Origin of the sequence: Flavobacterium sp. SOK18b, assembly GCF_014156605.1 — a bacterium.
GTDB lineage: Bacteria > Bacteroidota > Bacteroidia > Flavobacteriales > Flavobacteriaceae > Flavobacterium > Flavobacterium tiangeerense.
This window is the reverse complement of the sequence record NZ_QKNZ01000004.1, coordinates 1-43,330: the sequence shown is the minus strand read 5'-3', so window position 1 is coordinate 43,330 and position 43,330 is coordinate 1. Positions and strand designations below refer to the sequence as shown.

The 43,330-nt window shown below is 33.2% G+C and carries 45 protein-coding genes; 28 read left to right on the top strand and 17 right to left on the bottom strand.

What is annotated here, in order from left to right; all coding sequences use genetic code 11:
• Nucleotides 1-237: 237 nt before the first annotated feature.
• The 10 genes from DNC80_RS00925 to DNC80_RS00880 all read left to right on the top strand — a co-directional run bounded on the left by DNC80_RS00925 (nucleotide 238) and on the right by DNC80_RS00880 (nucleotide 8,451).
• Complete coding sequence (locus DNC80_RS00925) at nucleotides 238-1,122, top strand: hypothetical protein (RefSeq protein ID WP_182648433.1); 885 nt, start codon at nucleotides 238-240, stop codon at nucleotides 1,120-1,122.
• 68 nt (nucleotides 1,123-1,190) lie between these two features.
• The gene (locus DNC80_RS00920) at nucleotides 1,191-1,721 is read left to right on the top strand and encodes a hypothetical protein (protein WP_182648431.1); all 531 of its coding nucleotides are present in this window, start codon (nucleotides 1,191-1,193) and stop codon (nucleotides 1,719-1,721) included.
• The gene (locus tag DNC80_RS00915) at nucleotides 1,718-2,125 is read left to right on the top strand and encodes a hypothetical protein (RefSeq protein ID WP_182648429.1); all 408 of its coding nucleotides are present in this window, start codon (nucleotides 1,718-1,720) and stop codon (nucleotides 2,123-2,125) included. Before DNC80_RS00920 ends, DNC80_RS00915 begins: the two co-directional genes overlap by 4 nt.
• Nucleotides 2,126-2,130: 5 nt before the next feature.
• Entirely contained in the window at nucleotides 2,131-2,451 is a 321-nt protein-coding gene (locus DNC80_RS00910; protein WP_314839997.1) for a CsgE family curli-type amyloid fiber assembly protein, read from the top strand.
• Between the two features lie 16 nt (nucleotides 2,452-2,467).
• Complete coding sequence (locus DNC80_RS00905) at nucleotides 2,468-2,872, top strand: curli assembly protein CsgF (RefSeq protein ID WP_144892858.1); 405 nt, start codon at nucleotides 2,468-2,470, stop codon at nucleotides 2,870-2,872.
• A 1-nt stretch (nucleotide 2,873) separates the two neighbouring features.
• On the top strand, nucleotides 2,874-4,262 hold the full coding sequence (locus DNC80_RS00900) for a CsgG/HfaB family protein (RefSeq protein WP_182648428.1): 1,389 nt from the start codon (nucleotides 2,874-2,876) through the stop codon (nucleotides 4,260-4,262).
• A gap of 43 nt (nucleotides 4,263-4,305) precedes the next feature.
• Nucleotides 4,306-5,799 carry a carboxypeptidase-like regulatory domain-containing protein gene (locus DNC80_RS00895; protein ID WP_182648426.1) on the top strand — a complete coding sequence of 498 codons (1,494 nt, stop codon included), beginning with the start codon at nucleotides 4,306-4,308 and terminating at the stop codon, nucleotides 5,797-5,799.
• 208 nt (nucleotides 5,800-6,007) lie between these two features.
• Nucleotides 6,008-6,808, top strand: a complete 801-nt coding sequence (locus tag DNC80_RS00890; protein WP_182648425.1) for an OmpA family protein — start codon at nucleotides 6,008-6,010, stop codon at nucleotides 6,806-6,808.
• Nucleotides 6,809-6,906: 98 nt separating this feature from the next.
• Complete coding sequence (locus tag DNC80_RS00885) at nucleotides 6,907-8,085, top strand: AIR synthase related protein (RefSeq protein WP_182648423.1); 1,179 nt, start codon at nucleotides 6,907-6,909, stop codon at nucleotides 8,083-8,085.
• Nucleotides 8,086-8,094: 9 nt separating this feature from the next.
• On the top strand, nucleotides 8,095-8,451 hold the full coding sequence (locus DNC80_RS00880) for a hypothetical protein (RefSeq protein ID WP_086453239.1): 357 nt from the start codon (nucleotides 8,095-8,097) through the stop codon (nucleotides 8,449-8,451).
• A 115-nt stretch (nucleotides 8,452-8,566) separates the two neighbouring features.
• Here the strand turns inward: DNC80_RS00880 and DNC80_RS16105 are convergent, their stop codons facing one another.
• Together DNC80_RS16105 and DNC80_RS00875 are read right to left on the bottom strand one after the other, a co-directional pair.
• Entirely contained in the window at nucleotides 8,567-9,370 is an 804-nt protein-coding gene (locus DNC80_RS16105) for a M16 family metallopeptidase (RefSeq protein WP_370628660.1), read from the bottom strand.
• An 84-nt stretch (nucleotides 9,371-9,454) separates the two neighbouring features.
• The gene (locus DNC80_RS00875; RefSeq protein ID WP_370628659.1) at nucleotides 9,455-11,392 is read right to left on the bottom strand and encodes a M16 family metallopeptidase; all 1,938 of its coding nucleotides are present in this window, start codon (nucleotides 11,390-11,392) and stop codon (nucleotides 9,455-9,457) included.
• Nucleotides 11,393-11,665: 273 nt separating this feature from the next.
• On the opposite strand from DNC80_RS00875, the gene DNC80_RS00870 reads away from it, so the two are divergent.
• Entirely contained in the window at nucleotides 11,666-12,106 is a 441-nt protein-coding gene (locus DNC80_RS00870; protein WP_086453237.1) for a hypothetical protein, read from the top strand.
• 59 nt (nucleotides 12,107-12,165) lie between these two features.
• Here DNC80_RS00870 and DNC80_RS00865 read toward each other — a convergent pair whose 3' ends face one another.
• The 5 genes from DNC80_RS00865 to DNC80_RS00845 are packed head-to-tail and all read right to left on the bottom strand — an operon-like array spanning nucleotide 12,166 to nucleotide 17,437.
• Nucleotides 12,166-13,299, bottom strand: coding sequence for a peptidylprolyl isomerase (locus tag DNC80_RS00865; RefSeq protein WP_182648421.1), 1,134 nt, complete (start codon nucleotides 13,297-13,299; stop codon nucleotides 12,166-12,168).
• A 20-nt stretch (nucleotides 13,300-13,319) separates the two neighbouring features.
• On the bottom strand, nucleotides 13,320-14,438 hold the full coding sequence (locus tag DNC80_RS00860) for a peptidylprolyl isomerase (RefSeq protein WP_182648419.1): 1,119 nt from the start codon (nucleotides 14,436-14,438) through the stop codon (nucleotides 13,320-13,322).
• Between the two features lie 14 nt (nucleotides 14,439-14,452).
• Nucleotides 14,453-15,106 (bottom strand): gliding motility-associated peptidyl-prolyl isomerase GldI, encoded by a 654-nt coding sequence (gldI, locus tag DNC80_RS00855; RefSeq protein ID WP_182648417.1) that lies wholly within the window; start codon nucleotides 15,104-15,106, stop codon nucleotides 14,453-14,455.
• Between the two features lie 4 nt (nucleotides 15,107-15,110).
• The gene (locus tag DNC80_RS00850; RefSeq protein WP_144892835.1) at nucleotides 15,111-16,115 is read right to left on the bottom strand and encodes a bifunctional oligoribonuclease/PAP phosphatase NrnA; all 1,005 of its coding nucleotides are present in this window, start codon (nucleotides 16,113-16,115) and stop codon (nucleotides 15,111-15,113) included.
• Between the two features lie 59 nt (nucleotides 16,116-16,174).
• Nucleotides 16,175-17,437 carry a chloride channel protein gene (locus tag DNC80_RS00845; protein WP_182648415.1) on the bottom strand — a complete coding sequence of 421 codons (1,263 nt, stop codon included), beginning with the start codon at nucleotides 17,435-17,437 and terminating at the stop codon, nucleotides 16,175-16,177.
• A 356-nt stretch (nucleotides 17,438-17,793) separates the two neighbouring features.
• On the opposite strand from DNC80_RS00845, the gene DNC80_RS00840 reads away from it, so the two are divergent.
• Complete coding sequence (locus tag DNC80_RS00840; protein ID WP_144892831.1) at nucleotides 17,794-18,462, top strand: hypothetical protein; 669 nt, start codon at nucleotides 17,794-17,796, stop codon at nucleotides 18,460-18,462.
• Nucleotides 18,463-18,548: 86 nt separating this feature from the next.
• On the opposite strand, the gene rplT is transcribed toward DNC80_RS00840, so the two are convergent.
• The 6 genes from rplT to DNC80_RS00810 all read right to left on the bottom strand — a co-directional run bounded on the left by rplT (nucleotide 18,549) and on the right by DNC80_RS00810 (nucleotide 23,182).
• A complete protein-coding gene (gene rplT / locus DNC80_RS00835) occupies nucleotides 18,549-18,893 on the bottom strand; it encodes a 50S ribosomal protein L20 (RefSeq protein ID WP_086453231.1) in 345 nt (114 codons plus the stop codon).
• A gap of 175 nt (nucleotides 18,894-19,068) precedes the next feature.
• Nucleotides 19,069-19,266: a 50S ribosomal protein L35 gene (gene rpmI, locus DNC80_RS00830; RefSeq protein ID WP_022827375.1), complete on the bottom strand. Its 198-nt coding sequence runs from the start codon at nucleotides 19,264-19,266 to the stop codon at nucleotides 19,069-19,071.
• Between the two features lie 116 nt (nucleotides 19,267-19,382).
• Nucleotides 19,383-19,940: a translation initiation factor IF-3 gene (gene infC, locus DNC80_RS00825; RefSeq protein ID WP_370514380.1), complete on the bottom strand. Its 558-nt coding sequence runs from the start codon at nucleotides 19,938-19,940 to the stop codon at nucleotides 19,383-19,385.
• Nucleotides 19,941-19,956: 16 nt separating this feature from the next.
• Nucleotides 19,957-21,903, bottom strand: a complete 1,947-nt coding sequence (thrS, locus tag DNC80_RS00820) for a threonine--tRNA ligase (protein WP_144892829.1) — start codon at nucleotides 21,901-21,903, stop codon at nucleotides 19,957-19,959.
• Nucleotides 21,904-22,073: 170 nt separating this feature from the next.
• Nucleotides 22,074-22,682, bottom strand: coding sequence for a hypothetical protein (locus tag DNC80_RS00815; protein ID WP_182648413.1), 609 nt, complete (start codon nucleotides 22,680-22,682; stop codon nucleotides 22,074-22,076).
• Entirely contained in the window at nucleotides 22,679-23,182 is a 504-nt protein-coding gene (locus DNC80_RS00810; RefSeq protein ID WP_144892825.1) for an RNA polymerase sigma factor, read from the bottom strand. The genes DNC80_RS00815 and DNC80_RS00810 overlap by 4 nt, the downstream gene beginning before the upstream one ends.
• A 130-nt stretch (nucleotides 23,183-23,312) precedes the next feature.
• On the opposite strand from DNC80_RS00810, the gene DNC80_RS00805 reads away from it, so the two are divergent.
• The 12 genes from DNC80_RS00805 (at nucleotide 23,313) to DNC80_RS00750 (ending at nucleotide 32,276) form a co-directional block, all read left to right on the top strand.
• Entirely contained in the window at nucleotides 23,313-24,524 is a 1,212-nt protein-coding gene (locus DNC80_RS00805) for a glycosyltransferase family 2 protein (protein ID WP_182648411.1), read from the top strand.
• Between the two features lie 84 nt (nucleotides 24,525-24,608).
• Complete coding sequence (locus DNC80_RS00800) at nucleotides 24,609-25,916, top strand: dihydrolipoamide acetyltransferase family protein (protein WP_182648410.1); 1,308 nt, start codon at nucleotides 24,609-24,611, stop codon at nucleotides 25,914-25,916.
• Nucleotides 25,917-26,056: 140 nt separating this feature from the next.
• A complete protein-coding gene (locus DNC80_RS00795) occupies nucleotides 26,057-26,833 on the top strand; it encodes a 3'-5' exonuclease (protein WP_182648408.1) in 777 nt (258 codons plus the stop codon).
• A 39-nt stretch (nucleotides 26,834-26,872) separates the two neighbouring features.
• A complete protein-coding gene (locus tag DNC80_RS00790; RefSeq protein ID WP_144892819.1) occupies nucleotides 26,873-27,484 on the top strand; it encodes a fumarylacetoacetate hydrolase family protein in 612 nt (203 codons plus the stop codon).
• A complete protein-coding gene (locus tag DNC80_RS00785) occupies nucleotides 27,484-27,828 on the top strand; it encodes an Hpt domain-containing protein (RefSeq protein ID WP_144892818.1) in 345 nt (114 codons plus the stop codon). The genes DNC80_RS00790 and DNC80_RS00785 overlap by 1 nt, the downstream gene beginning before the upstream one ends.
• A gap of 149 nt (nucleotides 27,829-27,977) precedes the next feature.
• Nucleotides 27,978-29,228 (top strand): CinA family nicotinamide mononucleotide deamidase-related protein, encoded by a 1,251-nt coding sequence (locus tag DNC80_RS00780; RefSeq protein WP_182648406.1) that lies wholly within the window; start codon nucleotides 27,978-27,980, stop codon nucleotides 29,226-29,228.
• Nucleotides 29,229-29,303: 75 nt separating this feature from the next.
• Nucleotides 29,304-29,540, top strand: a complete 237-nt coding sequence (rpmB, locus tag DNC80_RS00775; protein ID WP_024980263.1) for a 50S ribosomal protein L28 — start codon at nucleotides 29,304-29,306, stop codon at nucleotides 29,538-29,540.
• 27 nt (nucleotides 29,541-29,567) lie between these two features.
• On the top strand, nucleotides 29,568-29,750 hold the full coding sequence (gene rpmG / locus DNC80_RS00770) for a 50S ribosomal protein L33 (protein WP_007805817.1): 183 nt from the start codon (nucleotides 29,568-29,570) through the stop codon (nucleotides 29,748-29,750).
• A 71-nt stretch (nucleotides 29,751-29,821) separates the two neighbouring features.
• Nucleotides 29,822-29,974 carry a DUF4295 domain-containing protein gene (locus tag DNC80_RS00765; protein WP_082014152.1) on the top strand — a complete coding sequence of 51 codons (153 nt, stop codon included), beginning with the start codon at nucleotides 29,822-29,824 and terminating at the stop codon, nucleotides 29,972-29,974.
• Nucleotides 29,975-30,099: 125 nt separating this feature from the next.
• A complete protein-coding gene (gene ftsY, locus DNC80_RS00760) occupies nucleotides 30,100-31,053 on the top strand; it encodes a signal recognition particle-docking protein FtsY (RefSeq protein WP_182648404.1) in 954 nt (317 codons plus the stop codon).
• 505 nt (nucleotides 31,054-31,558) lie between these two features.
• Nucleotides 31,559-31,999, top strand: coding sequence for a hypothetical protein (locus DNC80_RS00755; RefSeq protein ID WP_182648402.1), 441 nt, complete (start codon nucleotides 31,559-31,561; stop codon nucleotides 31,997-31,999).
• Nucleotides 31,980-32,276 carry a DUF721 domain-containing protein gene (locus tag DNC80_RS00750; protein ID WP_144892810.1) on the top strand — a complete coding sequence of 99 codons (297 nt, stop codon included), beginning with the start codon at nucleotides 31,980-31,982 and terminating at the stop codon, nucleotides 32,274-32,276. Before DNC80_RS00755 ends, DNC80_RS00750 begins: the two co-directional genes overlap by 20 nt.
• 117 nt (nucleotides 32,277-32,393) lie before the next feature.
• Here DNC80_RS00750 and DNC80_RS00745 read toward each other — a convergent pair whose 3' ends face one another.
• The 3 genes from DNC80_RS00745 to bshC all read right to left on the bottom strand — a co-directional run bounded on the left by DNC80_RS00745 (nucleotide 32,394) and on the right by bshC (nucleotide 35,813).
• Entirely contained in the window at nucleotides 32,394-32,813 is a 420-nt protein-coding gene (locus DNC80_RS00745) for a nucleoside-diphosphate kinase (protein WP_072941331.1), read from the bottom strand.
• A gap of 119 nt (nucleotides 32,814-32,932) precedes the next feature.
• Nucleotides 32,933-34,204, bottom strand: coding sequence for an acyltransferase family protein (locus tag DNC80_RS00740; RefSeq protein ID WP_182648400.1), 1,272 nt, complete (start codon nucleotides 34,202-34,204; stop codon nucleotides 32,933-32,935).
• A gap of 16 nt (nucleotides 34,205-34,220) precedes the next feature.
• Nucleotides 34,221-35,813: a bacillithiol biosynthesis cysteine-adding enzyme BshC gene (bshC, locus tag DNC80_RS00735; protein WP_182648398.1), complete on the bottom strand. Its 1,593-nt coding sequence runs from the start codon at nucleotides 35,811-35,813 to the stop codon at nucleotides 34,221-34,223.
• 140 nt (nucleotides 35,814-35,953) lie between these two features.
• Between bshC and DNC80_RS00730 the strand changes: the two genes are divergently transcribed.
• The 4 genes from DNC80_RS00730 to DNC80_RS00715 all read left to right on the top strand — a co-directional run bounded on the left by DNC80_RS00730 (nucleotide 35,954) and on the right by DNC80_RS00715 (nucleotide 41,931).
• Entirely contained in the window at nucleotides 35,954-38,152 is a 2,199-nt protein-coding gene (locus tag DNC80_RS00730) for a radical SAM protein (protein ID WP_182648397.1), read from the top strand.
• Nucleotides 38,153-38,254: 102 nt separating this feature from the next.
• The gene (locus DNC80_RS00725; protein ID WP_182648395.1) at nucleotides 38,255-38,740 is read left to right on the top strand and encodes an acetyl-CoA carboxylase biotin carboxyl carrier protein subunit; all 486 of its coding nucleotides are present in this window, start codon (nucleotides 38,255-38,257) and stop codon (nucleotides 38,738-38,740) included.
• A 104-nt stretch (nucleotides 38,741-38,844) separates the two neighbouring features.
• Nucleotides 38,845-40,284, top strand: a complete 1,440-nt coding sequence (accC, locus tag DNC80_RS00720; protein ID WP_182648393.1) for an acetyl-CoA carboxylase biotin carboxylase subunit — start codon at nucleotides 38,845-38,847, stop codon at nucleotides 40,282-40,284.
• A gap of 105 nt (nucleotides 40,285-40,389) precedes the next feature.
• On the top strand, nucleotides 40,390-41,931 hold the full coding sequence (locus DNC80_RS00715) for an acyl-CoA carboxylase subunit beta (protein WP_158728879.1): 1,542 nt from the start codon (nucleotides 40,390-40,392) through the stop codon (nucleotides 41,929-41,931).
• Nucleotides 41,932-42,468: 537 nt separating this feature from the next.
• Here DNC80_RS00715 and DNC80_RS00710 read toward each other — a convergent pair.
• Nucleotides 42,469-42,948: a hypothetical protein gene (locus DNC80_RS00710; protein ID WP_182648391.1), complete on the bottom strand. Its 480-nt coding sequence runs from the start codon at nucleotides 42,946-42,948 to the stop codon at nucleotides 42,469-42,471.
• Nucleotides 42,949-43,330: the final 382 nt, after the last annotated feature.

The following is a 43,330-nucleotide window of genomic DNA, read 5'->3' as shown; positions in this document are numbered from 1 at the left end:
TATGTGTATTTCATCGATTTATATGAACTCTTCATCGGATATGTATGTAACCATCTGTAAAACACGTATTTATACGTGTTTCGTTTTTAAAATCCTTCTCTATCTTTGAAATGTGGAAATCAAAAAGTAAAAAAAAAGTTTTGAAATTACATTTGATTTCTAAAAAAAGAAGATCCCAAATCACTTTTTTGAACCTACATAATAATTTGTATTAACAACCAATTAAATATATTTATTATGAAAAAAGTAGTTTTAAGCATCTCCGCGATGCTATTAGTAGGAGCAGCATCTTATGCGCAACCAGGTCCAGTAGCTGGAGCTAATTCAAGTTTGGTAGGTCAAACTGGAACTTCTCAAAGTGCGGTAGTACATCAAATTGGAACATCACAAAGTTCTAAAATTAAGCAAGCGACAAACAACAATGATGCTTTTGTTTATCAAGGAGTACTTCCAGGGCAAATGTTTGTGTCTTCTGCTAACGCTTCAGCAAAGAACATCGCTGATGTTGATCAAAAAGGGGACGACAACCGTGCTTACATCTCTCAAAACAATTGGGATAACAGAGCTACCCAAAAACAAGTTGGAGATAAAAATGATGCAACGATTTGGCAAGATGAAGTACAAGTAGCAACAGGCTCATTATTTGGGGATGATGATGCTACCCAAACACAAACAGGTAATAATAACAAAGCCACTATTGATCAAGGGACTTCAGGAAATAATCCTATTCCTGCAGTTGGGACTTTTTCACTTATGGTGCCACTTACGTCAGCTATACCAATGACTCCACATGGAGACAACGAAGCTACTCAAACTCAAAACGGCAACTTCAATCTAGCCTATACGAGTCAAGGTGGTGACAAAAACAAATCAACTATTACCCAAAACAGTGTTGGTAAAGCTACGTCTTTAACCGAAAGAAATGTGGCTAATCATTATCAATATGGTAAAGAAAACATTGCGTTAACTACACAAAATGGATTCAAAAATCTAGATAATATTTTGCAAGAGGGAAAATCAAATACCTCTACAACAATGCAAACAGGATTTAGTTCAGGAAACATCAATACCGTTTCTCAGCAAGGGAATTACAATGTATCTAGTGTAACTCAAAGTAACTAATAGAGCAATCATGAAGATTGGAGCAGCTTTGTAGCTGCTCCATCTTTTTTTAATTTAAAAGCAATAGTATGAAAATTCGAGTACTGTGTTTTGTCATTGCTGTGTTATTTTCGTTGCAGCTCATTTCTGCTCAAGGAATAGAAACTTCACAAGGTAAAACCATAGATATAGCTATAGTGGGGGATAAAGAAGGTTCTTTATATCTATCTACAACTAACTTATCAGGAAATACAACTGCTAAGCAACAAGCTTTTGATAATACTGTGCAAATGCAACAGATTGGGGAGTATAATACTTTTAATGCGGTATTAAGATCAAATACTACTGCTGTATCAGTGTTTCAAAAAGGAAATAATAATACGGTCTTGTTGAATAGTCAAGCGCTCTCAATTGAAAAAAAAGTACTACAGCAAGGTGATAATAATACCATTTACGATTTTGCTTCTTACAGTAGATATGATGTCAAAAATGAATTTGTGCAAAAAGGGAATAATCTAACTATCAATAGTTTTGGTTCCAATTCAATCTCACGAGATTTAAAAATTATTCAGTCAGGAAATGGTGCTACTGTACTATTGATAAATAATTCAAAATTATGAAAATAGTACTCTCTAATTTCTCATTATATATTTTTTTGTTTTTGGGTTGTACATCTTATTCCCAAACAACAAACACAGTTGTAAAAGCAATAATAGTGATTGATAAAACGGAAACCAATATAAAAATAACAGGCACTGCCGAAAATTTATCGGATGGTGTGCAGAGCTTATCCTATAAATTATCAGTAATTAAAAAAAATACTGTAAATGATAATCAAGCAAATAATGTTCAAGAAGGATTTTTTTCTTTAAATCCAAGTGAAAATAAAAATCTGTCAACAACAGAAGTTAATTTGGGCAATACAGATGAGGTTATTGTTTTGTTACTTTTTTATAATGAAAATAAGCAGTTAATAGGAAAGGATCGAGTAGTTCTAAATGCTCAAAAAAAAAAGACAACGTAGTTAATATTCCTGCAGACGGTTTTGAAATAATAGGAATTATTTCAAATGAAACGAAGACTAAAGTAGGTAAAGATTTTTACGATTTATATTTTTATCTCTATAATGAGTATAAAATTAATGCCAAGAAAATTGTCGTTTTAACAGAGGAATTTAGTTTTGGTAGAAATACCAAGATAGTAATCACGATAGAGAATGATATTATATATGAATTTTTAGCACGTCCAGATGAAGAATATTTAAATGAAATGGGTGAACAAGCTATTTATGCCACGTATTTACACCTTAAGAATTTAGAAAAACAAAACAAATATTTTACTCAGTATTAATTTTATCTACAAACTTATGAGATTATTATATGTCTTAACAATCGTTTTTTTTGGTTTTCAATCCGTAATAGCACAGGATTTAGTATACAAACCTAAAAATCCTGCTTTTGGGGGTGATACATTTAATTATCAATGGCTGGCAAGTTCGGCGGAGTCCCAAAATAAGTTTACAGACAAATCAATTTCGCAACCTGCTCAAACTGAACTCGAGCGGTTTACATCAAGCTTAAACTCGCTACTTTTAAGTCAAGTTTCGAGCTCCTTGTTCAAGCAACAATTTGGTAATGATGGTATTAAAATAGGTTCCTACACTTTTGGTAGTCTTTCTGTAGAGGTGTATCCTTCATCAGGAGGATTAACGGTAGATATCTTAGATACTAAAACAGGTGAACAAACACAAGTAATCATCCCAAATCGATAATATGAATACATTAAAATGTGTACCCTTACTTATTTTTTTTTTAATTTCCAGTTGTGGAGCATATTACAATCAACCTACTGGTGTAGAAAAGGCAGTAATTGGAGAAAATACTCCAGCAACAACACTCTTGAAAGAGTTGCCCAAGCCTAAAGAGCCCATAGTAGTTGGGCTTTATAAATTTCGAGACCAAACTGGACAGTACAAAGCTACTGAAAATGGTAGCAATTTTAGTACAGCCGTAACCCAAGGGGCTACATCAATTTTAATTAAAGCGCTTGAAGATTCAAAATGGTTTATTCCTATCGAAAGAGAAAATATTGGTAATTTATTGCAAGAACGTAATCTTATTCGATCTACACGGCAAGAATATTCCAAAGATGTTGATCCTAATGTACCGCAAATTACACCTTTATTATACGCGGGTGTTCTACTGGAAGGTGGAATTATTTCCTATGACTCTAATATAATTACTGGCGGGTTTGGAGCGCGTTATTTCGGTACTGGTGGATCTATTAAATACAGACAAGATCGTGTAACTGTTTATTTAAGAATGGTATCTACGGCAAATGGTAAGATTTTAAAATCAGTTTATATTTCAAAAACAATTTTATCGCAAGCAATCGATCAAAGTCTTTTTAAGTATGTCAATTTCAAAAGATTATTAGAAGTAGAAACGGGATATACAACCAACGAGCCTGTGCAAATGGCCGTTACAGAGGCTATTGAAAAAGCAGTTGCAACTTTAGTCTTAGAAGGAATTAAAGAAAAAATATGGGATGCTGATGTGCCAAAACCAGAGATTGATGCAATCCTAACTAAGTATGAAAAAGAAAATTCAGATGCTGCTACTACGGCAATTTATGGCAGGAAATTACAAGAAAGAAGATCTCGTTTCGCAATGGAATTAACAGGTGGTGTTGCACTAATGGATGGTGATTATCCTAACGCCATGTTTCGCCCAATGGGTCGTGGTGCCTTAAAATATTATTTTACTCCCGCGTTCAATGTCAGTGCTTCTACTAATGTGATGAAATTAGCTAATAAAGATCTTTTAGATGTAGGTTACGCAACATTTGATCTTAATCTTGAATTTATGGTTTTGCCAAAGGATAAGTTGTCACCATATCTATTTGTAGGTGGTGGCTATGGTACAAACAAAAATTTCGAAAACAACCATACTAAAGCTCAATATGGACTAGGATTAGAATATATGGTTTCAAATGCCATAGGAATCAAACTTTATGGCGAACATAATATAAACTTTAGTGACAATATTGACTATCAAATAAGAGGAGTGCGTGATGATTTTTATTATCGCTTTGGTTTTGGACTCACGTATTATTTTTTTAATAGCAAAAAAAATACTGTTTCAAAAAACATATCGAAATAAGACCATTACCATGAGCTATTCATTCAACTATAATACCTTAACAATGAAAATTAACCATCTTATACAAGCTCTTTTTTTTGCATTTCTTTTGAGTTCATGCAGTGAAGAAAAATTAGCTGGAGACGAATTCGGGACTATCGAAGGGAAAATTGTCAGTGCCATTGATTTTAAACCTTTAGCTAATGTCAAAGTGTTTTCTAGTCCCAGTACAAGTATCGTTTTTACAGATGAAGCAGGGAAATTTGTTCTTACAAATGTAAAGGTGGGAGATTATTCTCTAGAAGCGCAAAAGGAAGGTTATTTGGCAAAATTTGAACCCGCAAAGGTTAACAGAGATCAGATAACAAATATTGTATTTGAGCTAAAGCTATCAACATCCAACAATAGGCCTCCTGCTGCTACGGTATTAACTTCGCCCTTGGACAATGCTGTAGATCAGCCTATAGAATTAAATTTAAATTTCTCAGCTACAGATCCGGATAAAGACGTCCTGAAGTATGAAATTATATTAAGGAAGAACACGAGCAATGAGGTTACGGTATACAAAGACATTGCAGCCAGTACATACTTGTTGAAAGATTTAGCATATAACACGAAGTATTTTTGGCAAGTTGCAGTATCCGATGGAATCAATCCTCCAGTACTATGTACAGTACAAACTTTTACAACGATTGGCTTTCCAAACGCAAGGTTTTTATTTGTTAGAAAAATAAATGACAATAATGTGATTTTTTCTGGCGATGAGACCGGGAAAAGCGTCCAAATTACAACATCGAATACTAATAGTTGGAGACCAAGAAAAAACATTCCATCAAATAAAATTGCTTTTATACGATCAAGTGGTGCACAAAATCACTTGTATACTATGAATCCAGATGGATCTGGAATACTTAAAGTCACTAACTCTATTCCCATTGCTGGATTTAACTCGGACTTTATCAATTTCTCGTGGAACGCCTCAGGCAGTCAATTAATCTATCCTTATTTTGACAAATTGTATAAAATTAATGCTGATGGCAGTGGCTTGACCAAAATTTATCAAACAACAAATGGAAAATTCATTTCTGAATGTGATTGGAGCAACGACGGAACAAAAATTGCCTTGAAAGTAAATGACGCAAGCGGTTACAATACTGAAATCTTTGTTATCAATGCCATAGGTACAGTTATTAATCAAGTGCTATCTGGTACACAAGGTGCCACTGGAGGGTTGAATTTCTCTGTAAATGGGCAGCGATTACTCTTTACCAGAGATGTTTCAGGCTTTGAAGATGCGAATTACAGACAGCTGGATACAAAAGTTTTTCAGTGTACATTAAGTTCAAATCAAATAACAGACATTGGTCTAGAAAAACCATTGGGAACCTTAGATTTAGATGTGAGATACGCCCCCAATGAAGCAGAGTTAATTTTGATGAATACCTCAAACGATGGTTTATCGATTAAAAATATTATAAAATATACACCTGCAACAAATAATGTTGGAGGATCTCGAATGCTGTTATTTTCTAATGCAAGTATGCCTGATTGGGAATAAATAAAATTAATGATTTAAAAAAAGCATCTAATTAGTACGAATTAGATGCTTTTTTGCGTTTAATTATAAGTTTTTTAAGTTACGTATTTGATAGCAAAAAAAATGTTCTTATTAAAGCTAGAGTCAAAAATGGTTACATAAATAGTTATCAAATAATTAACAATAAACAATGAGGAGTATTGTACTTTTTTTACTACTGTGTTTCAAAATGAATTCTCAGGAGAAAATTATGCTGTATTTTGATTTAGATCGAGATCAACCTAATCTTCATTCGCAAAGAGTTTTTCAAAAATGGTTGGATGAAAATAAAGAAGTTAATGTGATTAAAATTGAAGGATATTGTGACAGTACGGCATCAAATCATTACAATAAGCAATTAGCACTTAGGCGCTCTGTAAACGTGCAAAAGCACTTAATACGTAACAATTTTTTATTAGATAGTACTCTAGTTATTGATAATATTGGAGAAGATTTTATAGGAGCAACACAAGAATTTATCAATAGGAAAGTAATTGTATATTATCAAAAAAAATCTAATTCTAAAATTCAAGAAGTATTCGTAAGCAAATTAAATCAAAGTGAGGTTACAGATCTGCCTAAATCCCCAAAAAGCAATAATGATAATAACACCTTAATTTCACAAATTCAACAAGCTAAAGTAGGTGATTTTGTTACTTTACGAAATATAAATTTTAAATTTAACTCAGAGGTTATGGTCAATTCCTCTATGGCGAATTTGGATGAGCTTTTACAAATTATGAGGAGTCAACTCAGTTTAAATATTGAAATTCACGGTCATATTTGCTGTAATCCAGATCCAAATGACGTGAAGTTATCCAATCGTCGCGCTAAATCGGTTCATGATTATTTAATTAAAAACGGAATTCAGCAAAGGAGATTGGCATACAAAGGTTATGGTAGTAATAAACCCATTTTTACATTACCAGAAAAAAACGAAATACAACGTGCAGCTAATAGAAGAGTAGAGATTTTAATCCTTCAAAAATAGTGCAATAAATCCTAAAATCAAGTTCCTTATTCCTAAATCAAATTAGTATCTTTGCGCCACAACTAACTGCCTAAAAGCAGGCTTCACAACTAAATTAAATGAGTTCAGATACTTCAAAAAGGTATGCACTTCGCGGTGTTTCGGCATCCAAAGAAGATGTGCACAACGCCATTAAAAACATTGATAAAGGCTTATTTCCACAAGCTTTCTGCAAAATTGTACCCGATTATTTAACACAAGACAAGGACTATTGCCTGATTATGCATGCTGATGGAGCAGGTACTAAATCTTCATTGGCCTACATGTATTGGAAAGAAACCAGTGATCTTTCTGTATGGAAAGGAATTGCTCAAGATGCATTAATAATGAATATTGATGACTTATTGTGTGTAGGAGCAACTGATAATATTTTACTTTCATCAACCATTGGAAGAAATAAAAATCTAATTCCAGCCGAAGTAATTTCAGCAATTATTAATGGTACCGAGGAGTTAATAAAAGAGCTTGATTCTTATGGTGTAACTATTCATTCTACAGGTGGTGAAACGGCTGATGTGGGTGATATTGTGCGCACTATAATTGTAGATTCAACGGTCACAGCGCGCATGAAGCGTTCAAAAGTAATTGATAATGCGAATATTAAAGCAGGCGATGTTATTGTAGGTTTAGCTTCTTTTGGTCAAGCAACTTATGAAAAAAGTTACAATGGCGGAATGGGAAGTAACGGACTTACATCAGCTCGTCATGATGTTTTCGAAAAATACTTAGCGACAAAATATCCTGAAAGTTTTGATGCTGCAGTTCCAGAAGAGCTGATTTATTCGGGCCAAGTAAAATTAACAGATGCAGTTCCAAATTCGCCTATAGATGCAGGACAATTAGTCCTTTCGCCTACGCGAACGTATGCACCTATCATCAAGAAAATTTTAGATACATATTCGTCAAATGAAATACATGGTATGGTACACTGTAGCGGTGGTGCCCAAACCAAGATTTTACATTTTGTAGAAAATCTACACATTATAAAGGATAATTTATTTCCTGTACCACCATTGTTTCAGTTAATTCAAGAACAATCAAAAACAGATTGGAAAGAGATGTATCAGGTATTCAACTGCGGCCATCGAATGGAGCTTTATGTTCCTGAGGCAGTTGCACAAGATATCATTGCGATTTCAAAATCGTTCCATGTTGATGCACAAATTGTAGGTAGAGTAGAAGATTCTGAAACAAAAAAGCTTACCATAAAGAGTGAATATGGAACTTTTGAATATTAAAAATAATTTATGTACGAATTAATCTTTTGGAAATATCAAGAAGGAATTTATTTAAACCACCATTTAGTTTATGAGGCATTGCTTGAGGAGCAATTTGTTGAAGGACTAGAGGAATTGCCTGTGCCTGTAATTTGGAATAGATTGTCATCCGTTTTTTCAGGTTGGGAAAAAGTAGACGAAAACAGCTGGAAGAATCCAAATGGAACAGGTGCGTTTCAAGTAAAATCAACTTCTCAAAGTATTTTAATTGATTGCTATGGTACCGATGGAAAAACTATGAACTTACTCTCAGACACATTGGAGGAATTTAAATGTTCTTTGTATGACCCACAAGTTCCTGTACGTTATGATGAAATGAATGAGTAGAGAAACCTTTTAGTCTCACCTAATATAAAAATAATTTTTCTGATTCGAAATGCTACTTTTACGTAGCTGGTGAATCAGAAAAATTATTTTTTTGTTTTGTAATACTGCTGATTTATTAATTTGGTTTTGGGCTGTTTATTAATTTTGGTGTGCCAAAACCTAATTGTTCTAATTTTTTCAATTGCGTTTCAGCATCTCCTACAATGAGATAAATCATTTTATTTGGATCTAAATATTTTTTCGCAAGCGTTTTTATATCATCTATTGTAATATTTTTTACAATATTTTCTTGTTTTTTTGCGTAATCATCCGTGTAATTGTAATTACTAATGTCATAGAGCATTTCAAGTTTTGATGATAATGTTTCAAAAGCTCTAGCATTACTTTTGATCAAATAACTTTTTGTAATATCGAGATCATTTTCATTGAAATTAGTACCATATTTTTGTAATATATCTTTAACTAATGCAACAGATTCAAAAGTAACATTAGAACGAACACCACTCGAAACGGCAAAAAATCCTTTATTTACAGATCCCATAAACATGGAGCTAATACCGTATGTGTATCCTTTTCCTTCACGTAATTCTTGTGTTAATTGTGATGCAAAACTTCCTCCTCCCAAACGGTAATTTAAAATTTGAGCTGGATAATAGTCCGTATCTGTAGCTGCAAGAGCGGGATAACCAATTCTTATTACAGATTGTTTAGCTCCTGGCACATCATAAAAATAGACTTGTGAGCTTGAAATAGCTATTGTATTGGCATTAGTTGGAATAACAATATTTTTAGTACTCCAATTTTTACTTATTATTTTTAAGGAGTTTGAAACACTGTTTTTATTCACGGCTCCAACTACCTGAAAATTAACATTTGAAGGAGACATATTCGTAGTGAAATAGTTTTTCAAGTCATCTATAGTAATTGAACTAACGGTTTTTTCAGATCCAATACGATTATTAGATAAAATAGATGTGCCAAAAAGTAATTTTTTAAACTCAATTCAAGCAATATAATTAGGATCTGCTTTTTGCTGCATTATTTGACTCAGTGTACTTTGTTTTATAAGTTCAAATTCTTTAGTATCCCATCGTGGTTGTAATAAAATTTCTTGTACTAATACCATAGTAGCGGTATAGTTTTTTGCTAGTGTGGTGCCGTAAATTGAAATAGCTTCATCACTTGCTGTTGCTTTTATAGAAGCACCAAGACTCTCAATAGCATTTTCTAATTGTTCAGGTGTTTTATTTGCGGTTCCTTTGGTCATAAGCTCGGCAAGCATGTTTGAAACTCCAATTTTTTCTGAATTTTCTAGTAATAAACCTCCTTTAATTTGTAATTGAAATTGTACTAGAGGTACTTCATAGTTTTCGATACCCAAAAGGGACATTCCTGATGGCAATTTATCTTTCCAAACCACAGGTAAAATTACATCTGGACTAGCGCCGTATGCTGGTTCAATGCTTCGGTCAAATTTTGAAGGAGTTTTTTCATAAGTTGCCGCTATACTTGCATCAAATGTATCTTCTTTGCCTTCAACGATTTTTTCTTCAACTACATCGGCTAGTATCGACCCATCTAAAATTAAATTTTTTTCTCCTTTTGGAACAAAACTAGTTGCTACAAAAGGCTTGCCCTGAATGTATTTTTTGTACACACGCATTACATCATCACGGGTTACAGCTAATATATTTTTTACATCTTCATTAATGTATTCTGGTGTTCCAGCAAATATCTCGTATTGTGCAAGTTGAAATCCTTTTCCAAGTACACTTGATAAATTGTTATAAAAAGCAGTTTCTTGTCCTGCTTTAATTCTGTCTAAATCTTGTTGCGAAATACCTTCAGTTTCAAATTTTGTGAAAGCTTCGGTGACACCATTCATGACCTCATTTAAATTTGTTTTATCAAAAGCGGTGACACTAAGCATGTATTGTCCTGCTATTTCAGAGTTGTACTGAAAAACATCTGCAGCATCAGTAATTTTTTTATCTTCTACTAAGGTTTTGTACAAAGGAGCTTTTTTACCTTTTGAAAGATAACTGGCAAGTACTTCCAGGGCATAGCTGTCTGGATTGTATTCATAAACTGATGGCCATGTAAGAGTAAGTTGTGGAAGTTTTGCAAAATTGTCTTCGTAGTACAGTTTTTTGGTAGCAGGTAACACAACAGCTTGTTTTTCCATTTTTGGGATAGCGTCGCCACGTTTTATTTCGCCAAAATATTTTTCTACCCAAATTTTGGTTTGGTTTACATCAATATCTCCTGCAATTGTTAGTGTGACATTGTTAGGGACATACCAGCGCTTGTAAAAATTCTTAACATCATCTAATGTTGCGTTCTGTAAATCTTCAAGAGATCCTATTACATCCCAGTTGTAAGGATGAGTAGACGGATATAAATTTTTTGAAATCACTGAGAAGTTATTACCATAAGGTCTGTTATCATAGCTTTGTCTTTTTTCGTTTTTTACTACTTGCTTTTCTTTTGCTAAAACGGGTTCTGTAACCGTATTGATAAAAAAACCAAGCTTATCTGCTTCAGCCCAAATCATTTTTTCAAGAGCATCTTTAGGCACTGTTTGAAAATAATTGGTTCTATCTCGGCTAGTAGATCCATTTGCTCCCTCTCCACCTATGCGAGCACTCATTTTATCAAGTCCTCCTTTTCCTAAATTTTCAGATTCAAGGAAAAGTAAATGCTCAAATAAATGTGCAAAACCAGTTCTCCCTTTTATTTCTCTTGCCGAACCCACATGACTTGTTAGTGCAACAGCCACAACAGGATCTGATCTATCAATATGCAAAATGACTTGTAAGCCATTGTCTAAAGTGAATTTTTCAAAATCAACTTTGAATTCTTTTGAATCTTTTTTTTGGGAGTAAGAATTAATAGCGCTAAGAACTACCATACAGTACAGGAGTAGTTTGTTTGTTTTCATAGACAAAATTTAATTTTTTTATAGGATTTTTTTGGTGCTTAAAAGTAAGAAATAAATGGGTACAATGATACGCGACTCTGTTTTATTACTATCACTCACTAAACATTTCTGTGGAGTAGTATTCTTGTTATTTTAAAAATTTAATCCTGTGCAAATTGATGGCTAAACTTCTTTTTATTACAATAAATAGAGATTAAAACCGCAATTGTCCTGATTGATATTCTAATATTGAAGTATCTTTGCAGCACTATTTTAATTTTAAAGTAAAACGCAATGAAAATAAATACAAAAAACGGAATTGATAAACTCATTTTTGGAATGAAACAAAATGATGTTACCGCTATTTACGGAAAACCAAATCGAAATTATAAAGACGAGGATGACAATATTATTTATGCATACAACTCTTTAAAAATGCGTTTGACTTTTTATGTTGAAGAAGATTTTAAATTAGGATATATTGTGGCATCAAGCCCAGAACTTGAGCTTTTTGGTAATAAAATCATCAATAAAAAAATTAGTGATGTTAAAAAAGATTTAGTTAGCAAGTCTATAACTAAATTTACTCAAGAAGAATTTGATACTTTTGAGAATTATTTTAACGAAGAAAACTGGATGATTTTTCAAACAGAATTTGATGAGGTTGTAAAATTTGAATTGGGAGCAATTATCAATCAAAAAGATGAGTTTGATTGGAAATTCGGTAAAAAATAGAGTTATAAAAAAACACCGATGAAATTTAAGATATCATCGGTGTTTTTTTTTATTTTAATTTATTTTACGGGTTCCTTTTCAAGCATTTCTAATTCAAAAACAAGCATGGTATTTGGCGGTATCACACCATTAGCTCCACGTTCACCATAAGCCAGATTTGAAGGTATAAAAACAACTGCTTTATCCCCAAAACCCATATTTTCAAGACCTTCAATAAAGCCAGGAATCATGCCGTCTTTTTTTCCTGCTACAAATGGGAACGCTTTGTAACCGTTTTGAGCCGCTCTTCTTTCATCGTATTTACCATAGGCTTTATTCACATTCTCATAACTGCTATCAAATAAAGAACCATCTTCAAAATAGCCAGCATAATTAAAATAGAATGTAGCGCCATTAGCTGGTTTTACACCTGTTCCATTTTCAACTATCTTGTAAGCCAATCCCGATGGAGTAGTGGTTGCTGTAGCTTTTATTGTAGATAGGTAGGTTTTCTTTGCTGCTTTAACAGCCTCAATCTTTTTTTGGTCTTCAGTTTTAAAATTAAAATAGTCTGAAATTACTTTTACGGCATCAAATTTCTTTGCCAATGCTCCTTTTCTAACCACGGTTACTTTTGTAATCACATCATCTTGCGCGATAGCGTTTACAATTTCCATTCCAGAAGTTACATGACCAAAAACAGTATGTTTACCGTCTAACCAAGGGGTTTCTTTGTGTGTGATAAAAAATTGGCTTCCATTTGTTGCAGGTCCAGAATTTGCCATGGATAAGATACCTGGTTTATTGTGTTTTAAATCAGTAATTTCATCTTTAAAAGCATATCCAGGACCTCCTGATCCATTGCCAGAGGGATCGCCACCTTGGATCATGAAGTCTTTGATAACACGGTGAAATTTTAAACCATCAAAAAAAGGTTTGCCTTTTAGGTTTTCGGGTTTTACAAATGTGTTTTTTCCTTCGGCAAGTGCAATAAAATTTGCTACTGTCACGGGTGTTTTTTGGTACGCAAGTTCTAATTCTATGTTTCCTTTATTAGTAGCAATAGTCACAAATATACCTTCTGTTTCAGTTGGCTTTTTTACAATTGCCTTTACTGTTGTAGTTGGTTTTTTTGCTGGTGTTATTTTTTTTCCAGTTTGAGCTTGGATAGTAATACATCCCAGAAGTAGTAAAAACAGATATTTAAATTTCATTTTCTATAATTTTATGTAAATTAATTTTTCTCTAAAAGTTCAATTTCAAAAATAATATTAGCGTTAGGAGGTATTACTCCACCAGCTCCAGCGGCTCCATATCCCAAACGGGACGGAATAAAAATCACGGCTTTGTCTCCAAAAGATAATTGTTCGATACCTTCAATGAAACCAGGAATCATGCCATCTTTTCTTCCTGCTTGAAAAGGAATAGGTTGATACCCATTTTGAGCCGCTCTGTTTTCATCGTATTTTCCAAATGCTTTTGAAACACTCTCTATACTTGCGTCAAAAAGCTCTCCATCTTCAAGAAATCCTGCATAATGTATAAAAACAGGAGTGCCATTAGATGGTTTTTTACCTCCGCTTTTTTTAGTGATTACATATTGTAAACCGGAAGGTGTTGTTGTAGCTTTTGCTTTCAAGGCAGCAAAACTTGCTACTTTTTGCTCTCTTACCACTTTGTATTTTTCATTATATACGCGCTTATTTTCAGCTTCAATAGCGGCTTTTTTCTTTTGATTTTCAGATTCCACTGCAAAATAGTCGGTAAAAACTTTTACGGCATTAAATTTCTTTGCTGCTTCACCATTTCTAATGATAGTTACAGATTTGATGTAATCATCTTGTTGAATTTTATTGACAACTTCCATACCTTTTTCTACCACATGACCAAAAATGGTATGCTTTCCATCTAACCAAGGGGTTGCAAGATGTGTGATAAAAAATTGGCTGCTATTGGTCATAGGTCCATTATTGGCCATAGCTAGAACTCCACCTTTATCAAATCGTAAGTCATTAAATTCATCCTTAAATTTATATCCTGTATCTCCAGAGCCAGTACCTAGTGGATCTCCGGTTTGTATCATAAAATCAGCAATGACTCTATGAAATTTTAAACCATCAAAAAAAGGTTTCTTTTTTAAATTTTCATTCGTTACAAACTCATTTTTTCCTTCGGCAAGTGCAACATAGTTTGCAACGGTTATTGGCGCTTTGTCAAAATCCAGTTGTACAATAATCTCCCCTTTGTTAGTTTCGATTTGAGCATACAATCCATCAGGTAAATTGGAATGATCATTTTTACAGGAATACAATGAGGCTATCGCTAGGAGCGCAATTACGATCTTTTTTTTCATTTCTAAATTAATTGTTATGGAGTTATAGTATCTTTTTCTTTGGTTACAGGTGTCGAGGCTTTTTTTGCAATAACGTTAGTTGTAGGTGCAATAGTTTGTAGAACTTCTTTTTTATACGCCACTTCGGTTTTAAAATCTCGCAATGTAACGGTACATATAATCGGTTGGTTTGTATTTATTTTTTTATCGTCTCCATGATAACCGTAAGCCATATTTGAGGGGAATAAAAAATTTACTTTCTCATTACGATGCATTAATTTGATTCCGTCACGCAATCCCATCATGATGTTTTGTTTATCAACATAATATACTTGTGGTTTTAGTTCTTCTTGAGAGTAAATCAAAGTTCCTTTTAAATCTTTAATTTCATAGTCAAACAAAGCAACGTCTCCTTTTTTAGGAGTGAGGTTATCAATTGTATTTCTTACTTCATAAGAATACCAATACCCTTTATTAGAAGCCAAGTATACTACACTTGGATTGTTTTTGATAACGTTTTGTATTTGACTTTCCTCTGTTGCAACCAATTTTTTATTGCGCAGAATCGATTTTTTCATAAAACTCCCAGACGATTGGGAGATAGGTCTTCTAGCATCCTGATGCTGTTTGCACCCCGAAAGTACAAGAAATAAAAAGAATACAACTGCAAGTAGGTTGCTGTTTTTCATGGGTTTAGATGCTTATTTTTGTTAGTAAATCTTCAAATTTCTTTTGGGTTTCTTCCATTGTAAGTTCTGATTTTCCTCCAGCTGCATTGCGATGTCCACCGCCGTTAAAATTTTCTCTTGCAAATTGATTAACATCAAAATCACCTTGTGAACGAAACGAAATTTTAATAATTTTTTCTTCTTTATTTTCTATAAAGATAGCTGCAAAATGTATTCCTTGTATGCTTAAACCATAATTTACAATTCCCTCAGTGTCTCCTTTTACATAATTAAACGAGTTCAATTCATCTTGTGTTAGAGTTGTATACGCTGTTTTATGTTCGGGATGAATAATCATGTTTTGAAGCGCTCTACCTAATATTTGGAGTCTTCCATAAGAGCTATTGTCAAATAGTAAACTCGGAATTTCTGTATTTTGAACGCCTAAATCAATAAGTTCTGCAACAATTCTATGTGTTGTTCCAGTGGTTTTAGGAAATTTAAACGAACCAGAATCGGTAAGTATTCCCGTATAAATGCAGGTGCCTATTGTGAAATCGATGTCATCTTTTTTACCTAATGCGGTAATAAAATTATAAAGCATTTCACAAGTAGATCCAAATGCAGTGTCAGAGTAGGTAACAGCAGCGTAGTCATCTGGATTTTGATGATGATCAATCATGATAAATGGAGATTGAAGCTGTGCTAACACATTTTCCATTTCTCCAGTTCTGTGCAAAGCATTAAAATCTAATGTGAAAATTAGTTCAGCTTCTTGTAATAGTGCTGTGCAGTTTTCTCTATCCTTTTCGTAAATTTTAATTTTGTCAGCTCCTGGCATCCAAGCTAGAAAATCAGGAAACTCATTAGGGGAAATTACGGTAGGGTAGTGGTGGTTTTTTAGTAAAAAATGATAAAGTCCTAATGTAGAACCCATCGCATCGCCATCTGGACCTCGGTGCGGGATTATTGCAATTTTTTTAGGCGTTGATAACAACTCTTGTACGGCTTGAATGTCTTGTATTTTCATAGATTGCGAAATTACATTTTTTTAATCTAATGTTGAAATCATTTCTACAAATTACCAAATTATATACCTCTTAATAACCGTATTTTTTTCAAGCAAAAAGCATACAACGTATATTTTAGTCCTATTTTTAATTGAGATGTGTAAATCCCCGTAGAACCTGAACAAAAATAGGCCATACTACAAGCAATACATAAAAATAAACCAGCCTCAATCCCAAAAAGTTCTATCCCCATTAAGGTGCAAGCTATAGGTGTATGCGTAGCACCAGATAATAAGGCAACAAATCCCATCCCTGCCAGTAAGCTTACGGGTAAGGGAACTACTAGAGATAAAGCGCTACCCAGAGTTGCTCCTATGAAAAATAACGGAGTAACTTCTCCACCCTTAAAACCACTTCCTAATGTAATTCCTGTTATAATTATTTTTAATAAAAAATCTGTTGGCAAACTAGGAGTTGTAAAGGATTCTGCAATTACGGTTAGTCCTAGTCCTGTATAGCGTGTCATATCAAAACAATAAAAAAGTATAACAAGAAACGAGCCTCCCACAAGCGGTCTCCAAGGAGCAAATGGAAAAGTAACGCTAAACAATCGATTCCAGTAATGAGCAGTTTTGGAGTAAAGCATTGCGGTCAAGCCAAAAAGAAGTCCAGCAACTAAAACCCATAAAAGTGTTTTAAATGTGATATTTGGGATTTCAAAAATATAGTAAGTGCTGTGTTTTATTTCCCAAAGGTCTACCGTGTAATCCGCTATAAAGGCTACTAAAAATACAGATAAGATGCTTTTTAGTGTTATTCTTTTAAAACAAACAATTTCTAATGCAAAAATTGCGCCTGCTAGAGGTGTCCCAAAAACCGATGCAAATCCCGCACTAATTCCTAAAAGTATTAATATTTGAGATTCCGTATTTGATATTTTTTTTATTTTATTTAATTGATATGCTATTGCTCCTCCCATTTGAACTGCAGTACCTTCTCTACCTGCAGATCCTCCCAAAAGATGAGTTATTAATGTGCCCAAAAAAACTAAAAATCCCATTCGTAAAGGAACTCTTGTTTCAGGGTTTTCATAAGCAATCAATAGTAGGTTGTTTCCTTTGTTGCTTTCGTTGCCTAGGTAGTGGTATAATAATCCTATAACGAGTCCGCCCAAAGGAAGCAACCAAAACAATGTTTTATAAAGCGTGAATAGTTGTGTAACCCAATCAAGACTAAACAATAGTAATGCAGAGGCAGATCCCGAGAATATCCCAATAAGGATACAAATGAGGGACCACAATATTAGGGATGCTATTTTTTGTTGATATTTAGAAAAATCCATCTGTTTAAGAGTTACAGCTTACAAAAGTATTATTTAAAGCCATATTATGATTTCTTGTAACATTTTTTTTGCGATCATTCGTTTCAATTCACGAAAAAAACATTTGACGTGCCTCGTGTAATTCATTTTCATAGCACTTTGGTCTTGATATTTTGAAAAATATTTTAAAACAATTGTAATAATAGTTCTAGGCATGATTTTCTTCAATAGATTAAAATTAAAAGTGTGGCAAAATACTATTTGGATCTATCTAGAGTTATAAATGAAAGTTAAAAATTGGCTTGGTTTTTGAATTTAAAAGTATGGTTTCCTATTTTTAAAACTTAATAGAACTTATAATGATTGCACCACAAATTATGAAAAGGATTTTATTTACAATGATACTAATTGGTTCATTTTACAGTGGTTTTGCTCAGAGTGAATTTAATTCCAAGTTCAAAGCAATTCCGCCTAAAAATAACGCCCCGAAGATAAAGAAAACAATTCCTCCTAAAATTGATATTCCTCCTATCAATTCGCCTAAGCCGAATGTTAAACCACCCGTAACAAACCCAAATCTTACAAGTATTCCCGAAACGAAGCCATTAAAGCCTATTTCGATGATACCAACAAGCGAGTTTATAAACCCGGGAGATGTCTACAGAGATAAATTGAATAAGAAAGAAGATAATCCAGAAGGGATTGTATATCGAAGAAATCAAAACTTAGGGAACTACACCACAGGCTCTGTCTCGGCAAAGATTATGTATCGTGATGCGGCTTATGTTGATGGCGATTTAATACGAGTTTTTCTAAATGATAAAGTCATTCAAAACCAAGTGAATTTAGATAGTAATTTTAAAGGCTTTGAAATAGTTTTAGAAAAAGGTTTTAATAAAATTGATTTTGTAGCATTAAATCAAGGAAGCTCTGGGCCAAACACTGCAGAATTTAAAGTCTATGATGATAAAGGGGCATTGATATCAGCAAGTCAATGGAATTTAGGAACTGGTTTTAAAGCTACAATAATCCTCATTAAAGAATAAAAGTATCACAAGACACAAAAAAACCTCAATCGATTGATTGAGGTTTTTTTTATAAGTAAGTAATCTAAATTGAGTTTATAAAACGTTTATTTTACTTTATTAAGTACTGCTTTGAAAGCTTCTGGGTGGTTCATAGCTAAATCTGCAAGAACTTTACGGTTCAATTCGATTCCGTTAGCTTTAACTTTACCCATGAATTGTGAATAAGACATTCCTTCTAATCTAGCTCCAGCGTTGATACGTTGAATCCATAAAGAACGGAAATTTCTTTTGTTCACTTTTCTATCACGGTAAGCGTAGCACATTGCTTTCTCTACCGCATTCTTAGCAACTGTCCAAACGTTTTTACGTCTACCAAAGAAACCTTTGGCTTGCTTCATTATTTTTTTTCTTCTTGCTCTTTTAGCAACTGAATTTACCGATCTTGGCATAATTTTATTGTTTTTTTTTGTAGCAGGCGTCCTGAATTGAATCAAAGGAACTTAAAAGCCATACTCCAAGGTTATTTTAAATTGTTTTAACCTAAAGAAATCTTTAGTCAAATGTCAAAAGTCGAATGTCGAAAGTGTGTACTTTAGACTTTAAGACTTTCTACCTTTGGACTTATTAGATAATTCTTAATTGTTGTTTGATGCTTTTCATATCTGTTTTGTGAACTAACGCTGAATGTGTCAAAGCTAATTTACGTTTTTTAGATTTTTTAGTCAAGATGTGACTTTTAAAAGCATGCTTTCTTTTAATCTTTCCAGAACCAGTAACTTTAAAACGTTTCTTGGCGCTAGATTTGGTTTTCATTTTAGGCATTTTTTCCTAGTGTTTTAATTTATTCTTACTTACTTATATTATATAGTAGTAAAGTCTTTAAAGTCTTAAAGTCGAAAGTTAAATACTTTTGACTTTAAGACTTTTGACTTTAAGACTTATTTTTTCTTCTTAGGAGCAATAAACATGATCATTCTTTTTCCTTCAAGAACAGGCATAGCCTCTACTTTTCCAAATTCTTCCAGATCTGTTGCTAATCTCAATAATAAAATCTGACCTTGATCTTTGTAAATAATTGAACGCCCTTTAAAGAATACAAATGCTTTCAGCTTTGCGCCTTCTTTTAAGAATTTTTCTGCGTTTTTTCTTTTAAATTCATAATCATGCTCATCAGTTTGAGGACCAAAACGAATTTCTTTCACAACAACTTGTGTAGATTTCGCTTTTAAAACCTTATCACGTTTCTTTTGTTCGTAAACAAATTTCTTGTAATCCATGATTTTACAAACCGGTGGTTCAGCGTTTGGAGAAATTTCAACTAAATCCAATTCAAACTGATCTGCTAACCTTAGGGCTTCTGCAAGTTTAAAAACACCTGGTTCGATGTTTTCACCTACAAGCCTTACTTCTTGTACACCACGAATAAGGTTATTTATCCTGTGGGCATCTTTTTTTTCTACGCGAGGTTGGTAACCTCTGTTGCTTCTTATTGCTATGACTTTATAATTTAAGTTAAACTGTAAATACTTTCAATGTTTTGCTAATTTCTTCGTTTACAATAGCTGCAAATTCTTCTATTGTAACAGTTACATTTCCTTTTCCTTCTTGGCCGTGACGGCGTATAGAAATGGTCCCGTTTTTCTCTTCTTCCTCACCTACAATCAACATAAACGGTGTTTTTTGCATTTCGGCATCTCTAATTTTCTTTCCAATAGTTTCGTTTCTATTGTCAATTAGGGCGCGAATTTCGTGATTTTCTAGCAAATCTAAAACTTTTTTCGCATATATTTCATATTTCTCGCTCAATGACAATATTATAGCCTGTTCTGGCATAAGCCAAAGCGGGAAATTTCCTGCTGTGTGTTCTAGCAATATGGCAATGAAACGCTCCATAGAACCAAAAGGTGCTCTGTGAATCATTACCGGACGGTGTAATTCATTATCAGATCCTTTATAGGTTAAATCAAAACGTTCTGGTAAGTTGTAGTCTACTTGTATAGTTCCTAATTGCCATTGTCTTCCAAGGGCATCCTTAACCATGAAATCTAACTTTGGACCGTAAAAAGCAGCTTCACCATATTCTACTACAGTATTTAAACCTTTATCTGCAGCGGCATTGATGATTGCATTTTCTGCTTTTTCCCAATTTTCATCGGTACCAATGTATTTATCTCTATTTTCCTTATCTCTTAACGAAATTTGAGCTGTAAAGTTTTCAAATCCTAATGAACCAAATACATAAAGGACTAAGTCAATTACTTTTTTGAATTCTTCGTCTAATTGCTCTGGCGTACAAAAAATGTGTGCATCATCTTGAGTAAAACCTCTTACGCGAGTTAAACCATGTAATTCTCCACTTTGTTCGTAACGATATACAGTTCCAAATTCAGCATAACGTTTTGGTAAGTCTTTGTATGACCATGGACGAACATTGTATATTTCGCAGTGATGCGGACAGTTCATCGGTTTCAATAAAAACTCTTCGCCTTCAGCTGGTGTGTTAATTGGTTGAAAACTATCAGCTCCATATTTTGCATAATGACCTGACGTTACATACAATTCTTTTTGACCAATATGCGGAGTCACAACTTGCTCGTAACCTGCTTTTTTCTGGGCTTTTTTCAAAAACTGCTCCAATCGATCTCTCAAAGCCGCGCCTTTAGGTAGCCACAATGGCAATCCAGCACCCACTTTCTGTGAAAAGGCAAATAACTCAAGTTCTTTTCCAAGTTTTCTGTGGTCACGACGTTTTGCTTCTTCTAATAATTCTAAATATTCTGTCAGTTCTTTTTGTTTTGGGAACGATGTTCCGTAAACGCGAGTCAATTGTTTGTTTTTCTCGTCTCCACGCCAGTATGCACCAGCAACGCTCATTACTTTCATTGCCTTGATTATTCCTGTGTTAGGAATATGACCACCACGGCACAAATCAGTAAAGGTATCGTGATCACAAAACGTAATTGTACCATCTTCAAGATTAGTAATCAACTCTGTTTTGTAAACGTTGTCTTTGTATAATTCTAAAGCATCTGCCTTAGAAACGGGACGCAATTTAAATTCGTGTTTTCCTCTTGAAATTTCAAGAACACGGTCTTCAATTTTTTTGAAATCAGCATCTGTGATTTTATGATCCTCAAAATCTACATCATAGTAAAATCCATTTGAGATTGCGGGTCCTAGCGTTAATTTAATTCCAGGATACATTTCCTCAAGAACTTGCGCCATTACGTGTGAAGTAGAATGCCAAAATGCTTTTTTACCATCGGCGTCATTCCAAGTAAATAATGTAAGGCTACCATCCGTGGTTAGTGGGGTTGTTGTTTCAATTGTAGTACCATTAAAAGAGGCTGAAATTACGTTTCTAGCAAATCCTTCACTGATGCTTTTTGCAACATCCATTGGAGTTGCTCCTGGAGCAAACTCTCTAACTGACCCATCGGGTAAAGTAATCTTGATCATTGTTTGTTATTTTAAGAATGCAAATATAGTCCATTACAAAAATACAAACAATAGTTGTGTATGTATTGTTTTATAAATAATTGTTTGGTTGAAGTTGAAGCAAGTAAAATTTGCTTGTGTTGTTTCTGTTTTATTTTAAATGTGATAATTTTAGATAGTAATTTGATTTTTTACAAGTCAATTTTTTTTAATTCGCTGTAATTTTTGCTTAATCTGGATAAGAAAGTGCCGTAAACTAACTTATAAAAGCACCAAATAAAGCCCATTAAAAATAATCCAAAAACAAGTACCACCATAATATTTGAGGTGTCTAAAACGTCCGCATTTGTGTTTGCGTCTTTCATGCCTTCATTGAAACCTTGCAAGCCAACGTAAGTACCTGTTAGTCCACCAAAAATGATATTCCAAAAAATGTAGTACGTAACTACTTTTCTTGTTTTTAATATCTTTTTAATTAAATCTTTGGCCGAATTTAAAGTTGAAATGGATTTGTAATTTTTGTAGAACAGGATTATAAAACCAAAAATCACAACGTAATTAATGATTTCTAGAGTTTTTATTATGGGGTGTGCAATTACAAAAGCATCATATTCTTTGCTGCTTATAAAAATTGATATCCCATTTAAAATAAAAAATTCTAAGATACTTACAATTAGTATCCACTTCACTAATGAAGATGATTTTTTATGAATCATCACATAAATGTCGTTTGTAGAGACTTGTTCAAAAGTATTTCCTTCTTTTTGCCAGTCTTTTTTGAGTAAATCCAGTTCTTTCATGCTTCTAATGGATTTAATATTTTTTTTAATTTACCTTTTATTCTATTCATTTTTACTCTTGCGTTAACTTCGCTAATTCCCAATGTTTCAGATATTTCTTGGTAGTCTTTGTCTTCAAGATACATGAAGATCAATGCTTTTTCAATATCATTTAATTGATAAACCGCTTTGTACATTAATTTTAATTGTTCTTCCTCTTCATAATCATATTCTACATCATTAAGAAAATGTTGTCTGCCTTCAAACTCCACAGTACTTATGGAACGTTTTGTTTTTCGATATAAAGTGATTGCTGTGTTTAAGGCCACGCGATAAGCCCAAGTAGAAAATTTGCTGTCTCCTCTAAATTTAGGGAAAGCTTTCCATAACTGAATCGTAATTTCTTGGAACAAATCTTTATGCGCATCTTCACCATTAGTATACAATCTACAAATCTTGTGGATTATATTCTGGTTTTCTTGCAAAAGTTGCACAAAAGTCTGTTCTAGTTTTTCACTCATAATTACGTTAGTGGAGAGTTAATGGTTTTTGTTACACAAAATATGTTTTTTGTCGTCAAATTTTATACTAGCAATATTGATAAATAATATTCAAGTTTCTATTATTTGTTTTTCTCTGTACATTTGTCACATGTTACTATCTGTTATTATTCTTAATTACAATGTTCGGTACTTTCTAGAGCTTTGTTTAATCAGTGTTCAAAAAGCAATTGAAGGTATTGATGCCGAGATAATTGTGGTTGATAATAATTCTGTCGATGATAGTTGCACAATGGTATTGCAACGATTTCCATCAGTAAAATTAATTCAAAACAACACAAATGTAGGTTTTCCAAAAGGAAATAATATAGGAGTCGATCATGCTTCAGGAGAGTATGTCTGTATTCTAAATCCAGACACGGTTGTGGCCGAAGATACTTTTTGTAAAATATTAAATTTTGCTAAAACGCAAGACAAATTAGGTATTGTAGGTTGCAAGCTAATTGATGGTTCTGGTGGTTTTCTTCCAGAGAGTAAGCGCGGAGTTCCCACTCCTTTTGTGGCTTTTACAAAGATTGCGGGTCTCTATAAACTTTTTCCTAAATCTAAAATCTTAGGCAAGTATTATGCAAATCATTTACAGGTTGATGAAACCGGGAAAGTGGATGTTTTAGTGGGTGCTTTTATGCTTTTAAAACGAAAGTTGTACCTAGAATTAGGTGGATTTGACGAAGCTTGTTTTATGTATTCTGATGATATTGATTTGTCTTACATGGCGCTAAAAGGGGGGTATAATAATTATTACTTTGGTGTAACTACTGTTATTCATTATAAAGGAGAAAGTACTCATAAAGATGGCTTGTATATGAGGCGATTTTCAGAGGCGATGCACTTTTTTTACAAAAAACACTTCAGCGCTTCGAAATCTAAGTTTAAAATTAACGAACTTTTGTTTGCTTTTTTTATGAAAATAGGGGTTTCTCTATTTACAATATACAAGACTATTCAAGGCAATTCATTATTCCAGAAAACAAAAAAGATAATTTCTCCGAAATATATTTTGTTTTCCAATGATCAAAGTTTACTTCAAAAAATGGAACGCTCGTTGCAAAAAAAAGTAAAATTTCACCATTGGAAAACAGAAAAAATGCTACTTTCGTCAATAGTGAAAGAGGAAACTAATGTTGAAATTATTCTTGACAATGAATTTATATCTTTTAAGGATTGTATCGCTATTCAGGAATCTTCAAAGAAAGAGGGATTTAACCAACGAATAACTTTTAAAATTAAGCCAAAAGCTACCGATTTTTTAATAGGAAGTAATAATAGTACATCACGTGGTGAGGTAGTTAAAATGACGTAAAAAATTATATTTAATGTAATTTATATTTGAAATATTTAGTAATTTCGCAAACTGAAAATCAATATCACCTTTTAGGTTAATAATATGGCAAGATATGAATTAAAACTTCCAAAAATGGGAGAAAGCGTTGCAGAAGCAACTATTACCAACTGGTTAAAAGAAGTTGGAGACAAGATTGAAGCTGATGAAGCGGTACTAGAGATTGCTACTGATAAAGTAGATAGTGAGGTACCAAGTGAGGTTTCAGGAGTTCTTGTAGAACAACTTTTTGGAAAAGATGATTTAGTACAAGTAGGTCAAACCATTGCAATCATTGAAACAGAAGGTACTGATGGTGGAAGTACTGAAGCAGCAGTTGCTACACCTGTGGCAGCTACTTCAATTGAAAAAGAAGTTGAGGCTGTGAAAAATACCATTGCTGCGCCAGTAGATTTTTCTAATTCAGAAAAATTCTTATCGCCGCTTGTTAAAAATATTGCAAAAGAAGAAGGTGTTTCTCTCGTTGAGCTTGAATCTATTACAGGTACTGGAAAAGAAGGTAGAGTTACTAAAAATGACATTCTAGATTATGTGAAAAATAGAGGCAACCAGCAAGTAGTTGCTACACCGGCTCCAGTTGTAGAGAAAGTTATTCCTGCTGCGGTGTCTATAGCTCAAAAAGCGGTGCCAGTTTCTGTAAACGGTGGTGATGAAGTTATTGAAATGGACCGTATGCGAAAGTTGATTTCGGGTTATATGGTAGCTTCAGTTCAAACATCAGCGCATGTACAATCTTTTATAGAGGTGGATGTTACGAATATTGTAAAATGGAGAGAGAAAAATAAAAACGTATTTGAAAAACGCGAAGGTGAAAAGCTTACTTATACTCCTATATTTATGGAGGCTGTGGCCAAAGCTTTAAAAGATTTTCCAGGTATGAATATTTCTGTTGATGGAGATTACATCATCAAGAAAAAGAATATAAACTTAGGAATGGCTGCTGCCTTACCAAATGGTAACTTGATTGTTCCGGTCATTAAAAATGCTGATCAGTTAAATTTAGTAGGAATGGCAAAAGCGGTAAACGATTTAGGGAACCGTGCAAAAATGGGTAAATTAAAACCAGATGATACTCAAGGTGGTACCTATACAGTTACTAATGTAGGGACTTTTGGAAGTGTTTTTGGTACACCAATTATAAACCAGCCACAAGTAGGTATTCTTGCCCTTGGAGCTATTCGTAAAGTACCCGCTGTTATTGAAACTCCTGAAGGTGACTTTATAGGTATTCGTCAAAAAATGTTTTTATCACACAGCTATGATCATAGAGTAGTTGATGGTGCATTAGGAGGTAGTTTTGTAAAACGTGTAGCTGAATATTTAGAGGCTTTTGATGCTGATAGAGCTGTTTAAATTACTTAAATCATAATTGAAACCCCTGATTGATATAAAAGTCTATCAGGGGTTTTATTTTTTATTCTGCTTTTATTAGTCTTTGTTTAGCTTTGGAATTAACTCCAAATTTTTATATTTGTCACATTCAAAAACAAAAAATGGAACTAAAACTTAATAAACCAATTTGCTTTTTCGATCTTGAAACTACTGGAATTGATATTGGAAAAGACCGAATTGTAGAAATATCAATATTCAAAGTCTTTCCCAACGGGAACAAGGAAAGTAAAACGTGGCTCGTAAATCCTACTATTCCTATTCCGGCACAAACTACAGCGGTTCATGGAATTACTGATGAAAAAGTGGCTAATGAGCCTACTTTTAATGAACTGGCATCACAAGTGTACAACATGATTAAAGACAGCGATTTGGCTGGCTTCAATTCTGACCGTTTTGATATTCCTTTATTAGCCGAAGAATTACTTCGTGCAGGAGTAGATTTTGATATGAAAAATAGAGTTTCAGTTGATGTGCAAACTGTTTTTCATAAAATGGAAGAGCGTACTCTAAGTGCTGCATTAAAGTTTTACTGTGGTAAAAATCTTGAAAATGCCCATTCAGCTGAAGCAGATACCATGGCTACTTATGAGATTTTAAAAGCGCAATTAGACCGTTATCCAGAACTTGAAAATGATATGAAATCATTGTCTGAATTTACAACTCGGAAGAAAATTGCAGATTTTGCTGGGATGATTGCATTTGATAAAGACAATGAAGAGATTTTTACCTTTGGAAAACATAAAGGTGTCAAAGTAGAAAAGGTGTTAGAAACAGAGCCAGGCTATTTTAGTTGGATTCAAAATGCTGATTTCCCTTTGTATACCAAGAAAGTTTTAACGGCGATTAAACTTCGAAAACTGAACAATAAATTAAGCTAATTTTTGAATCTTTCAATCATTAAATTTTTTAATTAAGAAATGAAAATAATCTGTATCGGTAGAAATTATACCAATCATATCGCAGAGTTGCATAATGAAAAGCCATCGGAGCCTGTTGTTTTTTTAAAACCAGATTCGGCTATTTTATTAAAACAACATCCTTTTGTTATTCCTGAATTTTCAAATGATGTGCATCATGAAATCGAGTTGATTGTTAAAATTAGTAAGGTTGGTAAATACATTGAACCTAAGTTTGCTCATAAATATTATGATGAAATAAGTGTTGGGATTGATTTTACAGCACGTGATTTACAGGAGAAATTAAAGTCAAAAGGATTGCCATGGGAAAAAGCAAAGGCATTTGATGGTTCTGCTGTTTTAGGGGATTTTTTACCTAAAAGTCAATTTTCTTCATTAGAAAATATTACATTTGAACTTCTTAAAAATGGAAAATCAGTTCAAAAAGGAGATTCAAGCTTGATGCTTTGGAAGATTGATGAATTGGTGTCTTACGTTTCGCAGTTTTTTACACTTAAAATTGGCGACGTAATTTTTACAGGAACTCCAGAAGGAGTAGCAGCTGTAAATCAAGATGACGTTTTAGAGGGATTTTTAGAAGGACAACAACTATTTAGAATACAAGTAAAATAATGGCTATACATTACAATCTATCAAAAGTGTACGCACTTTCAGATAATGACCCAGAATTTGTCAATGAAATATTGACTTTGTTTGTTACCGAAGTTCCAGAAGATTTATTGCAAATTAAAGAAGGTATCAAAAAGAAAGATCACAAGCATGCTTATGCATATGCACACAAGATAAAGCCAACTCTGGATTTAATGGGAATGAATGTTGCTTTTGAAGAAATTTTACAAATTGAAGCTTGGACAAAAGCCGAAGGGAAAAAGAAGGATATAAAAGAGACTTTTAAAAGTGTTAAAAACCAAGTCAATGATGCGGTGAAAGAAATCAAAAAAGATTTTGATGTTTAAATATTATTATAAAAAGAAGTGACCTTTTCGGGTCGCTTTTTTTATAAACAATATCTGTAAAGTTGTATTTTTATTCCGAAACAATGTAATGATAAAATGGTACTGGTTCTTAAAATCCAATACGATAATTATATAATTAAAATTTACTAATGAAAGCAACCATAGTTACAATAGGTGACGAAATATTAATTGGTCAAATTACAGATACTAATTCGGGATTTATAGCTAAGGCTCTAGATAGAATTGGAATCGAAACAATAGAAATGTTATCTATAAGTGATGATAAAAACCATATTTTACAAACCTTGTCAAGATTGCAAAATACTGTTGATTTTGTCTTGCTTACGGGAGGGTTAGGGCCTACAAAAGATGATATTACAAAGAAAACTTTTTGTGATTACTTTGAAGATGAATTAATAGTTAATCAAGATGTTGAAAAGCATGTTGTAGCGCTTATTGAACGGGTTATGAATAGGCCAGCTTCACAAGTAAACAAAGATCAAGCTCTAGTTCCATCAAAATGTATTGTGTTGCATAATGAAGTAGGTACGGCACCCGGGATGTGGATTAAAAAAGAAAATACAGTTTACATTTCACTTCCAGGAGTTCCTTATGAAATGAAATATTTGGTTGAACATGGGATAATTCCAAAGATTGTACAAGAGTATAAGCGTCCTTACATTATCCACAAAACTATTTTGACATACGGACAAGGTGAAAGTGTAGTAGCGGAGCGAATAGAGGAATGGGAAAATGCATTGCCTGCCTATATAAAATTAGCTTACTTGCCGGCACCAGGAAGAGTGCGTTTGAGGTTGACAGCGCGCGGTACAGATAAAGAAATTCTAGAAGCAGCTATTCAAGAAAATGTAAGCACGGTAAGTGAAATTATAAAAGATATTATTGTAGGTTTTGATGATGATGAAACGCTGGAAGTTGTTCTGGGATCTCTACTTACAAAGCATAATAAAACAATTGCAACTGCCGAGAGTTGTACCGGAGGTAAGATTGCACAAGTGCTAACGGCAGCAGCGGGAGCATCTAAATACTTTAAAGGTGGCGTGGTTACTTATGATACGCAAGCCAAAATTGATGTTTTGGGAGTTTCAAAACAAGATATAGAAAACCATTCGGTGGTAAGTAAAGAAGTAGTCTCTGCTATGGCTTCAAGTGTAAAATCCATCATGAAAACAGATTATGCAATTGCTACAACTGGAAACGCTGGACCCTTAAAAGGAGATTCAGATGTTGAAATTGGAACTGTTTTTATAGCAATAGCTACGCCAAGTGAAATAATTGTTGAGGAATTTAATTTTGGCCAACCCCGTGAAAAAGTGATAGATAGGGCTGTAATAAAAAGTTTAGAGCTAGTGTATAAAGAAATTTTGAAAATTGTATAAAATTATTGTTGGTTAATAGGTTTATTTTTCTTTTCTTTGCACCCTGATTTTGATTAACGATAAAAGATAAGTATAATGTCAAGAGTTTGTGACCTTACAGGTAAAAGAGCGATGGTAGGAAATAACGTTTCTCACGCTATGAACAAAACTAAGAGAAAATTTTCTGTGAACTTAGTTAAAAAGCGTTTTTATCTTCCAGAAGAAGATAGATGGATTACTCTAAGAGTAGCTGCATCTACGATAAAAACAATTAATAAAAATGGAATTGCTGCTGTTTTGAAAAAAGCACAGTCAGAAGGATTTATTAAATAATCCGTTCCACAATAAATATATAGCAAGATGGCAAAGAAAGGTAATAGAATCCAAGTAATTTTAGAATGTACAGAACACAAAACAACTGGTGTTGCAGGTACTTCAAGATACATCACTACTAAGAACAAAAAAAACACACCAGATAGATTAGAGATTAAGAAATTTAATCCAATCTTGAAACGTGTAACTGTTCACAAAGAAATTAAGTAATAATTACAAATTTTATAAGGTTAAAATGTTTACGTTTCAAACCTAATTAAAATTTAAATAACATTTGAATCATGGCAAAGAAAACCGTAGCATCGTTACAAACATCTTCTAAGAGATTATCAAAAGCCATCAAAATGGTGAAATCTCCAAAAACAGGTGCATATACATTCGTAGAATCTATTATGACTCCTGAAGCTGTTGATGAGTTCTTGAAAAAGAAATAATTTACAGAGATAATATATAGAAAAGCTACTTTCATTCGGAAGTAGCTTTTTTATTTTCTATATTTACCCCGAAAAAAAACCAAGTGTTTTTTAAGACTTATAGTTCATTTTATACCCTACTTACAATGAGTTTTTTTAAAAAGATATTTTCATCAGAGAAAAAAGAGATACTAGATAAAGGTTTAGAAAAGTCAAAAACAAATTTCTTTTCAAAACTTACTAAGGCTGTTGCAGGAAAGTCTAAAGTAGATGATGAAGTTCTAGATAATCTAGAAGAAATTCTTGTTGCCTCTGATGTAGGAGTAAGTACTACGTTGAAAATCATTACTAGAATTGAAAAGCGAGTTGCGTCAGATAAATATTTAGGTATTTCTGAGTTGAATCAAATATTGAGAGAAGAAATAGCTGGCTTACTTTCTGAAACCAATACGGGCGAATCATCAGAGTTTATAATTCCCGTTGATGTTAAACCTTATGTTATTATGGTGGTTGGTGTAAATGGAGTAGGGAAAACGACAACAATTGGTAAATTAGCATATCAATTCAAAAAGCAAGGATATAATGTAGTTTTGGGTGCTGCAGATACGTTTCGTGCCGCTGCGATAGATCAATTGCAAATTTGGGCAGATCGTGTTGGCGTTCCAATTGTGAGACAAGAAATGGGAAGTGATCCAGCATCGGTGGCTTTTGATACTTTGCAATCAGCGGTGGCTCAAAAAGCAGATATTGTTATTATTGATACAGCAGGACGTTTACACAATAAAATCAATTTGATGAATGAATTGTCTAAGGTGAAGCGTGTAATGCAAAAAGTGGTTGCCGATGCACCACATGATGTTTTATTAGTTCTTGATGGATCTACTGGACAAAATGCTTTTGAACAAGCAAAACAATTTACTGCTGCAACAGAAGTGAGTTGTTTAGCAGTTACTAAACTTGATGGTACTGCAAAAGGTGGTGTTGTTATCGGAATTTCTGATCAGTTTCAAATTCCAGTAAAATATATAGGAGTAGGTGAAGGTATTGAGGATCTTCAAGTTTTTAACAAATTGGAGTTTGTAGATAGTTTTTTCAAATAAATTGTTACTATGAATTTTTCTTCTATCAAAAACATGCCACCGCTATACTTTTATCTGATTAGTGTGTTGTGCTTTGTTGTAGCTAATCTTATTCGGGGGCAGTTCATCAGTTTGTATTATTTTTTGATTTTGGTGGGTTTGGCTTTTTTTGTGGCTGGCTTTTTGATTCGAATAAAGTCTAAGTAATACTTGATTTTTATTTGGTGATCGGGAAACTAAAACCTGAATTCAAAACAAGATGTGACGGATATATTTCGAGTTTTCTTATTTTTTAAGCGAATTGAACTAGTATCTTTTTATAAGTCTTTGTTGTATTGACAAAGCTATCGATACGTTTTTTTTATTTTTGGTTGGGATTTTACAACCCAACTACACAATTACAATTATAGTAGAATGGTCTAGCCCTGATGGAAGCGGCATCCTTTTTCTTGATACTACTGACGAAGGAAGGTAGCAAGAAAAAGATACAGCGGACAGCAGGAAATAGCTCCTAAAAAAAATAGATATGAAAAAGGTAGTTGGTTTTTTTGTTCTCATCTTGGTATTTTTGTCATGTAAGCAAAATATTAAAACCGAAGATGTTGCTCTGTTAAATGGATATTGGGAGGTTAAAAAAGTTGTTTTTGACTCTATTGAGGATAAGGAGTATAGGATGAATGAGGTTTACGATTATTTTAGGATTGTAAAAGACAAAGGGATTAGAAAAAAAGTGATGCCACAACTTGATGGTACTTTTTTAGTGAATGATGTAGAGGAAAAAGTAGCTGTGCGCTATGAGGATGACCGTGTTTTTATAGACTACACAACGCCTTATATGAAATGGAGTGAGGAAATTATAGCCTTAACAAATGAAGAGCTGGTGCTTTTGAATAAAGACAAAACGGAATACCACTATAAAAGAGCAACAGCAATAAACTTGATGGGTGATGGCAAAGAGATTAAATAATCAGAGTACTATAGGGGATGTTTTGAAACAAATAATCCAAGTGAATAAGTTGCAACCTGGCATGGATCAAATTGATGTGAAAGATGCTTGGAAAAATCTTATGGGGAATGGTGTGAACAGTTATACGAACAATGTAGTTTTGAAAGGAAGTACGCTGTATGTAGAGTTGACTTCATCTGTTTTGCGAGAGGAATTAAGTCACGGAAAGTCTAAAATCATCAAAATGATTAATGAGGAATTAAGACGGGATGTGGTGAAAGATGTGGTTTTGAGATAGTGTAAATTCACAGTGTTTAGTTTTCAATGAGATTGCAAATAAAAAATCCCGTTTCAATTATGAAACGGGATTTTCTGTTTTTATATGTCACTGTTTACTGTGACTGAAAACTGAATACTAGAATTGCTCTCTTCCAGCAAAATGGAAAGCACCTTCAATAGCTGCATTTTCATCGCTATCAGAACCGTGAACTGCATTTTCTCCAATAGAAGTTGCGTATGCTTTACGGATAGTTCCTTCAGCAGCTTCAGCTGGGTTTGTAGCTCCAATTAAAGTTCTGAAATCTTCAACAGCATTGTCTTTTTCTAAAATTGCAGCAACGATTGGTCCTCTTGACATGAATTCAACTAATTCACCGTAAAAAGGTCTTGCAGCGTGAACAGCATAAAATGCTTGAGCATCAGCAACAGTAAGTTGTGTTAATTTTAAAGAAACGATTTTAAATCCTGCATTTGTAATCATTGCTAAAATGTTTCCGATGTGTCCATTAGCAACAGCATCAGGCTTGATCATTGTAAATGTTCTATTAGTAGCCATTTTTTTGTTTTTTTAAGTTTTTCGAATTGGCTGCAAAAGTAAACTTTTTTATGTGTTTATTTTAATAAAACACCAATTAAAAGGAGTTTGTTTAAGATTAATCAGGTCTTTTTTTTAAATTAAACCTTAAAGATTAATTGATGTTTATAAAATAGTCTTAAAATGAAAGACCAAATAGTTACATAGATCAAAGCTCCGGCTAAGGAAGCCGTCATAGGATTATTAAAAACAGGTGCAATCCAAAAATGATACAAATAATTTTGAAGATTAATTTGTTCAGAAGGGATTTCTGGATTTTGAAATTGAATCATTTCTAATGCTTGTGGAATTATTTCAGAAAAGAAGAATACAATCATTGGATTTACTCCCCAAACAAGAAGCAGTTTTGTCCAATTTTTATAGTTAGCAACATCAATTGCATAATAGAAAATAGTTAACGAAAGTGTTGCTATGCCAGATGTGTATAAAACAAAAGAACTCGTCCAGAGTGACTTATTTAAAGGAAATACGATGCTCCATAAAAGCCCAAGAATAATAAGAATAATTCCCGCAATTCCCATTTTTTTTACAATTTCCAGTTTAGGTATTGGACGATTGAGTAATTGACCTATCAGTAATCCTATTATTCCTGAGGCTATTGCAGGAATTGTACTTAGAATTCCTTCTGGATCCCACGTTTTTGTAACCGCCCACACATGATTTTTTAAAAAGATACTGTCCATCCAAGATGCCAAATTAGTTTCTTTATCAAGATTTGCTAATCCAATTCCTGGAACCGGAATCAATGTCATTATTGCCCAATATGCCAGTAAAATTGTTGATGCTACTATAATTTGCGTTTTAAGCCTTGTTTTTAAATATAAAAGTGATATTACAAAATATACAATTCCAATGCGCTGTAAAACTCCCGGTAACCTGACGTCTTGATAAGCTTCAATTCCACTATATGCTAAACATAAAAATGTAACAAATATACCAATAGCTAAATACGTTTTTACTCTTGCATTGAAACTGCCCATGAGTGCATAACCCACGCTAATTGTTATGATTATTCGTCCTATTAATAAGGGAATACCGTCTAGTCCAAAAAGTTGTATTTTCCCAAAAAAATTAAAAAACATTCCTAAACAGAACATTCGTAAGGAGCGAATTAGTATTTTATTAAAGGTTGTGCTGTCAAAATTTTTTGTAGGCATTGCAAATGAAACCGCTACGCCCATTATAAAAATAAAAAAGGGAAAAACTAAATCTGTAGGAGTACAACCATTCCAATCTGAGTGTAATAAAGGAGGATAAACAGTTGCCCAGCTTCCTGGATTATTGACAATAGTCATCAATAAAATAGTAAATCCTCTAAATACATCCAGTGAAATTAGGCGTTCTTTTATCATTTATTTATTGTTTTTCTTAAGGAAATTTAATTATATTAAAATTAGATTGCAATGGTTTCAGCATTTGAATCAATTGCGGAATTAAATTCTCACCATATTCAAGGTAAAATTCTGAAAAATTATTTTGTCGTTCCTGTAAACTTTGATTTGGGAAAAGTTCGTTTTGTAAATCGGTAATGCGCTGTAAAACATCACTCAAAGTTCTTTTTTGAGCTTTTAGTAAACGTTTTTCTAGGTTTTCTAATCCTTTTATTTGTTTGGCCTCCTGAGCTTTTAGAGCTCCCATAAAAGATTGATCGGTTTTTGTGGCAAGTTGATGAAGCGAATCAAATTGTTGTTTTAATTGCTCTTTTAAATCTTTTAAATCAATTTGAATCTCTGATAATTCTTTAGTTTTATTGTTTCTTAAGTCGTTTTGTTTTGAAAACAAGTCGGACCAACTCAAGTTTAATTGATCTGCTTTTTTAGCTTGTTTTTCGGTTGCTAATAAAACAGAATTCCTTAGTAGAAGCATTGGAAAAGTAATTTTTGCAGCAGCAAAAAAAGATTTGAGTTCTAACCAATAGGCAATTTCTCCGCCTCCGCCAATGTAGCAAAGATTTGGTAGAATTACTTCTTGATATAAGGGTCTCATAATTACATTTGGACTGAATTTTTCTGGATTATTTTCTAAAAGGGATAGTATTTCTGTTTCAGAAAACTCTAGTTTAGTGTGGTTTATTTTGTATTTATTGTTTTCAAAGATGATGCGTTCCCGGATGTTATCTTCAATATAAAACAGATTTATTTCTCTCGGATTTACCTGAATGGTGTACTCTTTTAATTTTTCAGCAGTTTCGAGCACTAATTTATGAGAAGTTTGGTGTAGTAATTCTTCTTTGATGTATGGAATAAAGCTGCGTTTTAGGTCAGAATTATCGGCATCGATTATTACCAATCCAAAATTCCCAAATAGTGCATTGGCTAAAAACCGAGTGGCATCGGCGAGATTATCGTGTTTGAGATAAGAAGCTTCAAATAGTTTTTTGAGTGTATTAGCATTTATACTAGAACCTAATTCAAGTGAATATACTTCAAGGAAATCGGCTAAGCCTTCAGTAGATAATCTACCCACAGGTCCTGAGCTTTCTTTGTTCCAACGGAATTTTTTACCTTTAAAATTGAAATAATTGATTTCTTCAAAATCATGATCCTCGGTTGCCATCCAGTAAATAGGGACAAAATTGTATGTTGGATATTTCGCTTTTAATTCTGTTGTTAAATTAATTGTCGAAATGATTTTATACAAAAAATACAATGGTCCGCTGAATAAATTCAGTTGATGACCAGTTGTAACAGTGAATGTATTTGAATTATTTAAAGATTCAATATTTTGTTTAGTCAAAACGGAAGTTTCAACTTTTAAATATTGTTTTTGTAAAGTAGAAACTAAAATGGATCTGTTGCTATTGTCGAAATTATTTTGCTTTTCAAGAATTTGCTCTTCAAAGTTTTCAAGATTTGGAAATCTATTGTACAGGGTATCTAAATTGTTTTTTTGATCTAAATAATCGTTCATCAAGGTAGAGAAATATCCGGAATTTTGATAGCTGATACAGTCGGTTGGCATGTTTTGAGTTTCTAAATTTGTCGCTAAAGTAATAAAAAGTAAAGTTAGTTAATTTTGGTTTAAGATATGTTTAGGAAAAGTCTATTTTTAAATGACAAAGAATCCATTTTTAACCTTTATTTTTGCATAAAAAATTCCACTTGAAAACAAAACTTTTCCTAATCACGCCGCCTTTTACGCAATTGAATACACCTTATCCGGCAACTGCGTATATTAAAGGGTTTCTGAATACCAAAAACATTGGGTCTGTTCAAGCAGATTTGGGTATCGAAGTGATTTTGAAATTATTTTCGAAAGATGGATTACAAAGGTTGTTTGAAGTTGCTAGTTTAAAATTTGGAGTTGAAGAAATCTCAGATAATGCAAAGCGTATTTATGCTTTGCAAGAAGAATATCTTAAAACAATTAACCCTGTTATTGCTTTTTTACAAGGAAAAAATCCAACTTTAGCACTTCAAATTTGTCAAGAAGATTTTCTGCCAGAGGCTTCTCGATTTACACAATTAGAAGAACTCGATTGGGCTTTTGGAACAATGGGAACGCAGGACAAAGCGAAACATCTAGCCACCTTGTATCTCGAAGATATTTCGGATTTTATCGTGGAATGTGTAGATGCTAATTTTGGTTTCAGTCGTTATGCGGAACGGTTGGGTCGAAGTGCAAGTTCATTTGACGAGCTATACGAAGCTTTACAAAGTGAGCCAACTTATATTGACGGAATATTAATTTCGATTCTAAAAGAGCGAATCGAAGCTATTCAGCCTACTTTATTCCTGATTTCGGTACCGTTTCCAGGGAATTTATACGCTGCGTTTCGATCTGCACAATGGGTGAAAAAGAATTATCCCAATATTAAAATTTCAATGGGCGGCGGTTTTCCAAATACGGAATTACGTTCACTCTCGGATGCGCGTGTTTTTGAATTCTTTGATTTTATTACTTTGGATGATGGAGAAATGCCAATTGACGAGTTAATTCATTCCATTGAAAATCCAAATTACAATACCTACAAACGAACTTTTTTATTAGAAAACGGAAAAGTAGTTTATAAAAATAACTCTGCTAAACCTGATTACAAGCAATCACAAGTAGGCACACCTGATTATTCAGATTTACTTTTGGATAAATACATTTCGGTTATTGAAATTGTGAATCCCATGCACCGTATGTGGAGTGATGGTCGCTGGAATAAACTCACCATGGCGCACGGATGTTATTGGGGAAAATGTACGTTTTGTGATATTTCATTAGATTATATCAAAATTTACGAACCCGTTGCTGCTAATCTATTGTGTGATCGAATGGAGGAAATGATAGCCCAAACAGGGGAAACAGGTTTTCATTTCGTTGACGAAGCAGCTCCGCCAGCATTAATGCGTGCTCTGGCATTGGAAATCTTGCGTCGAAAATTAGCGGTCACTTGGTGGACTAATATTCGATTTGAAAAGAGTTTTACTGAGGATTTATGTTTGCTACTAAAAGCCTCTGGTTGTATAGCGGTATCTGGTGGTCTAGAAGTAGCCTCAGATCGATTATTAAAATTAATAGACAAAGGCGTAACGGTTGAACAAGTGGCTCGTGTAACCCGAAATTTCACCCAAGCTGGTGTCATGGTACACGCCTATTTAATGTATGGTTACCCCACACAAACCATTCAAGAAACTATTGATAGCTTAGAAATGGTGCGTCAATTATTTGAAGTAGGTATTTTACAATCGGGATTTTGGCATCAGTTTGCCATGACAGCACACAGTCCTGTAGGCTTGTACCCAGAGCAATTTGGAGTTAAAAAAAACACAGAAAGCATAGGGACATTTGCTAACAATGATATTGATTATACTGATGCTACTGGAATAAATCACGACAAGTTTAGTTTTGGACTTAAAAAATCACTTTATAATTACATGCACGGAATTTGTTTTGAATACGATCTTCAGGATTGGTTTGAATTTAAGATTCCAAAAACAAAAATTCAATCTGATTTTATTGTTAACGCTATTGAAAATGAAGAAACTTTCAATATAAAACCCACTGCCAAAATTGTTTGGCTAGGAGGAAAGCCGTTAGTGGATCATTTTACAAAATCTAAGAAAGGAAATTCATGGGAAATGACTACACTTACTTTTCATGATAAAAAAGAGCCTTTTAGTATTCTTACCAATAAAAACGAGGGTGAATGGTTGGTGAAAACTTTGGAAAAAATATCCGTTTTCAATGTTAAAAATTATACTTTTCAGGAATTAAAAGCAGATTTTGAACTAAGTCTGGAAGATTTTGAATTGTTTTGGTACTCAAAGCCTATTAAAACATTAAGAGAATATAAGTTGTTAGTACTTTAAGTTTTTTTCAATAAACTATATCTAATTAGCATAAAACTTTTATTTTTCGATTACGAAAACGTTTTCTTTTACTTATTTTTACAACACTAAAATAAGAAGCAAATGAGTATTGATTATAAAGTTACTGTAAACGACACTTTTCATTTTGATTTGGATAGCGAGCGCGTTGCAAAAGTTGATGCTGTAAGTATCGAAAAAAATAATTTTCATATTCTTCATGAAAATGTAGCCTTTAAAGCAGAAATTCTATCTGCTGATTTTCATCAAAAAAAATATACCGTAAAGGTAAATAGCAACACCTATACTGTTGCAATTTCTAGCCCGCTGGATAGTTTGATAAAAGAAATGGGTTTTGAAACAGGACTTTCAAAACAAGTAAATTTTATCAAGGCGCCTATGCCTGGTTTGATTTTAGAAATCAATGTAGTTGTAGGGCAAACAGTGAAAGAAAATGATAATTTGATTATTCTAGGTGCCATGAAAATGGAAAATAGCTTTCTTTCACCGCGCGAAGGTGTTATTAAAAGCATTTCTGTACAAACAGGTGATGCTGTAGATAAAGGTCAGTTATTAATTGAATTTGAATAATAAAATACGGCTAATTCGCAAATTGAAATTAAAACGTTGAACATTTCAGTGCAATACATTTTAAGAGAGTAAAATTTGCGAATCTGCGGTTTAAAAGATATAAAATGAAAAAAATATTAGTTGCTAATAGAGGTGAAATTGCTATTCGAGTGATGAAAACTGCTCAAAAGATGGGGATTAAAACAGTGGCAGTTTTTTCTACAGTTGATAGAAATGCGCCACATGTGAAATTTGCTGACGAAGCGGTTTGTATAGGAGAAGCACCTTCAAGTGAGTCGTATTTGCTTGGAAATAAAATTATTGAAGTTGCTAAAAGCTTAAATGTAGACGCCATACATCCTGGCTATGGATTTTTAAGTGAAAATGCTGATTTTGCCGAAGAGTGCGAAAAAAACAACATTATTTTTATTGGTCCAAAGTCTAGAGCCATCAAAATTATGGGAAGTAAACTAGCAGCCAAAGAGGCTGTAAAGCAATATAACATTCCTATGGTTCCTGGTTTTGATGAAGCTATTACCGATGTTGAAAAAGCAAAGTTGATAGCAAAGGAAGTTGGTTTTCCAATTCTAATTAAAGCATCTGCTGGAGGTGGAGGAAAAGGTATGCGTGTGGTAGAAAGCGAAGCTGATTTTGAATCGCAAATGGATCGCGCTATCAGTGAAGCAATTGCCGCTTTTGGTGATGGATCTGTATTTATTGAAAAATACGTGGGTTCTCCTAGACATATTGAAATTCAAGTAATGGCTGACAGTCATGGTAATGTGTTGTATTTGTTTGAAAGAGAATGTAGTATTCAACGCCGCCATCAAAAAGTAATTGAAGAGGCTCCTTCATCAGTTTTAAGTCCTGAATTGCGACAAAAAATGGGTGAAGCTGCCGTATTAGTCGCAAAGTCTTGCGATTATTTAGGTGCGGGTACTGTCGAATTTTTATTGGATGAAAATAACAATTTTTATTTCCTTGAAATGAACACGCGCTTGCAAGTGGAACACCCTGTGACCGAGATTATAACGGGAACTGATCTTGTAGAATTACAAATAAGAGTTGCCAGGGGCGAAGCATTAGCCATGAAACAAGAAGATCTTAAAATCAAGGGTCATGCCGTAGAATTGCGTGTGTATGCCGAAGACCCGATGAATGATTTTCTGCCAAGTGTGGGTCATTTAGAGGTATATCAATTGCCTGTTGGCGAAGGTGTTCGTGTGGATAATGGTTTTGAACAGGGTATGGATATTCCTATTTATTACGATCCAATGTTGGCTAAATTAATTGCTTTTGGTGAAACTCGTGAAGAAGCAATTCAAATTATGATCAAGGCTATTGAAAACTATCATGTTGAGGGTGTTCAAACGACCTTAGCTTTCGGAAAATTTGTTTTTGAACATGAGGCTTTTCGTTCTGGGAATTTTGATACTCATTTTGTTAAGAAATATTACAATGCTGAAGTTTTGAAACAACAAATGGAACAAGAAGCTAAAATTGCTGCTATGGTAGCTCTAAAGCACTATTTTGAAGACCAGAAAATAATACGCTTGTTGAATTAAACTATTTTTTATCCATTATTAAGAAATAGCTAAGTCAAGCCTTTTTTTAAGGAAACTCAATTATTCTGGGGTCTTTAATAAAATTAGCTTAAAAAAAAGAAAAACATGAAAGACAAAATAAATATTTTAAACGAAAAAATTGCCGAAGCTCATTTGGGTGGAGGTAAAAATAGAATTGCAAAACAACATTCTAATAAAAAGCTTACGGCAAGAGAGCGAATCGAGTATTTGCTGGATGAAAATTCTTTTGAAGAAATAGGAATGTTAGTAACACATCGTACCACTGATTTCGGAATGGAAAAAGAACAGTATTATGGGGATGGAGTTATTACAGGCTACGGAACCATTAATGAAAGATTAGTATATGTTTTTGCTCAAGATTTTACGGTTTTTGGAGGTTCATTGTCTGAAACTCATGCCGAAAAAATATGCAAAGTAATGGACATGGCTGTTAAAATGGGTGCGCCTATGATTGGTCTAAATGATTCAGGAGGTGCGCGTATACAAGAAGGAGTGAGATCATTAGGTGGATATGCCGATATTTTTTATAGAAACGTACAAGCCAGCGGTGTAATTCCTCAAATATCGGCTATTATGGGTCCTTGTGCTGGTGGAGCGGTGTACTCTCCTGCCATGACCGACTTTACGATGATGGTTGAAGATACCAGTTACATGTTTGTTACAGGGCCTAATGTGGTTAAAACTGTGACAAATGAAACAGTAACTTCAGAGGAATTGGGTGGTGCAAGTTCACATTCAACTAAATCTGGTGTGGCTCATATTACATCAACTAATGATGTAGCGTGTTTAGATGATTTAAAACAATTATTAAGCTATTTGCCGCAGTGTAACAAAGAAAAAGCAGCTGATTTGCCTTATACACTTAATGACGAATATCGAGATAAATTGACCTCAATACTTCCTGATAATCCTAATAAACCGTATGATATGCACTCGGTTATAAGTGAAATTATTGATGAAGATTCCTTTTTTGAAATTCATAAAAATTATGCCGAAAATATAATTGTGGGATTTGCTAGATTAGCGGGTCGCAGTATAGGTATTATTGCAAATCAACCTATGGTTCTTGCAGGATGTCTGGATGTGAATAGTTCTAAAAAAGCGGCGCGTTTTACTCGTTTTTGTGATGCTTTTAATATTCCGCTTTTAGTACTTGTAGATGTGCCTGGATTTTTACCAGGAACTGATCAAGAGTGGAACGGAATTATAGTTCATGGTGCAAAATTACTATATGCATTAAGTGAAGCTACGGTGCCAAAAGTTACTGTTATTACCAGAAAAGCTTATGGAGGTGCTTATGATGTGATGAACTCCAAGCACATAGGTGCAGATATGAATTTTGCTTGGCCAACTGCCGAAATTGCTGTTATGGGAGCAAAAGGAGCTTCGGAAATTATTTTCAAAAAGGAAATTAATGAAGCTGATGATCAAGAAGCTAAACTGTTAGAAAAAGAAGCAGAATACGCTGATTTATTTGCAAATCCATACACAGCTGCACAACGAGGTTTTATTGACGAAGTGATTCTTCCACAAGATACCAGACGAAAGTTGATAAAATCATATAGCATGCTTGAAAATAAGGTAAGTGTTACGCCAGTAAGAAAACACGGGAATATTCCTTTGTAATTTTCAATAAATTAAAAAAGTATTAACCACCAGAAATGGTGGTTTTTTTATTTGTAAAAGACATTTAGGTAATAGCTACTTTGTTTTAATTGTATCAAATTATTTTATGTATTGAACAAGATTTTTAAATCAGTCGATTGGTTACTCAAGAAATTATAGAGTAAACTTTTGGGGCTTTATCTTGAGCGATTAAAATGGGTAATCATTAGGTTACCTAAATATTAGTAAATAGAAATGCTGTGGTTTATCAGCATCAATTTTGATATCAGAGAGCTTTAAAGTTAAAATTGGTATAAAAATTTAGAGTGGGGAAATATTTAAAACTCATTATATAATATGTCATTTGGAGGTGTAAAAAATATCTTGTAATAGAAAGTAATTAAAAAAAAATTACACTACCTGAATTTATGAATAGTAAGTCAATTACTTTAAGATATTGCTTTTCTAATTTTTTTAAAAAAACAACAACTATCAAGAGGCCTACATTGATAAAATAAATTAATTCCTGATTGTTTGTTTAATTCTTGGTGTTGTAAATCAATATGAAAACATTTTTGCTTTTAGATTTTTTGAGTCATACGAAATCATAACTATAAACGGATATCCTTTTGCAGCAGCGTGCTGTTTTAATCTTTTAACAGCTTTATCTTTAAAATCTTGATTTGTTTCTCCTTTAGTTTTACCTAGGAAACTGCTTGTAAATCCAATTTCTTTAAGTCCTTCTGCCTGGTTTGGTTCTAATAATACAACTTTGTTGTAATCTTCTTTGCTACTAAGGATGATTTTGTTTGAAATCATTTTTACATCAGAATTTGATTTTTCTTTAATCTGTGCTATTGCAAATTTACTCATGCTTTTTTCTTCTTGATTTCCTTGACTGTTGAAAAAAACTTGATTGTTAGCAACTTTAATAAAATTTATATCTATTTTTTTACCATCATGTTTTATGAGTTCATGAGTTTGGGCCTGAATAATCATACTCAAAAATAGCGTTAATAGGATAAATATGTTTTTCATTGATATAATTTTTTTGTAATTATTAAAGGGGAAAAATGATAGTACTGTTCTAATTTTTTTAAAATATTTTAATAAAATGTCAAGTTTAATAATGTACTCGGAGATTTTAAAATCCTGAATGTCAAGTAAAATAAATTCTCTAATAATTTGATTTTTACGATTTTATTTACTTTTTCAATGATGCCTCTATGGATTGCTTCAAGTAATAATAGATGCAATTTTTTAATAATTGAAAGCGCCTATAACGAGTTGAAAAATAGACTTCTTAATTTTGTTTTATTATTTAAAGTTAATAAAAAGGATATGAAATTATTTTAAAATTTTCATAAAAAAATAGCTTCTTTAGATTAAAGTTCATTTGGTATTTTAAAAATTGCATTAT

Coding starts and splice junctions, on each gene's coding strand:
- DNC80_RS00925 (WP_182648433.1), top strand. CDS start 238: ATGAAAAAAGTAGTTTTAAGCATCTCCGCGATGCTATTAGTAGGAGCA.
- DNC80_RS00920 (WP_182648431.1), top strand. CDS start 1,191: ATGAAAATTCGAGTACTGTGTTTTGTCATTGCTGTGTTATTTTCGTTG.
- DNC80_RS00915 (WP_182648429.1), top strand. CDS start 1,718: ATGAAAATAGTACTCTCTAATTTCTCATTATATATTTTTTTGTTTTTG.
- DNC80_RS00905 (WP_144892858.1), top strand. CDS start 2,468: ATGAGATTATTATATGTCTTAACAATCGTTTTTTTTGGTTTTCAATCC.
- DNC80_RS00900 (WP_182648428.1), top strand. CDS start 2,874: ATGAATACATTAAAATGTGTACCCTTACTTATTTTTTTTTTAATTTCC.
- DNC80_RS00895 (WP_182648426.1), top strand. CDS start 4,306: ATGAAAATTAACCATCTTATACAAGCTCTTTTTTTTGCATTTCTTTTG.
- DNC80_RS00890 (WP_182648425.1), top strand. CDS start 6,008: ATGAATTCTCAGGAGAAAATTATGCTGTATTTTGATTTAGATCGAGAT.
- DNC80_RS00885 (WP_182648423.1), top strand. CDS start 6,907: ATGAGTTCAGATACTTCAAAAAGGTATGCACTTCGCGGTGTTTCGGCA.
- DNC80_RS00880 (WP_086453239.1), top strand. CDS start 8,095: ATGTACGAATTAATCTTTTGGAAATATCAAGAAGGAATTTATTTAAAC.
- DNC80_RS00875 (WP_370628659.1), bottom strand. CDS start 11,392: ATGAAAACAAACAAACTACTCCTGTACTGTATGGTAGTTCTTAGCGCT.
- DNC80_RS00870 (WP_086453237.1), top strand. CDS start 11,666: ATGAAAATAAATACAAAAAACGGAATTGATAAACTCATTTTTGGAATG.
- DNC80_RS00865 (WP_182648421.1), bottom strand. CDS start 13,299: ATGAAATTTAAATATCTGTTTTTACTACTTCTGGGATGTATTACTATC.
- DNC80_RS00860 (WP_182648419.1), bottom strand. CDS start 14,438: ATGAAAAAAAAGATCGTAATTGCGCTCCTAGCGATAGCCTCATTGTAT.
- gldI (WP_182648417.1), bottom strand. CDS start 15,106: ATGAAAAACAGCAACCTACTTGCAGTTGTATTCTTTTTATTTCTTGTA.
- DNC80_RS00850 (WP_144892835.1), bottom strand. CDS start 16,115: ATGAAAATACAAGACATTCAAGCCGTACAAGAGTTGTTATCAACGCCT.
- DNC80_RS00845 (WP_182648415.1), bottom strand. CDS start 17,437: ATGGATTTTTCTAAATATCAACAAAAAATAGCATCCCTAATATTGTGG.
- DNC80_RS00840 (WP_144892831.1), top strand. CDS start 17,794: ATGAAAAGGATTTTATTTACAATGATACTAATTGGTTCATTTTACAGT.
- rplT (WP_086453231.1), bottom strand. CDS start 18,893: ATGCCAAGATCGGTAAATTCAGTTGCTAAAAGAGCAAGAAGAAAAAAA.
- rpmI (WP_022827375.1), bottom strand. CDS start 19,266: ATGCCTAAAATGAAAACCAAATCTAGCGCCAAGAAACGTTTTAAAGTT.
- thrS (WP_144892829.1), bottom strand. CDS start 21,903: ATGATCAAGATTACTTTACCCGATGGGTCAGTTAGAGAGTTTGCTCCA.
- DNC80_RS00815 (WP_182648413.1), bottom strand. CDS start 22,682: ATGAAAGAACTGGATTTACTCAAAAAAGACTGGCAAAAAGAAGGAAAT.
- DNC80_RS00810 (WP_144892825.1), bottom strand. CDS start 23,182: ATGAGTGAAAAACTAGAACAGACTTTTGTGCAACTTTTGCAAGAAAAC.
- DNC80_RS00805 (WP_182648411.1), top strand. CDS start 23,313: ATGTTACTATCTGTTATTATTCTTAATTACAATGTTCGGTACTTTCTA.
- DNC80_RS00800 (WP_182648410.1), top strand. CDS start 24,609: ATGGCAAGATATGAATTAAAACTTCCAAAAATGGGAGAAAGCGTTGCA.
- DNC80_RS00795 (WP_182648408.1), top strand. CDS start 26,057: ATGGAACTAAAACTTAATAAACCAATTTGCTTTTTCGATCTTGAAACT.
- DNC80_RS00790 (WP_144892819.1), top strand. CDS start 26,873: ATGAAAATAATCTGTATCGGTAGAAATTATACCAATCATATCGCAGAG.
- DNC80_RS00785 (WP_144892818.1), top strand. CDS start 27,484: ATGGCTATACATTACAATCTATCAAAAGTGTACGCACTTTCAGATAAT.
- DNC80_RS00780 (WP_182648406.1), top strand. CDS start 27,978: ATGAAAGCAACCATAGTTACAATAGGTGACGAAATATTAATTGGTCAA.
- rpmB (WP_024980263.1), top strand. CDS start 29,304: ATGTCAAGAGTTTGTGACCTTACAGGTAAAAGAGCGATGGTAGGAAAT.
- rpmG (WP_007805817.1), top strand. CDS start 29,568: ATGGCAAAGAAAGGTAATAGAATCCAAGTAATTTTAGAATGTACAGAA.
- DNC80_RS00765 (WP_082014152.1), top strand. CDS start 29,822: ATGGCAAAGAAAACCGTAGCATCGTTACAAACATCTTCTAAGAGATTA.
- ftsY (WP_182648404.1), top strand. CDS start 30,100: ATGAGTTTTTTTAAAAAGATATTTTCATCAGAGAAAAAAGAGATACTA.
- DNC80_RS00755 (WP_182648402.1), top strand. CDS start 31,559: ATGAAAAAGGTAGTTGGTTTTTTTGTTCTCATCTTGGTATTTTTGTCA.
- DNC80_RS00750 (WP_144892810.1), top strand. CDS start 31,980: ATGGCAAAGAGATTAAATAATCAGAGTACTATAGGGGATGTTTTGAAA.
- DNC80_RS00745 (WP_072941331.1), bottom strand. CDS start 32,813: ATGGCTACTAATAGAACATTTACAATGATCAAGCCTGATGCTGTTGCT.
- DNC80_RS00740 (WP_182648400.1), bottom strand. CDS start 34,204: ATGATAAAAGAACGCCTAATTTCACTGGATGTATTTAGAGGATTTACT.
- bshC (WP_182648398.1), bottom strand. CDS start 35,813: ATGCCAACCGACTGTATCAGCTATCAAAATTCCGGATATTTCTCTACC.
- DNC80_RS00725 (WP_182648395.1), top strand. CDS start 38,255: ATGAGTATTGATTATAAAGTTACTGTAAACGACACTTTTCATTTTGAT.
- accC (WP_182648393.1), top strand. CDS start 38,845: ATGAAAAAAATATTAGTTGCTAATAGAGGTGAAATTGCTATTCGAGTG.
- DNC80_RS00715 (WP_158728879.1), top strand. CDS start 40,390: ATGAAAGACAAAATAAATATTTTAAACGAAAAAATTGCCGAAGCTCAT.
- DNC80_RS00710 (WP_182648391.1), bottom strand. CDS start 42,948: ATGAAAAACATATTTATCCTATTAACGCTATTTTTGAGTATGATTATT.